The 54,711-nt window shown below is 64.4% G+C and carries 57 protein-coding genes, 1 pseudogene and 1 riboswitch (2 of these 59 running past the window's edge); of the genes and pseudogenes, 32 read left to right on the top strand and 26 right to left on the bottom strand.

All coding sequences use genetic code 11. The features are described from left to right. Window positions 1-100, bottom strand: the start of a protein-coding gene (locus FJ419_RS12750; RefSeq protein ID WP_140542601.1) for a sigma-70 family RNA polymerase sigma factor. The gene continues 443 nt to the left of window position 1, outside the view; only the first 100 of its 543 coding nucleotides appear in the window; it begins with the start codon at window positions 98-100; its stop codon lies off the left edge, out of view. A gap of 204 nt (window positions 101-304) precedes the next feature. On the opposite strand from FJ419_RS12750, the gene FJ419_RS12755 reads away from it, so the two are divergent. The 5 genes from FJ419_RS12755 to FJ419_RS12775 all read left to right on the top strand — a co-directional run bounded on the left by FJ419_RS12755 (window position 305) and on the right by FJ419_RS12775 (window position 4,863). After that, complete coding sequence (locus tag FJ419_RS12755; protein ID WP_140692595.1) at window positions 305-1,309, top strand: iron ABC transporter substrate-binding protein; 1,005 nt, start codon at window positions 305-307, stop codon at window positions 1,307-1,309. Window positions 1,310-1,484: 175 nt separating this feature from the next. Beyond that, window positions 1,485-3,059, top strand: a complete 1,575-nt coding sequence (locus tag FJ419_RS12760; protein ID WP_140692598.1) for an iron ABC transporter permease — start codon at window positions 1,485-1,487, stop codon at window positions 3,057-3,059. Then, window positions 3,056-4,138, top strand: coding sequence for an ABC transporter ATP-binding protein (locus tag FJ419_RS12765; RefSeq protein WP_140692601.1), 1,083 nt, complete (start codon window positions 3,056-3,058; stop codon window positions 4,136-4,138). Before FJ419_RS12760 ends, FJ419_RS12765 begins: the two co-directional genes overlap by 4 nt. 54 nt (window positions 4,139-4,192) lie before the next feature. Continuing rightward, entirely contained in the window at window positions 4,193-4,468 is a 276-nt protein-coding gene (locus tag FJ419_RS12770; protein WP_140542597.1) for an AbrB/MazE/SpoVT family DNA-binding domain-containing protein, read from the top strand. Then, window positions 4,465-4,863: a type II toxin-antitoxin system VapC family toxin gene (locus tag FJ419_RS12775; RefSeq protein ID WP_140692604.1), complete on the top strand. Its 399-nt coding sequence runs from the start codon at window positions 4,465-4,467 to the stop codon at window positions 4,861-4,863. Before FJ419_RS12770 ends, FJ419_RS12775 begins: the two co-directional genes overlap by 4 nt. Window positions 4,864-4,866: 3 nt before the next feature. Here FJ419_RS12775 and FJ419_RS12780 read toward each other — a convergent pair whose 3' ends face one another. The 5 genes from FJ419_RS12780 to FJ419_RS12800 all read right to left on the bottom strand — a co-directional run bounded on the left by FJ419_RS12780 (window position 4,867) and on the right by FJ419_RS12800 (window position 10,151). Beyond that, entirely contained in the window at window positions 4,867-5,664 is a 798-nt protein-coding gene (locus FJ419_RS12780) for a phosphodiesterase (protein WP_140692607.1), read from the bottom strand. 48 nt (window positions 5,665-5,712) lie between these two features. Beyond that, window positions 5,713-6,813, bottom strand: coding sequence for a sn-glycerol-3-phosphate ABC transporter ATP-binding protein UgpC (ugpC, locus tag FJ419_RS12785; RefSeq protein WP_140692611.1), 1,101 nt, complete (start codon window positions 6,811-6,813; stop codon window positions 5,713-5,715). An 11-nt stretch (window positions 6,814-6,824) separates the two neighbouring features. Further along, on the bottom strand, window positions 6,825-7,739 hold the full coding sequence (locus FJ419_RS12790) for an ABC transporter permease subunit (protein ID WP_140692616.1): 915 nt from the start codon (window positions 7,737-7,739) through the stop codon (window positions 6,825-6,827). An 8-nt stretch (window positions 7,740-7,747) separates the two neighbouring features. After that, on the bottom strand, window positions 7,748-8,632 hold the full coding sequence (locus FJ419_RS12795; protein WP_140692620.1) for an ABC transporter permease subunit: 885 nt from the start codon (window positions 8,630-8,632) through the stop codon (window positions 7,748-7,750). A 166-nt stretch (window positions 8,633-8,798) separates the two neighbouring features. After that, window positions 8,799-10,151 carry an extracellular solute-binding protein gene (locus FJ419_RS12800; protein ID WP_140632891.1) on the bottom strand — a complete coding sequence of 451 codons (1,353 nt, stop codon included), beginning with the start codon at window positions 10,149-10,151 and terminating at the stop codon, window positions 8,799-8,801. Window positions 10,152-10,391: 240 nt separating this feature from the next. Here FJ419_RS12800 and FJ419_RS12805 point away from each other — a divergent pair, with 240 nt between their 5' ends. Next, window positions 10,392-11,432: an endonuclease/exonuclease/phosphatase family protein gene (locus tag FJ419_RS12805; RefSeq protein ID WP_140692624.1), complete on the top strand. Its 1,041-nt coding sequence runs from the start codon at window positions 10,392-10,394 to the stop codon at window positions 11,430-11,432. A 9-nt stretch (window positions 11,433-11,441) separates the two neighbouring features. On the opposite strand, the gene FJ419_RS12810 is transcribed toward FJ419_RS12805, so the two are convergent. Continuing rightward, window positions 11,442-12,125, bottom strand: a complete 684-nt coding sequence (locus FJ419_RS12810; RefSeq protein ID WP_140692629.1) for a TlpA disulfide reductase family protein — start codon at window positions 12,123-12,125, stop codon at window positions 11,442-11,444. A 32-nt stretch (window positions 12,126-12,157) separates the two neighbouring features. Here FJ419_RS12810 and argH point away from each other — a divergent pair, with 32 nt between their 5' ends. The 5 genes from argH to FJ419_RS12835 all read left to right on the top strand — a co-directional run bounded on the left by argH (window position 12,158) and on the right by FJ419_RS12835 (window position 18,943). Further along, window positions 12,158-13,558, top strand: a complete 1,401-nt coding sequence (gene argH / locus FJ419_RS12815; protein WP_140692632.1) for an argininosuccinate lyase — start codon at window positions 12,158-12,160, stop codon at window positions 13,556-13,558. Window positions 13,559-13,711: 153 nt separating this feature from the next. Continuing rightward, the gene (locus tag FJ419_RS12820) at window positions 13,712-13,918 is read left to right on the top strand and encodes a lipoprotein (protein WP_095767477.1); all 207 of its coding nucleotides are present in this window, start codon (window positions 13,712-13,714) and stop codon (window positions 13,916-13,918) included. Between the two features lie 55 nt (window positions 13,919-13,973). Continuing rightward, window positions 13,974-15,242, top strand: a complete 1,269-nt coding sequence (lysA, locus tag FJ419_RS12825; protein ID WP_140692635.1) for a diaminopimelate decarboxylase — start codon at window positions 13,974-13,976, stop codon at window positions 15,240-15,242. 28 nt (window positions 15,243-15,270) lie between these two features. Continuing rightward, on the top strand, window positions 15,271-16,212 hold the full coding sequence (locus FJ419_RS12830) for a threonine/serine dehydratase (RefSeq protein WP_140692639.1): 942 nt from the start codon (window positions 15,271-15,273) through the stop codon (window positions 16,210-16,212). A 115-nt stretch (window positions 16,213-16,327) separates the two neighbouring features. After that, window positions 16,328-18,943 (top strand): TIGR02302 family protein, encoded by a 2,616-nt coding sequence (locus FJ419_RS12835; protein ID WP_140692643.1) that lies wholly within the window; start codon window positions 16,328-16,330, stop codon window positions 18,941-18,943. 53 nt (window positions 18,944-18,996) lie between these two features. On the opposite strand, the gene FJ419_RS12840 is transcribed toward FJ419_RS12835, so the two are convergent. After that, window positions 18,997-19,881 (bottom strand): LysR substrate-binding domain-containing protein, encoded by an 885-nt coding sequence (locus tag FJ419_RS12840; protein ID WP_140692646.1) that lies wholly within the window; start codon window positions 19,879-19,881, stop codon window positions 18,997-18,999. A gap of 188 nt (window positions 19,882-20,069) precedes the next feature. Here FJ419_RS12840 and FJ419_RS12845 point away from each other — a divergent pair, with 188 nt between their 5' ends. Continuing rightward, complete coding sequence (locus FJ419_RS12845) at window positions 20,070-21,035, top strand: DMT family transporter (protein ID WP_140692649.1); 966 nt, start codon at window positions 20,070-20,072, stop codon at window positions 21,033-21,035. On the opposite strand, the gene FJ419_RS12850 is transcribed toward FJ419_RS12845, so the two are convergent. The 3 genes from FJ419_RS12850 to FJ419_RS12860 form a co-directional block, all read right to left on the bottom strand. Continuing rightward, on the bottom strand, window positions 21,018-21,389 hold the full coding sequence (locus tag FJ419_RS12850) for a response regulator (protein WP_140692652.1): 372 nt from the start codon (window positions 21,387-21,389) through the stop codon (window positions 21,018-21,020). The genes FJ419_RS12845 and FJ419_RS12850 overlap by 18 nt on opposite strands. Before the next feature lie 81 nt (window positions 21,390-21,470). Next, window positions 21,471-22,013 carry a hypoxanthine phosphoribosyltransferase gene (hpt, locus tag FJ419_RS12855; RefSeq protein ID WP_095767471.1) on the bottom strand — a complete coding sequence of 181 codons (543 nt, stop codon included), beginning with the start codon at window positions 22,011-22,013 and terminating at the stop codon, window positions 21,471-21,473. A gap of 176 nt (window positions 22,014-22,189) precedes the next feature. Next, window positions 22,190-22,822, bottom strand: coding sequence for a hypothetical protein (locus FJ419_RS12860; protein WP_140692655.1), 633 nt, complete (start codon window positions 22,820-22,822; stop codon window positions 22,190-22,192). Window positions 22,823-23,002: 180 nt separating this feature from the next. Between FJ419_RS12860 and ftsE the strand changes: the two genes are divergently transcribed. The 3 genes from ftsE to FJ419_RS12875 all read left to right on the top strand — a co-directional run bounded on the left by ftsE (window position 23,003) and on the right by FJ419_RS12875 (window position 25,527). After that, on the top strand, window positions 23,003-23,662 hold the full coding sequence (gene ftsE / locus FJ419_RS12865; protein ID WP_027167480.1) for a cell division ATP-binding protein FtsE: 660 nt from the start codon (window positions 23,003-23,005) through the stop codon (window positions 23,660-23,662). Beyond that, window positions 23,655-24,641 (top strand): ABC transporter permease, encoded by a 987-nt coding sequence (locus tag FJ419_RS12870; protein ID WP_140692658.1) that lies wholly within the window; start codon window positions 23,655-23,657, stop codon window positions 24,639-24,641. The genes ftsE and FJ419_RS12870 overlap by 8 nt, the downstream gene beginning before the upstream one ends. A gap of 157 nt (window positions 24,642-24,798) precedes the next feature. Beyond that, window positions 24,799-25,527, top strand: a complete 729-nt coding sequence (locus FJ419_RS12875) for a YdcF family protein (RefSeq protein ID WP_140692661.1) — start codon at window positions 24,799-24,801, stop codon at window positions 25,525-25,527. Here the strand turns inward: FJ419_RS12875 and FJ419_RS12880 are convergent. Next, window positions 25,524-26,144: a pyridoxamine 5'-phosphate oxidase family protein gene (locus FJ419_RS12880; protein ID WP_140692664.1), complete on the bottom strand. Its 621-nt coding sequence runs from the start codon at window positions 26,142-26,144 to the stop codon at window positions 25,524-25,526. The two genes, FJ419_RS12875 and FJ419_RS12880, sit on opposite strands and share 4 nt — an antisense overlap. Window positions 26,145-26,245: 101 nt before the next feature. Between FJ419_RS12880 and FJ419_RS12885 the strand changes: the two genes are divergently transcribed. Next, complete coding sequence (locus tag FJ419_RS12885) at window positions 26,246-27,148, top strand: LysR family transcriptional regulator (RefSeq protein WP_140692667.1); 903 nt, start codon at window positions 26,246-26,248, stop codon at window positions 27,146-27,148. An 81-nt stretch (window positions 27,149-27,229) separates the two neighbouring features. Continuing rightward, entirely contained in the window at window positions 27,230-28,024 is a 795-nt protein-coding gene (locus FJ419_RS12890) for a 1-acyl-sn-glycerol-3-phosphate acyltransferase (RefSeq protein ID WP_140692670.1), read from the top strand. A gap of 4 nt (window positions 28,025-28,028) precedes the next feature. Here the strand turns inward: FJ419_RS12890 and FJ419_RS12895 are convergent, their stop codons facing one another. The 3 genes from FJ419_RS12895 to FJ419_RS12905 all read right to left on the bottom strand — a co-directional run bounded on the left by FJ419_RS12895 (window position 28,029) and on the right by FJ419_RS12905 (window position 30,415). Continuing rightward, complete coding sequence (locus FJ419_RS12895) at window positions 28,029-28,649, bottom strand: LysE family transporter (RefSeq protein ID WP_140692674.1); 621 nt, start codon at window positions 28,647-28,649, stop codon at window positions 28,029-28,031. 84 nt (window positions 28,650-28,733) lie between these two features. After that, a complete protein-coding gene (locus tag FJ419_RS12900; RefSeq protein ID WP_140692677.1) occupies window positions 28,734-29,681 on the bottom strand; it encodes an aldo/keto reductase in 948 nt (315 codons plus the stop codon). A 212-nt stretch (window positions 29,682-29,893) separates the two neighbouring features. Next, entirely contained in the window at window positions 29,894-30,415 is a 522-nt protein-coding gene (locus FJ419_RS12905) for a gamma-glutamylcyclotransferase (RefSeq protein ID WP_140692680.1), read from the bottom strand. Window positions 30,416-30,532: 117 nt separating this feature from the next. Between FJ419_RS12905 and FJ419_RS12910 the strand changes: the two genes are divergently transcribed. After that, window positions 30,533-31,531 (top strand): DUF2125 domain-containing protein, encoded by a 999-nt coding sequence (locus FJ419_RS12910; RefSeq protein WP_140692683.1) that lies wholly within the window; start codon window positions 30,533-30,535, stop codon window positions 31,529-31,531. A gap of 89 nt (window positions 31,532-31,620) precedes the next feature. After that, a complete protein-coding gene (locus FJ419_RS12915) occupies window positions 31,621-32,553 on the top strand; it encodes a sugar kinase (RefSeq protein ID WP_140692687.1) in 933 nt (310 codons plus the stop codon). Window positions 32,554-32,893: 340 nt separating this feature from the next. Here FJ419_RS12915 and FJ419_RS12920 read toward each other — a convergent pair whose 3' ends face one another. Together FJ419_RS12920 and hisC are read right to left on the bottom strand one after the other, a co-directional pair. Next, window positions 32,894-33,829, bottom strand: a complete 936-nt coding sequence (locus FJ419_RS12920) for a prephenate/arogenate dehydrogenase family protein (RefSeq protein WP_181170687.1) — start codon at window positions 33,827-33,829, stop codon at window positions 32,894-32,896. A gap of 6 nt (window positions 33,830-33,835) precedes the next feature. Continuing rightward, the gene (gene hisC / locus FJ419_RS12925; RefSeq protein WP_140692693.1) at window positions 33,836-34,939 is read right to left on the bottom strand and encodes a histidinol-phosphate transaminase; all 1,104 of its coding nucleotides are present in this window, start codon (window positions 34,937-34,939) and stop codon (window positions 33,836-33,838) included. 146 nt (window positions 34,940-35,085) lie between these two features. Next, window positions 35,086-35,163, top strand: a riboswitch (SAM riboswitch). Window positions 35,164-35,259: 96 nt separating this feature from the next. Here hisC and FJ419_RS12930 point away from each other — a divergent pair. The 4 genes from FJ419_RS12930 to FJ419_RS12945 all read left to right on the top strand — a co-directional run bounded on the left by FJ419_RS12930 (window position 35,260) and on the right by FJ419_RS12945 (window position 38,944). Continuing rightward, window positions 35,260-36,429, top strand: coding sequence for a homoserine O-acetyltransferase (locus FJ419_RS12930; protein ID WP_140692697.1), 1,170 nt, complete (start codon window positions 35,260-35,262; stop codon window positions 36,427-36,429). A 58-nt stretch (window positions 36,430-36,487) separates the two neighbouring features. Continuing rightward, on the top strand, window positions 36,488-37,102 hold the full coding sequence (gene metW, locus FJ419_RS12935) for a methionine biosynthesis protein MetW (protein ID WP_140692700.1): 615 nt from the start codon (window positions 36,488-36,490) through the stop codon (window positions 37,100-37,102). Then, complete coding sequence (locus tag FJ419_RS12940) at window positions 37,051-37,854, top strand: Stf0 family sulfotransferase (protein WP_140692703.1); 804 nt, start codon at window positions 37,051-37,053, stop codon at window positions 37,852-37,854. The genes metW and FJ419_RS12940 overlap by 52 nt, the downstream gene beginning before the upstream one ends. Before the next feature lie 97 nt (window positions 37,855-37,951). Next, window positions 37,952-38,944 (top strand): glycosyltransferase family A protein, encoded by a 993-nt coding sequence (locus tag FJ419_RS12945; protein ID WP_140692707.1) that lies wholly within the window; start codon window positions 37,952-37,954, stop codon window positions 38,942-38,944. On the opposite strand, the pseudogene FJ419_RS12950 reads toward FJ419_RS12945, so the two are convergent. Continuing rightward, a pseudogene (locus FJ419_RS12950) lies at window positions 38,877-39,281 on the bottom strand (DUF1330 domain-containing protein). The gene FJ419_RS12945 and the pseudogene FJ419_RS12950 sit on opposite strands and share 68 nt — an antisense overlap. A gap of 329 nt (window positions 39,282-39,610) precedes the next feature. Between FJ419_RS12950 and FJ419_RS12955 the strand changes: the two are divergent. Next, window positions 39,611-40,540, top strand: a complete 930-nt coding sequence (locus FJ419_RS12955) for a glycosyltransferase family A protein (RefSeq protein WP_140692712.1) — start codon at window positions 39,611-39,613, stop codon at window positions 40,538-40,540. Between the two features lie 16 nt (window positions 40,541-40,556). Here the strand turns inward: FJ419_RS12955 and FJ419_RS12960 are convergent, their stop codons facing one another. The 3 genes from FJ419_RS12960 to FJ419_RS12970 form a co-directional block, all read right to left on the bottom strand. Then, window positions 40,557-41,357, bottom strand: a complete 801-nt coding sequence (locus FJ419_RS12960; RefSeq protein ID WP_140692717.1) for a DUF1194 domain-containing protein — start codon at window positions 41,355-41,357, stop codon at window positions 40,557-40,559. A gap of 53 nt (window positions 41,358-41,410) precedes the next feature. Then, the gene (locus FJ419_RS12965; RefSeq protein ID WP_140692722.1) at window positions 41,411-43,240 is read right to left on the bottom strand and encodes an ABC transporter ATP-binding protein/permease; all 1,830 of its coding nucleotides are present in this window, start codon (window positions 43,238-43,240) and stop codon (window positions 41,411-41,413) included. A gap of 114 nt (window positions 43,241-43,354) precedes the next feature. After that, complete coding sequence (locus tag FJ419_RS12970; RefSeq protein WP_095767455.1) at window positions 43,355-44,131, bottom strand: methyltransferase domain-containing protein; 777 nt, start codon at window positions 44,129-44,131, stop codon at window positions 43,355-43,357. A gap of 134 nt (window positions 44,132-44,265) precedes the next feature. Between FJ419_RS12970 and gloB the strand changes: the two genes are divergently transcribed. From gloB to FJ419_RS12985, 3 genes are all read left to right on the top strand, one after another. Then, window positions 44,266-45,033, top strand: coding sequence for a hydroxyacylglutathione hydrolase (gene gloB / locus FJ419_RS12975; RefSeq protein WP_140692725.1), 768 nt, complete (start codon window positions 44,266-44,268; stop codon window positions 45,031-45,033). Window positions 45,034-45,086: 53 nt separating this feature from the next. Further along, on the top strand, window positions 45,087-45,515 hold the full coding sequence (locus tag FJ419_RS12980; protein ID WP_140692729.1) for a cupin domain-containing protein: 429 nt from the start codon (window positions 45,087-45,089) through the stop codon (window positions 45,513-45,515). Window positions 45,516-45,617: 102 nt separating this feature from the next. Continuing rightward, window positions 45,618-45,911, top strand: coding sequence for a hypothetical protein (locus tag FJ419_RS12985; RefSeq protein WP_140692732.1), 294 nt, complete (start codon window positions 45,618-45,620; stop codon window positions 45,909-45,911). 40 nt (window positions 45,912-45,951) lie between these two features. Here the strand turns inward: FJ419_RS12985 and FJ419_RS12990 are convergent, their stop codons facing one another. Genes FJ419_RS12990 through FJ419_RS13000 form a run of 3 tightly spaced genes read right to left on the bottom strand, consistent with a single transcriptional unit; the run spans window position 45,952 to window position 48,338 of the window. Continuing rightward, window positions 45,952-46,629: a lysoplasmalogenase family protein gene (locus FJ419_RS12990; RefSeq protein WP_140692735.1), complete on the bottom strand. Its 678-nt coding sequence runs from the start codon at window positions 46,627-46,629 to the stop codon at window positions 45,952-45,954. Then, the gene (locus FJ419_RS12995; protein ID WP_095767451.1) at window positions 46,626-47,513 is read right to left on the bottom strand and encodes an EamA family transporter; all 888 of its coding nucleotides are present in this window, start codon (window positions 47,511-47,513) and stop codon (window positions 46,626-46,628) included. The genes FJ419_RS12990 and FJ419_RS12995 overlap by 4 nt, the downstream gene beginning before the upstream one ends. A gap of 33 nt (window positions 47,514-47,546) precedes the next feature. Then, window positions 47,547-48,338, bottom strand: coding sequence for a DUF3108 domain-containing protein (locus tag FJ419_RS13000; RefSeq protein WP_140692738.1), 792 nt, complete (start codon window positions 48,336-48,338; stop codon window positions 47,547-47,549). 256 nt (window positions 48,339-48,594) lie between these two features. Here FJ419_RS13000 and rpmB point away from each other — a divergent pair, with 256 nt between their 5' ends. The 5 genes from rpmB (at window position 48,595) to FJ419_RS13025 (ending at window position 53,305) form a co-directional block, all read left to right on the top strand. After that, window positions 48,595-48,891, top strand: coding sequence for a 50S ribosomal protein L28 (gene rpmB, locus FJ419_RS13005; protein ID WP_140692743.1), 297 nt, complete (start codon window positions 48,595-48,597; stop codon window positions 48,889-48,891). Window positions 48,892-49,005: 114 nt separating this feature from the next. Continuing rightward, entirely contained in the window at window positions 49,006-49,686 is a 681-nt protein-coding gene (locus FJ419_RS13010; protein WP_140692746.1) for a queuosine precursor transporter, read from the top strand. A 29-nt stretch (window positions 49,687-49,715) separates the two neighbouring features. Further along, window positions 49,716-50,390: a hypothetical protein gene (locus FJ419_RS13015; protein ID WP_140692749.1), complete on the top strand. Its 675-nt coding sequence runs from the start codon at window positions 49,716-49,718 to the stop codon at window positions 50,388-50,390. Window positions 50,391-50,504: 114 nt separating this feature from the next. Next, window positions 50,505-52,280 (top strand): GtrA family protein, encoded by a 1,776-nt coding sequence (locus FJ419_RS13020; RefSeq protein WP_140692752.1) that lies wholly within the window; start codon window positions 50,505-50,507, stop codon window positions 52,278-52,280. 221 nt (window positions 52,281-52,501) lie between these two features. After that, window positions 52,502-53,305, top strand: a complete 804-nt coding sequence (locus tag FJ419_RS13025; RefSeq protein WP_140692755.1) for a hypothetical protein — start codon at window positions 52,502-52,504, stop codon at window positions 53,303-53,305. A 51-nt stretch (window positions 53,306-53,356) separates the two neighbouring features. Here the strand turns inward: FJ419_RS13025 and FJ419_RS13030 are convergent, their stop codons facing one another. Further along, window positions 53,357-54,373: an esterase-like activity of phytase family protein gene (locus FJ419_RS13030; RefSeq protein ID WP_140692758.1), complete on the bottom strand. Its 1,017-nt coding sequence runs from the start codon at window positions 54,371-54,373 to the stop codon at window positions 53,357-53,359. After that, on the bottom strand, window positions 54,370-54,711 hold the 3' end of the coding sequence (gene cobT, locus FJ419_RS13035) for a cobaltochelatase subunit CobT (RefSeq protein WP_095767560.1). Its footprint extends 1,557 nt past the window's final position; 342 of the gene's 1,899 nt are visible here — the last part of the coding sequence; its start codon lies off the right edge, out of view — the gene reads right to left on this strand; the stop codon is at window positions 54,370-54,372. The genes FJ419_RS13030 and cobT overlap by 4 nt, the downstream gene beginning before the upstream one ends.

Consider the following 54,711-nt stretch of genomic DNA (forward strand, 5'->3'; position numbering starts at 1 on the left):
GGGCGGCGATCCCGTGCAGAAAGTCGGCATAAGCCCTTTCGTCTCCCGCGATCGCGGCCCTGAGCAGCCGGGAAAGCTCGGCCTCGTCCTTGCCGGTCACAAGAGTTCACCCCCAATGTTCGCGTCTCGGCCCTGGTTTGTTACGTGGCCGACGAAATAATGTCCAAGCCAAACTGCCGCAAAATCACGAAAGTTTGCGGAACGGCGACCGATTGAAGCAGGGTCACAATGTTGACTATTACAATCATGTATTGATAGGTGCAGCCGTGCCCAAAACCCCTGTCTCGAATTGAGGACGATGCCCATGAAAATTGCCCTATCCACGCTCGCCGGCGCCGCGCTGGCGCTCGGCCTGACCGCAGGCTCCGCCATGGCCAAGGATCAAGGCATCGTCGTCTACAATGCCCAGCATGAGAGCCTCGCCAAGGAATGGGCAGCGGGCTTCACCAAGGAAACCGGCATCAAGGTCACGCTGCGCAACGGCGGCGACAGCGACTTCTCCAACCAGATCGTCGCCGAGGGAGCGGCCTCGCCGGCCGACGTGTTCCTGACCGAGAATTCGCCGGCAATGGCGCTGGTCGAGGCCGCCGGCCTGTTCGCGCCGGTCGACGCCGATACGCTGGCGCAGGTGCCGCAGGAATACCAGCCGTCGACTGGCAAGTGGGTCGGCGTTGCCGCCCGCAGCACCGTCTTTGCCTATAACAAGGACAAGCTGAAGGAAGACCAATTGCCGAAGTCGCTGCTCGATCTTGCCGATCCGAGCTGGAAGGGCCGCTGGGCCGCCTCGCCGTCCGGCGCCGACTTCCAGGCCATTGTCAGCGCCCTGCTTGAGCTCAAGGGCGAGGCCGCTACCGCCGACTGGCTGAAGGCGATGAAGGAGAATTTCACCGCCTACAAGGGCAACTCAACGGTGATGAAGGCGGTCAATGCCGGCGAGATCGATGGCGGCGTGATCTACCACTATTATTATTTCGGCGATCAGGGCAAGACCGGCGAGAACAGCGGGAATGTCGGCCTGCACTATTTCAAGAACCAGGACCCCGGCGCCTTCGTTTCGGTGTCGGGCGGCGGCGTGCTGGCTTCCAGCAAGCATCCGAAGGAAGCCCAGGCATTCCTGAAGTGGGTGACCGGCAAGGGCGGCCAGGATGTGCTGAAGACCGGAACGTCCTATGAATATGCGATCGGCAAGGATGCCCAATCCAATCCCAAGCTGGTGCCGCTGATCGACCTGCAAGCGCCGAAAGTCGATCCGGCGAAGCTGAATTCCAAGAAGGTCATCGACCTGATGACGCAAGCCGGCTTGCTTTAGTTCGCGTTCGTCCTAAAAGGGCAAACGACCGTGCTCCTGCGGGAATTTGCCTTCCGCGGGAGCGTTTTTGTTTGGAGATGGCTTCGTCGATGACCATCGACTGCGCTTCGAGCCGCCTGAGTGGCGCATCGGACCGCTTCCGCCGGCAGGCGGAGGCGGCCCAGCGGCCTGCCTGATGCAATCGGCGCTCGACATGACGCCGGCAAGATTGGCGGCGGCGGGAATGAAGAAACGCCGGTCCATCTCGTGGATCACGCTCGCCGCCGCTCTGATCTCGCTCATCGCGCTGCTGCCGCTCGCCTTCATCGTCTGGGTCGCGATCCAGACCGGCTGGGACACCGTGGTGGCGCTGATATTCCGCCCGCGCGTCGGCGAACTGCTGGTCAACACCATGCTCCTCGTCGCTGTCACCGTGCCGATTGCCGTCGTGCTGTCGGTGGCGCTGGCCTGGCTGACCGAGCGCAGCGACCTGCCCGGCAATCGCTGGTGGTCGTGGCTTTCGGTCGCGCCGCTCGCCATCCCCGCTTTCGTGCACTCCTATGCCTGGATCAGCTTCGTTCCGGGCCTGCACGGGCTGTGGGCCGGCGTGCTCGTTTCCGTCATCGCTTATTTCCCATTCCTTTACCTGCCGATCGCCGCCGCGCTGCGCCGCCTCGATCCGGCGCTGGAGGATGCGGCCGCAGCGCTCGGTCTTGGCCCGTGGCGGGTCTTCGCGCGCGTCGTGCTGCCGCAGCTCAGGCTCGCCATCTGCGGCGGCTCGCTGCTGGTCGGCCTACATCTGCTTGCTGAATACGGCCTCTATGTCTTCATCCGTTTCGACACCTTCACCACCGCGATCGTCGACCAGTTCCAGTCGACCTTCAACGGTCCGGCCGCCAACATGCTGGCCGCCGTGCTGGTGGTCTGCTGCCTCTTCCTGCTCACCCTCGAGGTGATGATCCGCGGCGAGGAGCGCTATGCCCGCGTCGGTTCCGGCGCCGCGCGCAAGCAGCAGCGTGCTCGCCTCGGCCGCGCCGCCTTGCCATGCCTGCTTTTGCCGGCCGGCGTCGCGCTGCTGTCGCTCGGCGTGCCCTTTGTCACGGTCAGCCGCTGGCTGCTCGCCGGCGGCATGGAAGTCTGGCGCTGGGACGAGATCGGCCTGGCGCTCGGCCAGACGCTGTTCCTCGCCATCGCCGGCGCGGTACTTGCAACGGTTGCCGCCATGCCGATGGCCTGGATTTCGATCCGCGCGCCGGGGCCGCTGCAACGGCTGCTCGAGAGCTGCAACTATATCGTCGGCGCGTTGCCGGGCGTGGTCATCGCGCTGGCACTGGTGACCATCACGGTGCGCGTCGCGCTGCCGCTCTACCAGACGCTGTTCACCATCCTGTTCGGTTACGCGCTGATGTTCCTGCCACGCGCGCTGATAAGCCTGCGTGCCTCGATCGCGCAGGCGCCAGTGGAGCTGGAGCGCGCGGCCTCCAGCCTCGGCCGTCCGCCGGTCAAGGCGCTGTGGTCGACGACCATCCGCCTTTCGGCGCCGGGCGCCGCGGCCGGCATGGCGATGGTGGCGCTCGGCATCACCAACGAGCTCACCGCCACCCAGATGCTGGCGCCCAACGGCACCCGCACGCTGGCGATGGCATTCTGGTCCTATAGCGGCGAGATCGACTACGCCTCCGCCGCCCCTTACGCGCTGATCATGGTGGCGATGTCGCTGCCGATGACCTGGTGGCTCTACATCCAGTCGAAGCGGATGGCCGGACGATGAGCTTTCTCGAACTCAGCGGCGTCGCGAAAAGCTACGGCCCGGTGACGGCGCTCGCCGGCGTCGACCTGAAAGTCGAAAGCGGCAGCCGCACCGCGATTGTCGGGCCGTCCGGCTGCGGCAAGACCACCTTGCTCAGGCTGATCGCCGGCTTTGAGGCGCCGGACCGCGGCCGCATCGCGCTCGACGGCAAGGTGCTCGCCAATGGCGGCGCGGCCGTGCCGGCGCACCGCCGCGGCATCGGCGTGGTGGCCCAGGACGGCGCCCTGTTCCCGCATCTCACCATCGCCGACAATATCGGCTTCGGCATCCCGCGGAATGCCGACAAGCGAACCGAGCATATCGTCGAGCTCGCCTACATCGTCGGGCTGGACAAGGCGATCCTGAAGCGCCGGCCGCACGAGCTTTCCGGTGGCCAGCAGCAGCGCGTGGCGCTTGCCCGCGCCATGGCGATGAAGCCCAGGCTGATGCTGCTCGACGAACCATTTTCGGCGCTCGACACCGGGCTTCGCGCTTCGATGCGCAAGGCGGTGGCCGAGCTTCTGGAAGAGGCGGGCATCACCACCATACTGGTCACGCACGACCAGGCCGAGGCGCTGTCCTTCGCCAGCCAGGTGGCGGTGATGCGCGAAGGGCTGTTCTCGCAGGTCGGCACGCCGCGCGAGCTCTATTTCCAACCCAGGGACAGGATGGTCGCCGAGTTCCTCGGCGACGCCATCATCGTGCCGGCCAGGATTGCGGACGGCTTCGCCGTATCGCGGCTCGGCCGCATCGCCGTCGACACGAAGGGACGGCGCGATGTCGCCCGCATCATGCTGCGGCCCGAGCAGATCCTGCTCAAACGGACCTCGCGCGAAGGCATGTCGGGCACACCCGACATGCTGTTCGGCGAAGTGACGGACTGCGAGTTCGCGGGCTCGGTCTGCACCGTCGCGGTGCGGCTGCTCAACAGCCCGGACCCGCCCGATGCGGCCGCCATCGGCAACACGCCGCTGATCCTGCGCAGAACAGGCATGGACGCGCCGGAGATCGGCGAGATCGTGCGCTTGACCGTCACCGGCAAGGCGCATGTCTTTGCTTGATCTCCACCTTGAGAATAATGCAATTCTGCATTATTATTGAGCTAGGAGGCCATTATGACGACACTGACTGTTACTGCGCGGGGTCAGGTCACGTTCCGGAAGGACGTGCTCAAGCATCTCGGCATCCAGCCCGGCGACAAGATCAGGCTTGATCTTCTACCCGGCGGGCGGGCGGAGCTGAAAGCCGACCAGGGCAAGGGCTCCTGGCAAGAGCTGAGCGGGATGCTCAAGGCCAAGACGAACGGTGCACGGCTTTCGATCGATGAGATCAACGATGCGATCGCCGACGCCGGCGCTTCGAGCGGGATGCGCGGAATCGAGCGCAAATGAAGATCGGCCTCGACACCAACGTGCTGTTGCGCCTTGTCGTCGGGGACGACGAAGCGCAGCAACGGACCGCAGCCGAGACCCTGGAAGCAGCCGAGCTGGTCGCGATCAGCGTTCAAGCGCTCTGTGAATTTGTTTGGGTGCTGGACAGAAGTTACCGGGTCGCGCGGTCCGACATATCCGCCTCGATCCGCCGCATCCTCGATATGCGCAACGTCGTAGCCAACCGACCAACGATCGAAGCGGGCCTGGCCGTGCTCGACGCCGGTGGCGATTTCGCGGATGGCGTGATCGCGTTCGACGGCCAGTGGCTCGGCGGCGAAACCTTCGTGTCCTTCGACAGGAAAGCGGCAAAGCTCGTCGAAGGGTTGGGAACGCCCACGCTGTTGCTCGGGTGATTTCTACCGCACACGCTGCCCGGTCGCAGGCGACCAAAGCGGCCATTGCTCCAGGAAATCAACGCTGTGGATGACCACGCGCTGCCCATCGATCAGGATGATCGAATAGGCGGGCGGAGCCTGCTCGACCACTTCGTCGCCGACCAGGTCGAGCATGAAGCGGGCATGCAGGCCGCGCTGCACCGAAAACGGAATGCCGGCGACGGTGCCGGCGATGTCGCGATGGACATGGCCGAAGAAGATGTAGCGGACATTGCCGTGGCGGGTCAGCACGTCGATCAACCGGTGCGGCTGTTCGAGGCCGAGCGGATCGAGCAGCGTGAGGCCGAGCTCGACGGGCGGATGATGCAGGAAAATATAGGCCGCCTTGCCTGCCGCCTCGCCAAGCCGTGCGTCGAGCCATGCAAGCCGGCTGTCGCACAACTCGCCGGTGACGCGGCCTTCCGCCAGGCTGTCGAGAAAAACGAGGCGCCCTTCCGGCGTGTCGAGCACCGACTGCACGAAGCCGTTGCCGTCCGTCCCGTTATCCGGAAAGGCGGCGATCAGATTGGCGCGCCGGTCATGGTTTCCAGGCAGCAGCTGGCAAGGCACAGTGAGCCGGCTCAGCGCCGATTTCAAATCGGCATAGCTCTCGGCCTCGCCGTCGTCGGCCAGATCGCCGGTGAAGATGCAGAGCGCCGCATCGCCATGCCGCGCATTGATATGGTCTATGCAACGATCGAGCCGCTCATTCAGATCCGCGCCGTAGCGCATCTGGCGCCGACGATCGAGATGGATGTCGGTGACCTGGATGATCTTCATTCCGTGAACCCTCAAGCAATTTGCAAAGTCAGCCTTGCAAGGCCCGCCTTACAGCACCGGTTCCGGCACCGAGGCCTTGAACACGTCGAGCCTGGCGCCCGTCTCCGAGGAGAAGAAGTGCAGGTCCGCTTCGGCGAACTGCAGGCCGATCGTGCTGCCCGGTTCGGGATGGACGGTCTCGGACGTCACGATGGAGAACGGCGCGCCGTCGAGATCGACATAGACGACGCGGCCGGCGCCCAATTCCTCGACGAGGTCGACGGTCGCCGCGAGCGCTCCGGGCGTGCCCGGCGCCACCATGCGCACAGCCTCCGGCCGGACGCCGACAGCGACTTTCGCGCCGACCGGCAGGCCCGTGCGCGACACGTTGAGCTTGCGGCTGCCGCCGAGCAATGACAGCCCGTCGAGCGTGACGGTGCCTTCGAGCATGTTCATCGCCGGCGCGCCGACGAAGGTGGCCACGAAGCGGCTCGCCGGCCGGCTGTAGACTTCCGCCGGTGTGCCCACCTGCTCGACGCGGCCGCCATTCATCACCACCAGCCGGTCGGCCAGCGTCATCGCCTCGACCTGGTCGTGCGTGACGAAGACGGAAGTGGCGCTGAGGCGCCGGTGCAGCTTGCGGATCTCGGAGCGCATCTGCACCCGCAGCTTGGCGTCGAGGTTTGAGAGCGGCTCGTCGAAGAGGAACACCTTCGGCTCGCGGATCATGGCGCGGCCCATGGCGACGCGCTGGCGCTGGCCGCCGGACAGCGCCATCGGCTTGCGGTCGAGCAGGTGCTCCAGCTCCAGGACGCGCGCCACCGCCTGGACGCGCTGAGCGCGTTCGGCCGACGGAACGCCGGCCACCTTCAACGAATAGCCGATATTCTGGGCCACGCTCATATGCGGGTAGAGCGCGTAGTTCTGGAACACCATGGCGCAACCGCGCTCGCGCGGCTCGAGCTTGTTGACCACCGTGCCGTCGATCGCGATCGTGCCGTCGGAAATCTCTTCCAGCCCGGCGATCATTCTAAGCAGCGTGGACTTGCCGCAACCAGACGGCCCGAGGATGACGACGAATTCGCCCGACGCGAAGTCGAGGTCGACGCCGTGCACGACCTGCGTCTTGGCGTAGTTCTTCTTGACGCCGCGAATGGCGATGGAGGCCATTTCCCGTCTCCTTATTTTTCGGTGGCGATCAAGCCGCGCACGAACCAGCGCTGCATCAGCACAACGACGATCAGCGGCGGCAGCATGACGATAAGCGTGCCGGCCATGGCGATATGCCATTCCGGCGCGCCGCCGACATTGGGTATCAGCTGCTTCAGCTCTGTCACCGCCATCGCATGCGACTGGTCGGTGGTGATAAGCAACGGCCACAGGTACTGGTTCCAGGCCCACAGGAACATGATGGTACCGAGCGCCGCCATGTTGTTGCGCGACAGCGGCAGCAGGATATCGACGAAGAAGCGCAGCGCACCGGCGCCGTCCATGCGCGCCGCCTCGGTCAATTCGTCCGGCACGGTCAGGAAGAACTGGCGGTAGAGGAAGGTGCCAGTGGCGGTCGCGACCAGCGGCAGGATCAGGCCGCTATAGGAATTGAGCAATCCCAGGCTGAGCGAAACCTGCACGCCCGAGACCTTTTCGATGAGCCAGGAGAAGCCGGTCAGGTCCATGATCGCCTGATAGGGCTCGAGCACGTTGGCGACCACCGCGTAGGTCGGCACGATGCGCACCTCGAGCGGGAGCATCAGCGTGATGAAGATCAGCCAGAACATCAGCATGCGGCCGGGATAGCGGAAATAGACGATCGAGAAGGCGGTCAGCGCCGAGATGATGACTTTGCCGGCGGCGACGCCGAACGCCATGATGAAGGAGTTGAGCAGCTTCGGACCGAGATCGGCGGTGGTCCAGGCCGTCTTGATGTTGACCCAGAAATCGCTGCCCGGCAGCAGCGACATCGGCACGTCGTTGACGTCCTTCAGATTATGCGAGGCGGCGATCGCTACGATGACGAACGGCGCCACGCAGAATACGAAGCCGACGAACAGGATCAGATGCGTGAAGAAATTGAGGATCGGGGTGCGCTCGACCATGGCCCGCCTCAACGATAATGCACGCGCCGCTCGATGAAGCGGAACTGGACGATGGTGAGCGCGATGATGAGCAGCATCAGGATGATGCTCTGCGCGGCGGCGCCTGAATAATCCAAACCTTTGAAGCCGTCGGAATAGATCTTGTAGACCATCAGATTGGTGGCGTTAGCCGGTCCGCCTGCGGTCATGATGTCGACGATGCCGAAGGAATCCTGGAAGCTCTCGGTGATGTTGATGACCAGCAGGAAGAAGATGGTCGGCGTGATCAGCGGAAACTGGATATCCCAGAAGCGCCTGATGACGCCGGAGCCGTCCATCGCCGCCGCCTCGATCAGCGAGCGCGGAATTGACTGGAAGGCGGCGAGAAAGAAGATGAAATTGTAGCCGACATACTTCCACGAGAAGGCGATGATGATCGAGGCCATGGCGTCGGTGCCGTCGAGGCCGGGGTCCCAGAAGCCGGGCCAGACCTGGTTGACCACGGCCATGAAGCCGGCTTCCGGTGCCAGGATGAAGCGAAACGCCAGCGCCAGCGCCGGTGCCGCGATGCCGTAGGGCCAGATCAGCACCACGCGATAAAGCCATGAGCCGGCAAGTTGGCGGTCGGTCAAGGCGGCGAGAACCAGCGCGATTGTCATCGCAAGTCCCGTGCTGATGCCGGCGAAGATCATGCTGGCGGTGATCGAGTCCCAGTAGCTGGCGTTGGACAGGATCGAGCGGAAATTGTCGAGCCCGACCCAGATATTGCCGCCGCCCCAGGGCTGCTGCAGCGTCAGCGACCAGTACACGGCCTGCCCGGCCGGCCAGTAGAAGAAGGTGAAGATCAGAATAAGCTGCGGCACCGCGAACAGGATGCCGATCGTCCATTTGCTGAAAGTGACGCGTTTTTCCATCGATCCGCCGATGTCGTTCAACCGCCAACCCGCTCGCGCGGCACAAGACTAAGGCATGTCTCCCGAAAGTGGGAACCGGTTTCGCGACAAAGACGTGCCCAAATCAAAACCCCTATGAAATGGCCGCCCGTCGATGCTCGGCGGGCGGCCGTTCCAGTATCCGGGATCAGGGCAGGGTCTTACCCGGATAGGTCTGCTGGAAGCGCTCGAGGATCGCGTCGCCATTCTTGACCAGCGCGTCGAGGCCTTCCTGCACGCTGACCTTGTTGGCGAAGATCGCCTGCATCTGCGTGCCGAATTCGGCGCGGATCTGGGTGAAGTTGCCGAGGCGGATGCCGCGGGTGATCTCGGTCGGCTCCGACGCGGTCAGGCTGGCGATCGCCACTTCGCGGCCCTTATAGGGCGCCTTGTCGTAAAAGCCGTCGGACTTCATGAAATCGAAGCCCGACTTCGTCACCGGAATGTAGCCGGTGTTGGTCGACCAGAACAAAGCGGTCTTGGGGTCGTGGATGAAATTGAGGAACGCGGCCGCGCCCTTGTATTCGGCGTCCGACTTGCCCGACAGCACCCACAGCGAAGCGCCGCCGACCAGCGAGTTCTTGCGCTCGGTGCCGGCATAGACCGGCAGCTCGGCCACGTCCCATTTCATGCCTTCCTTCTGGGTGCGGCCGACCGTGCCGTGATCGCCGACCGAGGTCAGGATGAGCTGGCAGGTGCCGGTGGCGAAGGCCTGAACCATGTCCTGGCCGAGGTCCTTGGACTTGATCTTGACCAGGCCCGCGTCATACCACTTCTTGAGGTCGGTGACGTACTGGACGAATTTGGTCTTGTTGACTTCCAGACGCGCGTCGAGACCGTCATAACCGTTGTTCTTGGTGGCGATCGGCTGGTTGTGCAGCGCCGAGAACTGCTCCATCAGCTGCCAGCTTTCGTTGGCCGAGATGTTGATCGCCATCGGGCAATCATAGCCGGCGTCCTTCAGCGCCTTGAGGTCGGCGGCGACGTCTTCCCAGGTCTTCGGCGCCTCGGTCTTGCCGATCTTGGCGAAGGCGTCCTTGTTCCAGTACATCAGCGCCGTCGACGAGTTGAACGGGAAGGACAGCATCTCGCCCTTCGAGGTCGCGTAGTAGCGGGCGATGCCCGGGAAATAGTCGCTGTAGTCGATCTTGTAGCCGTTCTCTTCCATCAGCTTGTCGGCGGGCTTGTAGGCGCCCGACAGCATCATGGTGGCGGTGCCGACGTCATAGACCTGGACAACGGTGGGCTGCTTGCCGGCGCGGAAGGCGGCGATCGTGTTCTGCAGCGTGGCGTCGTAATTGCCCTGGCTGGTGCAGACGACCTGGTAGTCCTTCTGGGAATCGTTGAAGTTCTTGCACAGCGTGTCGACGACGCGGGCGAGGTCGCCCGAAAGACCGAACCAGAAATCGAATTTGACCGGCTCGGCAAAAGCAGGAATCGCAAGCGCGGTGCTGAGCGCGCCAGCGGCAAGGGCGGCAAAGCCCCGCTTGATGATCGTCATGGTTTTTCCCTCTTGAGTGGCAGTGTGACAAGGTTTTGCGCAAGTCCTTGCCCGCTCTCATAGAGAAGGTATGTGACAGTTCTGTTGTGGGCCCGAAGCCCCTGTGGACAGCCAGTCTCTCCTCCCCCGGCAGCGGTCGCGCCGGCATGAAAACGTCACATCGGCGCTCTAGGAAGCTAGGGCGCTGCGAAGCGGCGAAAAGACCTCCGTGATTAACCGGCTAACTGGATGAGAAGAGACATGCTGGTCCCGCAGCTCACGCACGTGCCCGTCGCCGCCCGCAACGCGATGCGGGACGGACCGCGCGACAGCGCCACCCATCTGCGCCACGCGGCCGCCGTTCCCGCCCTCGGCGAGATCGAGATCGGCGGCCGGGCGTCGCGCGAGAGCGCCGGCGAGAGCCTGACCGTCATGGCCTGGAACGTCGAGCGGCTGCGCCATGTCGATGCCATCGCCACAACGATCGCCGACCGGGCGCCGCACGTCGTGCTGCTTTCGGAAGTCGACAAGGGCATGGCGCGCTCCGGCAACGGCCATCTTTTGAGCCGGCTTGCCGATCGTCTAGGCCATTCCTACGCCTATGGCGTCGAGTTCCTCGAACTCGGCGCCGGCAATGAGGCCGAGCAGGCGGCAAATGGCGGCGCCGAGAACCTTGAGGGCTTCCATGGCAACGCCATAACCAGCGCCGTCCCGCTGCTGCGGCCTTTCCTCGTTCGGCTGGACGCGGCTGGCGCATGGTTCCTGCCGGAGCACGGCCAGCCGCGCGTCGGCGGCCGCATGGCGCTTGGCGGCCAGGTGACGGTCGGCGACCATCGGGTCACCGTCGTCTCGGTGCACCTCGAGAACCGTACGACCCCTGCTGGCCGCGCCGACCAGACGCGCCACCTCCTCGACGCCATCGACAGATATGACGCGGAAGCGCCGGTGCTGATCGGCGGCGACTTCAACACGTTGACCGCCACCTATGAAGAGCGTCACGCCGATCCGGCCGCATGGCAGGCGCGCATCGACGCCGAACCGGACCGGCTGATGTGCCCCGACCGCCACGAGCCCCTCTTCGCCATCATGGCCGAACGCGGATACGACTGGCGCGGCGCCAACGCGCTGGACAAACCGACGCAGCGGCGCCCGGCGGGCGACACCACGCCCACCGGCCATATCGACTGGTTCTTCACCCGTGGCCTCGCGGCAAGCGCACCGGAGACACTGCCAGCGGTCTTGCCGGACGGCAGCCCGAGCGCCGACCACGAGGCGCTGGTGGTTACAGTGCGGGTAAGATAGCGGCCGCAATCAGGGTTCGAGCGCCCCTTCCACCAGCCGCTTGGCATCAGGGCTCGACCATTCGGCCGGGCCGTTCATATGCGCGATCAGGCAGCCATCTGCGTCGATCAGCATGGTCACGGGAAGCCCGAGCGCCAGCCCGCGCGTCTTCGCCTCATTGAACAGGGCGATCGTCGGGTCCCGGTAAAAGCCGAGCGTCTCGACGCCGATCTCCTTGAGGAACTTCTTCGGCTTCGCGTCGTCGCCGGTATCGACATTGACCGCGATCACCTCGAATTCCTTGCTGCCCTTCTCCTTCTGCAGCGCGTCGAGCGCCGGCATCTCGGCGCGGCATGGCGCGCACCATGTGGCCCACAGATTGAGCAGCACGGTCTTGCCGGCATGGTCGGCGATTGTCATCGGCTTGCCGTCGGGGCCGTTGAAGGCCAAGCTCTTCAGCGATTGCGGCGGATCGGCCGGCTGCAGCGCCGCGATCTGGCCGACGGCCTTGGCGGCGACCTGCTTGGCCCGGTCGGCCTTGGCCGCGCAGGCGGCATCGTCCTTGCCGGCGACCGCGACGGCCTTCTCGGGAGCGTTGTTGCCAGAACCGCTCTCGCTGACATATACCGCGACCGCGCCGGCCAGCACGCCCGCCACCAAAGCGGCGAGGATGAGGCGCGTAGCCGGAAAAAAGAACCTCTTGCCGTCTGCCATTTCAAAACTGCTCCGGAGCACGGGTTATAGCGATGAGCGACAAGAAGGCCAGCAACCAGATGTGGGGCGGACGTTTTGCCTCGGGTCCGGCCGCGATCATGGAAGCGATCAACGCGTCGATCGGCTTCGACCGCAAGCTCTATGCGCAGGACATAAGCGGATCGATCGCCCATAGCGAGATGTTGGCTGAAACGGGCATTATTTCGGCCGCCGATCAAGAAAAAATCGCTCACGGGCTGAACACGATCCTGAAAGAGATCGAGGCCGGCACGTTCGAATTCTCGACCAAGCTGGAAGACATCCACATGAATGTCGAGGCCCGCCTTGCCGACCTGATCGGCCCGGCGGCGGGACGCCTGCACACCGCCCGCTCGCGCAACGACCAGGTGGCGGTCGATCTCCGGCTCTGGGTCAAGCAGGAATCCCAGCGCGTCGCCCGGGCGCTGAAGGACCTGATCGCCGCGTTCCTCGAACGCGCCGAGGAGCATGCGGCGACCGTCATGCCCGGCTTCACCCATATGCAGGCGGCGCAGCCGGTGACCTTCGGCCACCACTTGATGGCTTATGTCGAGATGTTCGGCCGCGACCTCTCGCGCGTCCGCGACGCCATCGAGCGCATGGACGAAAGCCCGCTGGGCGCGGCGGCCCTTGCCGGCACGAGCTTCGGCATCGACCGACACATGACGGCGAAGGCGCTGGGCTTCCGCGAGCCGACGCGCAATTCCCTCGACAGCGTTTCGGACCGCGATTTCGCGCTCGAATTCCTGAGCCTTGCCGCGATCTGCGCGACGCACCTCTCCAGGCTCGCCGAGGAGATCATCATCTGGTCGACGCCGCAATTCGGCTTCATCCGCCTATCGGATTCCTTCTCCACCGGCTCCTCGATCATGCCGCAGAAGAAGAACCCGGACGCTGCCGAGCTGGTGCGCGGCAAGACCGGCCGCGTCAACGGCCATCTGGTCGGCCTGCTGACCGTGATGAAGGGCATGCCGCTGACCTACGGCAAGGACATGCAGGAAGACAAGGAAGCGGTCTTCGACGCCGCCGAGACGCTCGACCTGATGCTGGCGGCGACCGCCGGCATGGTGCGCGACATGACCGTCAACGCCGCCGCCATGAAGAAGGCCGCAGGCGCCGGTCACGCCACCGCGACCGACCTGGCCGACTGGCTGGTGCGCAATCTGGGCCTCCCCTTCCGCGAAGCCCATCATGTCACCGGCCGCGCCGTGGCGCTGGCCGAGGAGAAGAGGGTCGGGCTGGAGAAGCTCTCGCTGGACGACCTGCGCTCGATCCATTCGGGCATCACCGACGACATCTTCTCGGTGCTTGCCGTGCAGAATTCGGTGAAGAGCCGCACGAGCTTCGGCGGCACCGCGCCGTCGGAAGTGCGAAAGCAGACCCGCTACTGGAAAAAGCGGCTCGCCAAGGCTTAATGCATGTCGCCCAGAAGTGTGCAGCGGTTCTGGGACAACGACATGCATCAAAACAAAGATTTAAAGCGCGTCGCGCTTTAAATTGCCGGGATGCAAAGCGCTGAAAACTCGTCTAAAAGCGCAGCACGCAATCAGTTTCGAACGGATGGATCGATGACCCGTAGCAGGATTTTGGTGACGCTGGCGCTGCTGGCTGCGGTAGTCACCGTCACGGCCTGCGGCAGGAAGACCGGCCTCGACACGCCTTATGAGGCGGCGGAGCAGGCGCGCAAGGATGCCGAACGCGCCAAGCAGCCGGTGCCGCCCGAGCCGGAAAAACCCGTCAAGGACAGGAAATTCATCCTCGATCCCCTGCTCTAGAGCCGGTGAGATCGACCCGGTCCCATCGAGCTTCAACCTTTCGGAACCGAACCCCGTGAACCATTTCGACTACCGCGACGGCGTGCTCCATGCCGAGGACGTCGCCATTCCCGACATCGCAGCCGAGGTCGGCACGCCCTTCTATTGCTATTCGACGGCGACGCTGACCCGGCATTTCCGCGTCTTCAAGGAGGCTTTTTCCGGCCTCGACGCGCTGGTTTGCTACGCCATGAAGGCGAATTCCAACCAGGCCGTGCTGAGGACGCTGGCCAGGCAGGGCGCAGGCGCCGACGTGGTCTCCGAAGGCGAATTGCGCCGCGCTTTGGCCGCCGGCATCCCGGCCGGCAAGATCCTGTTTTCCGGCGTCGGCAAGACCGCGCGGGAAATGGACTTTGCCCTCAATGCCGGCATTCTCTGCTTCAACGTCGAATCCGAGCCTGAGCTGGAGCTTTTGTCGGCGCGCGCCGTGGCCCTCGGCAAGGTGGCGCCCGTCTCGCTGCGCATCAATCCGGATGTCGATGCAAGGACGCACAAGAAGATCTCGACCGGCAAGGCCGAGAACAAGTTCGGCATTCCCTGGCAGCGCGCGCGGCAGGTCTATGCCCGCGCGGCTGAACTGCCCGGGATCAAGGTGACCGGCATCGACACCCATATCGGTAGCCAGATCACCGAATTGCAGCCTTTCGATGATGCCTTCGCATTGCTGGTCGAACTGGTGGGCGTGCTGCGCGCCGACGGCCATGCGATCGAGCATGTCGACCTCGGCGGCGGCCTCGGCATTCCTTACCGCGTCGACAACAGCCCGCCGCCGCTGCCCGACGCCTATGCCGAGATCGTCAGGAAGCACGTCACCAGGCTCGGCCTGAAGGTGATGTTCGAGCCCGGCCGCCTGATCGTCGGCAATGCCGGCATCCTGGTGTCTGAGGTCATCTACGTGAAGGAAGGCGACGCCAAGAACTTCCTCGTCGTCGACGCCGCCATGAACGACCTGATCCGGCCGACGCTCTATGACGCCTTCCACGACATCAGGCCGGTGGTGCAGCCGCCTGCTTCGGCGCCGCGTATGAAGGTCGACGTCGTCGGGCCGGTCTGCGAGACCGGCGATTTCATCGGCCTCGACCGCGACCTTCCGAGACTGGAGTCGGGCGACCTGATCGCGGTTTCCACCGCCGGCGCCTATGGCGCGGTGCAGGCCGGCACCTATAACACCAGGCTCCTGGTGCCCGAGGTGCTGGTCGACGGCGACCGTTTTCACGTCGTGCGGCCGCGCCAGACCTATGAGGACCTGATTGGATTGGATTCGGTCCCCGACTGGCTGAAGTAACCGAGCGGCGCGCCTTAAGGAGCTGGCCATGCTGGAAAAGAAGACGATCACGCGCGAACGCATCGCCGCCGTGGAGCCGCGCATCCGCCCCTATGTGCGCCACACGCCGGTCATGCGCGTCGACATGTCGGATTTCGACCGGCCCGCCTTTCCGGTCGACCTGAAGCTCGAATGCCTGCAGCATTCCGGCTCGTTCAAGGCGCGCGGCGCCTTCACCAATCTGCTCGAACGCCAGGTGCCGGAAGCCGGCGTGGTCGCCGCGTCCGGCGGCAATCATGGCGCCGCCGTCGCTTACGCCGCCATGAAGCTCGGGCACAAGGCGACCATCTTCGTGCCCGAAGTCAGCCCGCCGGCGAAGCTCATGCGCATTCGCGGCTACGGCGCCGAGCTGATCGTCGGCGGCGCCCGCTATGCCGAAGCGCTGGCCGCCAGCGAAGACTTCGCGGCCAGGACCGGCGCCCTGCAGATCCACGCCTTCAACCAGGAGGAAACGCTGCTCGGCCAGGGCACGCTCGGCCTGGAGATCGAGGCCGACCTGCCTGGGATCGACACGCTGCTGGTCGCGGTCGGCGGCGGCGGCCTTATCGGCGGCATCGCAGCCTGGTTCGCTGGCCGCATCCGCATCGTCGCCATCGAGCCGGAAGGGGCGCCGACGCTTTACCGCGCCCTGGAGGCCGGAAAGCCGGTCGATGCGCCCGCCGAAGGCATCGCCGCCGATTCGCTGGCGCCGAAGCGCGTCGGCGAAATGATGTTTCCGATCGCCGAGGCCTTCGTCGAGCGCTCGATCCTGGTCAGCGACGACGACATCGTCGCGGCGCAGAAGGCACTATGGGACCGCGTGCGAATCATCGCCGAGCCGGGTGGCGCCGCCGCCTTCGCCGCCATGCTTTCCGGACGCTATGTGCCCGGAGACGGCGAGCGCGTGGCCGTCCTCGTCTGCGGCTCGAACACGAATCTCGCCAATTTCTGATCATAACCCGGCCAAACCGCTTCACGTTTTTTGGAACCCGCCTCGCCTTTGCCGTGTTTGCTGGTATCCTTCTGGCGATGACGTCCGAGCTATCGTGCCCGGGCAGGAAGGGCCGATGACCGAACGACCCATTTCCAGCGGCGAACGCAGCCGGGCCAGCGATGGACGCGGCCTTGCTGGGCGCCTGGCGCTCAGCCGGTTGGCGACGCGGGCCTCGATGACCTTCGAGCGCGCCTGGCCGCTCGTGCTGCCGCTGCTGGTCGTCGCCAGCCTGTTCTTCAGCTTTTCGTGGTTCGGCCTGTTCCCGCGCCTGCCGGACACCGTACGCATCGGCCTTCTGATTCTGTTCGCGCTGGCGGCGGTCGCCGCGCTCTACCCGCTTCGCTTTTTCCGTATGCCCTCGGCAGCCGAGATCGACCGGCGCATCGAGGCGGCGAACGAATTGCTGCACAGTCCGGTGCAGGTGCAGACCGACCGGCCGAGCGGCGCCGAGAGCATCTTCTCGCAGGCGCTGTGGCGCGAGCACCAGAAGCGCATGGCCGAACGGCTTTCGAGCCTCGGCGCCGACCGGCCGCGCACCGGCGTGCCGGATTACGACCGCTGGGGCCTGCGCGCCGTGGCGGGGCTGCTGTTCGTCACGGCGCTTGCCTTCTCCTTCGGACCCTTTGGCGGCAGGATCAGCGACGGTTTTGTCGCCCGCGCCTCGCACGATGTCGTGCCCCCGCGCATCGACGCCTGGGTGACGCCGCCCGCCTATACCGGCAAGGCGCCGGTGTTCCTGACGGCCGATGCCAACCAGGCCGTCCAGACCTTTTCCGTTCCGCAAGGTAGCGACATCGCGCTGCGCGTCACCGGCGGTTCGGGCGAGGAGACGCTGAGCTATGCCGATCAAGGCGGCAATGACCGCGCCATCGAGCCCGCCGCGCCCAAAGGCCCCGCGCCTGCCGCCGGCCAGACCGCACCAAAAGTGCGCCAGTTCTCCGGCAAGCTGAACACCAATGGCACGTTGACGCTGAAATCCGGCGAAGGCGATCTCGGCCACTGGGCCTTTGCCGTCATTCCCGACAAGCCGCCGACGATCCGCTTCGTCGGCGAGCCGAAGCGCGCTGTCAACGGCGCCATCGAGCTCAATTACGAGATCGCCGACGACTATGGTGCAGCCTCCGCCAAGGCCGTTTTCGAGCTGTCGGATCCGCCCGCCGCCAACGCACATCCGCTCTACGGCGCGCCCGACATGCCATTGACGTTGCCGCGCCGCGGCGGCAAGCCGAGCGCGGCCAAGACGACCAAGGACCTGACCGAGAATGTCTGGGCCGGCAGCAACATCAAGCTGACGCTCACTGCCACGGACGACGCCGGCCACACCGCGACCAGCGAAACCAAAACGCTTGTCATGCCGGAGCGGCCCTTCGCCAATCCGCTGGCTCGAGCGGTGATCGAACAGCGCCGGCTGGTGGCGCTCGACACCAATGCCAAGCCGCGCGTTCTCGACCTGATGGATGCGGTCACGCTACGTCCCGAGGATACGTTCGACAACATGTCGAACTATCTTGCCATCATGAGCGCGAGGAGCCGACTGAAGCTCTCCGAGAGCGACGATCAGTTGCGCAACGTCGTGTCCTATCTGTGGGAGATCGCGCTCGGCATCGAGGAAGGCAATCTGTCGGCCGCCGAGCGGCGGCTGCGCCAGGCGCAGCAGGCGTTGCAGGACGCCATCAAGAACGGCGCCAGCGATCAGGAGATCGAAAAGGCGATGAAGGAACTGCGCGAGGCGATGAACCAGTTCCTGCAGGAATTCGCCCAGCGCGCGCAGCAGAACCCGAACGCGCCGCAGATGCAGCAGAACGGCCGCGAGCTGCGCCAGAGCGATATCGACCGCATGATGGACCAGATCGAGAATCTGGCCAAATCGGGCGATCGCGACAAGGCCCAGCAGCTTCTCTCCGAGCTGCAGGACATGATGAACAATCTGCAAGCCGGCCGCCAGCAGCCGGGCGGCGAGCAGGACAGCGAGATGCGCCAGCAGATGGACAAGCTCGGCGACATCATGCGCCGCCAGCAGGAAATGATGAACGACACCTTCCGCCTGGACCAGATGCAGCGCGGGCAGCGTGGCGAAGGCGGCGAGCAGCAGCAGCTTGGCGAGGATGGCGAACAGGGCCAGTCCGACGACCAGCAGCAGCGGCCCGGGCCCGGCCAGGACCGCGATCCGCTGGGCCGGCCGAAAATGTCGCCGAAGGATTTGGCCGATGCGCTGAAGCAGCTGCAGGAAGGCCAGGGCCAGTTGCAGAGCGAGCTCGATCAGTTGAAGAAAGGCCTCGAAGGCATGGGCATGGAGCCCAATGAGGGCTTCGGCGAGGCCGGCAAGTCGATGGGCAATGCCGAACAATCGCTTGGCCAGGGCGACGGCGACCAGGCCGTCGGCCACCAGGGCCGCGCGCTGGAGGCGCTGCGCCGCGGCGCCAAGGAAATGATGAAGCAGATGCAGGCCATGCAGGGCGACCAGGGCGGCAGCGAGCAGGGCGGCCGCGAGCAGAATGCCGATCGCGACCCGTTGGGGCGGCCACGCGCCACCAACGGTCCCGATGACGGCACCTCGGTTAAAGTTCCCGACGAGATCGACGTCCAGCGTGCCCGCCAGATCCTCGACGCGATCCGCAAGCGGCTCGGCAACGCGCTCAGCCCCGATATCGAGCGCAGCTATCTCGAGCGGCTGCTGGAGCTGAAATAGTCATATAGAGTCGGCTTTAGCGCCTCGCCATCGTCGGATGGCCGTTGCCGCCGTTAGGCTCCGACCGCCACGCCCGTCTGCCTGGTCAGCATGAACGCCTCGCGGATGGCGTTCTCCATGCCGTCGATCGCTTCGCCGGTCGCCAGCGGATTGCGGTGCAGGACGACGTTGGAGGAATCGATGTCGCCGAAGCCGTCGGCAGCCGTCAATTCGCGGCAATCGTCCGGGATGTTGCTGCGCGAGATCGGCGCGATCGCCAGGCCGGACGTGACGGCGAGCGTCAGGCCGCCATTGGTGTCGCTGGTGTAGGCCACGCGGTAGTCGAGGCCACGCTGCTGCAGCGACTTGATGGCGAAGTCGCGGCACCAGCCGTTGCGGCTGTAAAGCGCGATCGGCACCGGCCGTTCCTCGTGCATGTGGTGCAGCGTCGACGTAACCCAGACCGTCGGGTCGTGCATCAGCACCTCGCCGCCGGAAGAGCCCTCCCATTCGAACACCACGGCGAGGTCGAGCTCGCCGGCCGCGAGCGCCCGCACCTGCGAATCCGAATGCGCGTAGCGCACTGTGACCTCGACGCGCGGATGGCGCTTGGCGAATTCGCCCAGCGCCCGTGACAGGATCGAGCGGCCGTACTCGGCCGGAATGCCGATGCGCACCAGCCCGCCCAGCGGTGGCGCCACCAGCGAGGCAGCGGTCTCGTCCAGCAGCGAGACGATGCGGCGCGCGTTGGCGATGAGCTCGCCGCCGCGGCGCGTCAGCGCCACGCCGCGCGAGCCGCGCTCGAACAGATTGTCGCCGACCATGTCCTCCAGCTTCTTCATCTGCATGGACACGGCCGATTGCGTGCGCCCGGCTTTCTCCGCCGCGCGGGTGAAATTGCCGGTTTCGGCCACCGCCACGAAGGTGCGCAAGAGATCGCTGTCGAGGACTGGTCGCATCGAGGTCGCCATAAGAAAAGTTGATTGCTGGCATCATTCCAATTCGTTTGCCAGATGTCAAACGCCGCAGGATAGTCATGACACCCATTGGATATGCGGCCGCGAAATCGGTCGCGGACCAATCGAAGAGTCCTCACTCATACCCGCTGCCTGAAAATGGCGGCGGGTTCTTTTTCGCTGGATCGATCATGCAGAACCGGATGGTGCTGGGCATTCTGAGTCTCTGTCTCGGCGTGCTGGTCTTTTCGCTGCAGGATCCGCTGGTGAAGGCGGTTTCCGGCGGCTATCCGGTGACCGAGGTGATGGCGATCCGCGCCATCGTCGCGCTGCCGATCCTGATCGTGCTCGTCCAGGCCGATGTCGGCCTGAAGGCGGTGCTGTCGAAGCGCTTCGGCATGCTGACGCTGCGCGCCTTCATCCAGTTCTCGTCTTACACGGTCTATTATCTGGCGATCGCCGCCTTGCCGCTGGCCGATGCGGTGGCGCTCTATTTTATGGCGCCACTGTTCATCATGGCGATGGCCGGTCCCTATCTCGGCGAGCGCGTCTCATGGAAAACCCTGTCGACGGTGCTGATCGGCCTGGTCGGCGTGCTTGTGATGGTGCGTCCCGGCGGCGGCGTGTTCGACTGGGCGGCGCTGCTGTCGCTGGGTTCGGCCTTCCTCTACGGCTTCTCGCAACTGATGGCGCGCCGTATCGGCGACACCGAATCATCGACGGTGATGGCCTTCTACCAGAACGGCGCCTATCTCAGCGGCGCCGTTGCCGTTGCGGCCGTCTTTCATCTCGCCGGCATCACCCATGCGGCGCATCCGAGCGTCGAATTCCTGGTGCGGCCATGGGTATGGCCGACAATGCCGGACTTCCTGAAGATGGCCGCCTGCGGCCTCGTCGCTTCCGCCGGCATGATCCTGCTGTCGCAGGCCTACCGGATGGCGCCGGCCAACCGCGTCGCCACCTTCGAATACACAGGCATCCTGTGGTCGCCGCTGTGGGGGTTCCTGTTCTTCGCCGAAGTGCCGCGCGAAACCACCGTGCTGGGCGCCGCGCTGATCATCGGCGCCGGCCTGCTTGCGCTGAGCGGCGGGCGTCGGCGAAATGCAGCGCCGGCCGCGCCTGTCACGACCGATGCGGTCTCAAGCGAAGCAGCTTAATGCCTTGCCGACGCGGGCACGGATCTCGGCAAGCGTGAACGGCTTCTGCACGACGTCGAGGATGATGCCGTCGAGTTCCTCGGCGCGCTCGCGCTGGTCGGCATAGCCGGTCATCAGCATGATCCGCATCGTCGGGAACTCTTTTGCGGCCGCCGTCGCCATCTCGATGCCGTCCATCTCCGGCATACGGATGTCGGACAACACCAGATCGAAACCGCCGCGCGCCTGCCGGATCATGTCCAGCCCCTGCGCGCCGTCGGTGGCGATGGTGACATTATGGCCATCGCGCTCGAGCGCGCGGGCAGCGAGGGTGCGGACGGACTCATCGTCCTCGACGATCAGAAGCTTTGCCATGCCGAGATTGATGCCGCCGAAACGTTGATGTTTTCTGAAAATTCTAACGATCGGCGGCTTTTCGCAATGGCCACTGCCTCCTCAGGCGTCGCCTTTCACCACCCCGACAAACGGCAGCTCGCGGAAGGCGTGGGCGACATCCATGCCGTAGCCGACGACGAAATAGTCCGGGCAGTCGAAGCCCACATAGTCGGCGTTGAGCGAGGTCTGGCGGCGCATGCGCTTGTCGAGCAGCACCGCGATGGCGCAGCTCTTGGCGCCACGCGAAAGCATCAGGTCGCGGGTGTAGGAAAGCGTCTTGCCGGATTCGAGTATGTCGTCGATCAACAGCACGTCGCGGCCGGCGACCTCGTTGTCGATGTCGCGCAGCACCCTGACCTCGCCGCTGGTCGTGCCGGCGCCATAGCTGGAGATGAAGATGAACTCGACTTCCGGCGACAGGCCGACATCATGCATGGCGCGGATGAGATCGGCGGCGAAGACGAACGAGCCCTTGAGGATCGAGATCACCAGCAGGTCATGGTAATCGCGCCCGGCGATCTCCTTGGCGAGCTCGAGATTGCGGCGCGCGATCGCCGACGCCGAAAACAGGACCTCGATGTCCTTGCCGCGTACAACTGGCATAGTTTTTCCTTCAAAAAAACGGCAGCGGTGTCGATAGACGGGTTGAGATTCAGGTCAGGCCGAGCCGAAAATAGCGGCTGCCGAGAACCGGAGCGGAGCGTACATTTCAGTACGTGAGCACCGGAAGCGTAGGAAGCCGCTATTTGCAGGCCGGCCTCACCTGAATATCGACCCGTCTAGCCGGCGAAGATGACTGCGACGGTTCTGACGCCGTCTTTAGGCACATCGAGGCGGCTCGAAAAGCCGAATCTTTCGCCCGGGCCCAGCGAACGGTTGGATGTCCCCAGCCTGTAGCGGATGATGTTGGAATTGTTGTCGGTAACGCGGATTTCGAGCGGCGGCAGCGTTTCCGACCCCATGCCATCATTCGCGGCCTCGCCATCCACGAACAGCACCGGCTTCAATCCCGACGCATCGATGCGCGACCTCACACCTGAGATGGTGAGCGCGCTCGCCGGCGCGGCGGTCGCCCAGAATGGGCCCTGCCGGACCAGCGCGTGGCCGCCCGACACCCAGAAGGAGATCAGCGCTATGCCGACGCCGGCTATCCAAAACAATGGACCGCCACGCGAGGATCGCGACGGCGCCGCCTCCGGTCTGCGCAGCATGCCCATGCCGCCGATCGATGGCGTCGACGGCATCTGCGGCGGCGGTGCCGATTCTGGATAAGCGGCAAAACGCGGCAGCACCACATAGTCGGCATCGACGATGTCGGCCGCATCGAACATGATGCGTTCCGGCGCGGCATTTGTTGCCGTGGCGGTCATGATTTCGCCGGAAACAGGGCGCGCGGTTCTCTCGTCAGCCATTACGGCACCAGTCCAGTCTTCGTTTCTTTTGCGTAAACGCAATTGGTTAACGCTTCCCCACCGGAATGGCTTTGATGCATGCTGGGCGTTGCAAAATTAACCGCCGGTTAACCATGCCGGCCGATGGTCTGTTAAAGTAGATTGTGGCGCGTCGCCGCCGAGAGTTTCAGGTCGCCGAACGTGATCCGCTTCGAAAATGTCGGCCTCCGCTATGGCATGGGTCCGGAGATCCTCCGCGATATCTCCCTGCACATTCCGGAGCGCTCCTTCCAGTTCCTGAGCGGCCCTTCGGGCGCCGGCAAGACGACCTTGCTGCGCCTTTTGTTCATGTCGCTGAAGCCGACACGCGGCCTGATCACCATCTTCGGCAAGGACCGCTCGCGCATATCGCGCGGCGAACTGCCGCTGCTGCGCCGCCGCATCGGCGTGGTGTTCCAGGACTTCCGCCTGCTCGACCACATGACGACCTACGAGAATGTCGCGCTGCCCTTGCGCGTGCGCGGGCGCGAGGAGGCGAGCTACCGCACCGACGTCACCGAGCTGCTGAAATGGGTCGGGCTCGGCGACCGCATGCATGTGCTGCCGCCCGTGCTGTCGGGCGGCGAGAAGCAGCGCGCCGCGATCGCCCGGGCCTTGATCGAACAGCCGGAGATCCTGCTTGCCGACGAGCCGACCGGCAATGTCGACCCGCCGCTGGCGCGCCGGCTGCTCAGACTTTTCATCGAGCTTAACCGGCTGGGCACCGCCGTGGTGATCGCCACCCACGACCTCGGCCTGATGGAACAGGTCGATGCGCGCCGCATGATCCTGGCCGGTGGAAGGTTGGACGTTTATGACTGACCTTCCGGCCGATCACCTCCAGCACGAAGCGCTCGAGACGACGACGGTCCGGCGTGTCCAGCGCAAGACGGCGCCGATCGTGCCGGCGCAGAACATCGCTGGACGGGCGCTGGTGCTGGTCATCGCCATCATGACCTTTCTGTCCTGCCTCACCTTCGGCGCCGTGACGCTGGTGCGCGATACCGCCTCCGTCTGGGAAAACCAGATATCGCGCGAGGCGACGATCCAGATCAAGCCGGCCGACGGTTTGGACATGGAGGCGGCCCTTGCGCAGGCCTCGCAGATCGCCAGCGACTTCCCCGGCGTGAAGGGCACCAAGATCATCGACCGCGACGCGACCGCACGTCTTCTGGAACCGTGGCTGGGCAGCGGCCTCAACATCGACGAACTGCCGGTGCCGCGCCTCATCATCGTCACCATCGACGAGGCCAGCCCGCCCGACTTTGCCGCCATGCGCGCCGCCATCACGCCGAAAATACCGACCGCGGCACTCGACGATCACCGCACCTGGGTCGACCGGCTGGTCGCCATGGCGCGCACGACCGTGACGATCGGCATTGCCGTTCTGGTGCTGATGCTGTCGGCAACCGTGCTGACGGTGGTGTTCGCCACGCGCGGCGCCATGGCCGGCAACGGGCACATCATCGAGGTGCTGCATTTCGTCGGCGCCGAGGCGCGCTTCATCGCGCGCGAGTTCCGCTGGCATTTCCTGGTCACCGGCATGAAGGGCGCGGCCGCCGGCGGCGCCCTGGCGATCGCCGTCTTCATCGTCTTTTCCTGGTGGTCGTCGCGCAACATGGCGACGCCCCAGGCCGACCAGGCAACCGCTTTGTTCGGCAATTTCGCCATCGGCTCAGCCGGCTATTTCGGCGTCGGCCTGATGGTGCTGGTGATCGGCGCGCTGACCGCGGCCACCTCGCATGCGACCGTCGTCGCCTATCTCAGCGACATCGACGTTCGCCAGCCGGATGCGGGCTGACCCATGAGATCAATCCGGAAACTGACGCAAAGCGCTATAAACAAACAAGACAACGATCACACGCGGGACACTTGCCGTAACGCAATGTGCGCCGTCTTACCTATCAACGGCTGCATTTCGGAGTTAACCATTAGAGGCTTTCAGGATTAACCTGAGGATGATGGAAGCGCGGGATTCGATCGAGACGGCTGGACGAATGCCGGCGATGCGCGTGCGCAGCGCTGCCTTCGCCGGGTTCGGTCGTTTGAGGCTCGCCCTGCGCGTCTGCGGTTTCGTGGTTCTCGCCGCGCTGGTGCTTTTTGCCGGCGGCTTCGGCTGGTTTGCCGACAAGGTCAGCCATATGACGACTCCGGCCAATCCGGCCAGGGCCGACGCCATCATCGTGCTCACCGGCGGGCAGTCGCGGCTTGACGCGGCGATGGAGCTGCTGGCCTCCGGCAAAGGCGAACGGCTGCTGATCAGCGGCGTCCATCCGTCGGCTACCAAGCGCCAGCTGCAGGCAGCAATGGGCGGCGACAAGCAGCTCTTTTCCTGCTGCGTCGATATCGACCGCGCCGCGCTCGACACCATCGGCAATGCCGAGGAAAGCGCCAAATGGGTGGAAAACCACGCCTATGGCAGCATCATCATCGTCACCAACAATTACCACATGCCGCGCAGCCTGCTTGAGATGGGCCGGCTTCTGCATGGCGCGCGCCTCGAGCCTTATCCGGTGGTCAACACCAATCTCGGCAATGGCGGCTGGCTGACCAAGCCGGAGGCGCTGCGTGTGCTGCTGACCGAATACAGCAAATATGTGCTGTCTCTGGCGCGCGGCTTCCTGCCGCTGCGCGCGACGCCCGAAGGCGTCACGCTCGCCGAAGCATCGACCGTGGTGAAGAATTAAACCTCAGCCGCCTCATTCCCGCGCAAGCGGGCTATCTCCTGCTCCAGGCCGGCGATGCGCCGGTCGCGCTCGGCAAGTGCGGCCGCGACATCCGCCGCCTCGAAGCGCTGCGGGATGTGCTGCGGGCAATTGGCATCCCAAGCGGAGACCGTGAACAGGATCGCCTGCTCGGGCCGCGCCTTGTAGTCCGCGGGCATCAGCTTCGCCGTCAGCTCCGGGTCATTCTCGACGACACGCGCCCTGCCCCAGATCTTGATGCGCTGCCGGAGCATGTAATCGATCAGGAACAGGAAGGCCTGGTCATTGTCCTCGAGATTGCCCTGGGTGATGAACTGCCGATTGCCGGAAAAATCCGCAAAGCCGATCATGTGCTCGTCCAGCACCTTGAGGAAACCGGCCGGCCCACCGCGATGCTGGATGTAGGGCTGGCCTTCGGCGTTGGCCGTCGCCAAGAACACGCTGGTTTGCGCTTCGATGAAGGCGGCTAGGTCCGGTGTGATGGTTGCCCGCCAGCCGCCGCGATGCTCGACGCGCGCATAGGAATCGCGCGACCCCTTGCGGGACTGGATGGCCTTGACGGTCGGCGTGAAGGCGACGTCGCTGGTGAATTCATTCATGCTGGCGCTCCGCGGACAGAATCGCACATCAATTAGGCTCTTCCGAAAACCGGATGTAGAGAGCATGATTGCAATCTATCTTTCCACATTTCGGAAGAATGATGGACCGCCTCGACGCTATGTCCCTGTTCGTCGCCACGGTGGAGGCCGGCAGCCTTTCCGCTGCAGCCAAGCGCGCCGGCGTGCCGCTGCCGACGGTGAGCCGCAAGCTCTCCGAACTGGAGAGGCACTTGGGGACGCGCCTGCTCAACCGCTCGACACGGCGCCTGACGCTGACCGATGCCGGCCAGTCCTATCTTGCCGCCTGCCGTCGCATCCTGGACGAGGTGAGCGAGGCCGAGCGCGATGCTGCCGGCGAATATTCGAGCCCGACCGGCGAGCTGGTCATCACGGCGCCGGTCGTGTTCGGCCGCCTGCATGTGCTGCCGGTGATCACCGGCTTTCTCGCCGTCTACCCGCAAGTGGATGTCCGCCTGACCCTGTCGGACCGGATCGCCCAGCTGGTCGAGGAGCATATCGATCTCGCCCTGCGCATCGGCGAGCTGCCGGATTCCGCCATGGTTGCAATCCGCGTCGGCTCGATCCGCCGTATCGTCTGCGCAAGCCCCGCCTATCTCGCCTTGCATGGCACGCCGGCGACCCCGCAAGACCTTGCCGGCCACGACTGTGTCACCTTCGAAGGTCTCGCCGCTCCCGCGGCATGGAGCTTCGGAACCGGCAAGGCGGAAACGATAACCCCTGTTCGCTCGCGCCTGCAGGTCAACACCGCCGAAGCGGCCATCGATGCCGCGATTGCCGGGCTCGGGCTGACGAAAGTGCTCTCCTACCAGGCGGATGCCGCGGTGCGCGCCGGCGCGCTGCGGCTGGTGCTGCAGGCCTTCGAACCGCCGCCCTGGCCGGTGAGCCTCGTCCATGCCGGCCAGGGCCGGCTACCGGTCAAGCTGCGCGCCTTCCTCGATTTCGCCGCGCCGCGTCTCAAGGAACGGCTGGCCAGGTCACTCTAGCGGCACCATTCGACAATGGCGGCGTTTCCTTTTTGCCGCCGCTTGGTGTAACCAACGCACACTTCCTCACGGGCCCCTTGCATGCTCATCATCCGCTCGCTGGCGTTCAACTTCGTCTTCTATCTCAGCCTGATCGTCCAGATGATCTTCTGGACGCCTTTCTATTTCCTATCGCCGCGCCACCGCGCCTGGTTCGTGCCGAAATTCTGGTCGCGGACCTCGATGTGGCTCTATGACAAGATCGCCGCGACGAAGAGCGAGATCACCGGTGTCGAGAACCTGCCCGAAGGCTCCTTCATCCTGGCGCCGAAGCATCAGTCCTTCTGGGACGCGATCGCCTTCTTCCCCTATCTCGACGATGCGCTCTACATCCTGAAGCGCGAGCTGACCTGGATCCCCTTTTTCGGCTGGTACATCTTGAAGATGCGCATGATCCCGGTCGATCGCGGCAGCCGCTCGAAAGCGCTGAAAGCGGTCGTCACCGCCACCAGGCAGGAGATGGACCGCAATCCGCGCCAGCTCATCATCTATCCCGAAGGCACCCGCCGCCCGCCGGGCGCCGAGCCGTCCTACAAATACGGCATCGTCGAGCTCTACACGCAGCTCGGCGTTCCCGTCGTGCCGGTCGCCCATGTCGCCGGCCTCTACTGGCCGCGCCGTAAGTTCCTGCGCTATCCGGGCACCATCAAGGCCCGCTTCCTGCCGCCGATCCCGCCTGGCCTCGAGAAGGAGGAATTCATGCAGCGGCTGATCGGCGAGACCGAGGCGGCCTGCGACCAGATGCTTATCGAGGCCGCGCAGGCGCCGAACCCGCCGCCCATGCCGCCGACGTCGGTGAAGCGGCTGGCGGAACTCGGCGTGACCGCGAAGACCTGATCGGCTACCGCAGAGCCGCCAGCAGGGTCGTCAGCACCAGCGTGGCGGCAAACACCAGATTGATGATCTGCGAGGCCAGCGGATCGCGCAGGACGCGCGCGAACGCCGTTCCGGCGAGCAGCCACACGACGTGAATGGCGACGATCATTGCGGCAAGCACCAGCAGCCTGGTGGAGACGCCGAGCGCATCGGCCTGCGACGCGGCGCCGGCGAAAACCGCTGCGATCGCCACATAGGCTTTTGGATTGGCGACGGCGAGCATGAAGCCGCCGAGAAAATCGGGCTTCGTCCCCGTGCTCCCGCGCTCCGCCAATGGCGGCGCTGTCGCTATTTTGAAGGCGAGATAAAGGATGTAGCCTGCCGAGGCGACCGCCAGCACCGGCGCCACTCCCGGCACCGAGGTTAGCATGCCGAAAATCCCGCCCGCCACCGCCAGAAGCACGGCGATCGTGCCGAGCACCACGCCAGACGTGTAACCCAGGGAAGGACGCAGACCGAAAGCCGCGCCGACGGCGGTCACGCTGATCGTCGCCGGTCCCGGGCTGCCCATGACGACCGTCGCCGCCAGGACCAGCGCCAGCATTTGCTGCCAGGTTTGCGCCTCGTTCAAGATGCCATCGGCCATGCCGAACCCTCCTGCCGCCGCGACGCGACAGGACTTAAGCGGGTTTTGTCATGACCGTCTTGGACGATCGTGCGCAGTGCGCTGTCAGGCGCTGGCCCGGTCCAATGCCGCGATGTCGTCGGCCGAAAGCTTGAGCGACGCGGCGCGGATCAGGCTGTCCATCTGGGCCGGCGTGGTGGCGCTGGCGATCGGCGCGGTGACGCCCGGCCGCGCGATGATCCAGGCCAGCGCCACTTCGGCATGCTTGGCCGAATGGCGCTCGGCCACGGCATCGAGCGCGGAAAGGATGCGCATGCCACGCTCGTTGAGATATTCGGCGACGTCTTCGCCGCGCGCGCTCTGGCCGAGATCGGCCTTGCTGCGGTACTTGCCGCTCAGGAATCCCTTTGCGAGGCTGAAATAGGTGATGACGCCGACATCCTCTGCCTTGCAGAGGTCGAGCAGCGGTCCGTCGAGCGACGAGCGGTCGTACAAATTGTATTCGGGCTGCAGCACCTCGTAGCGTGGCAGGCTGCGCAAGCTGGCGACGTCGAGCGCGGCGCGCAGCTGGCCGGCATCGAGGTTGGAGCAGCCGGGATAGCGGATCTTGCCCTTTTCGAGCAGCCGCTGATAGGCGCCGAGCGTTTCCTCGTAAGGCGTGGCCGGGTCCGGCCAGTGCGACAGATAGAGGTCGATGACATCGGTTTGCAGCCGCTTCAGCGACGCCTCGACCGCCTTTTCGATATAGGCAGCGGAGAGGTCGCGCTTGCCCTGGCCCATGTCCGACCCGACCTTGGTGATGACGATGACCTGATCGCGGTTGCCGCGGCTCTTCATCCAACTGCCGATGATGGTTTCCGATTCGCCGCCCTTGTTGCCGGGAACCCAGCGCGAATAGGCATCGGCCGTATCGATGGCGTTGAAGCCGGCAGCCACGAACCGGTCGAGCAGGTCGAAGGAGGTTTTCTCGTCGGCGGTCCAGCCGAAGACGTTGCCGCCCAGGACCAGCGGCGCGATGGAAAGGTCGGTGCGACCGAGACGACGTTTCTGCAAGACTGATCTCCGTGATGCTGGAACGGGCCTGACGCCCAAGGATGCGATGCCGCTAAGCTAGGTCGCGGCCGGGCGCGGTCAAAGGCATGGTTTTGCTTTTTGACCGGACCAGAGCAATTCCAGCAAAAGTGCGTCGCGGTTTTGCGTCTGGAATTGCCTAAAAACAAAGAGATAGAGCATTGGAGGCGAAATTATTTCGCCGAAAATGCGCTTCACGAAGACGCGACCCGACGGCCCACCTCCTCCAGCCAGTGATCGCGGATGCCGAGCGCCTCAAGGTGCTCGAGCGTGCTCAAGACATAGTCCTCGTTTCGGCCGGATTGGCCGACCGCGCCGCGAACGATCCTTGCCGCGTGATCAGCATCGAGCGCGCCGGCATATTGCTCGTGCTGGCGGTCGACGGTGTAGGCGACCGCCTCGACCGAGCCGCCGCCATCCAGCCGGACATCGAGAATGCGTTCGAGATAGATGCTGGTGACCAGCTCGCGCTCGCGCAGATAGGAAAGCACCTCGTCGCGCAGATTGCCCGGAACACGGTAAGCGAGGCCGATGCAGGAGCCGCCTCGGTCGAGGCCGAGAACCAGGCCCGGCCGCGCGCGTGTGCCGCGATGCACGAAGGAATAGACGCAAAGCGAGCGGCGATAGCCGTAAAGCCGGGCGCGGCGCGTCTCGACATGGGCAAATCCGGGCCGCCAGATCAGCGACCCATAGCCAAAAACCCAAAAATCGCCCATATCGCCAAGCCTGATCGCATTCGAGTGAACGACACCGCATCGCCAAGGTGCTTCTTCTGGCCCCCGCTTGTTTCGTATTGGTAAATGCCCGCTCGCCGGGTTAACGAGAGCCGCAGCATGACGTCAAGTGACGAGCGATCGCCCAAACTTCGCCGCCGGCTGTTCTGGCTTGCGGCGTTCATCCTCGTGCTGTTCGCCATTTACAGCGGCGGCTGGTTCTATCTCGCCGACAGGCTCAAGACCGAGGCCGATCAGGCGGTGGCAAGACTGGGCAGCAAAGGGATCGCAGCCGGCTGCGCCAACCTCGCCGTCAGTGGCTACCCAATGAGCTTCACGGTCTCCTGCGACAACATCGCCTATGAAGACGACGCCCGGAAGGTCGCCGCCTCCACCGGCAGCTTCAATGCCGTCGCCGGGATCGCCGGACCCTTGTCGCCGGTCGCCGACCTGCGCGGGCCGCTGAGAACGATGGCGCCCGGCATGCCGCCGCTCTGGATCGACTGGGACCGGTTGCAGGCCAATGTCAAAGTGTGGTGGCCGTTGCCAAGGAGCCTTTCCGTGCAGGCTGAAGGCCTGAACGGTCAGACCGACCCGCAGGACGACACGGATCCGATGCAATTGTTCAGCGCCGGCAAGGCGGCCGGCCAATTGCAGCCGGCCGGCCAGGACATCAATTATGTCGGCGGCTTCGGCGACCTGGAGATCAACGCGGATGCCATCGACGGACGCGTGCTGCCGGCGCTTGACGGCAGCGGCGACGTGACGCTGAAGAACGGCGTAGCGCTGATCGCAGTGCCCCCGAAGAGCCTGCGCGGCCAGTCGATCGAGATCGCTAAGCTCGACCTGTCGTCCGGGACGGCGCGCATCACCGTGTCCGGACCGGTCTCCATCGACGCGGAAGGGCTGGTCGACGGGGACCTGACGATCAAGCTCAAGGACCCGAAAGCGGTGGCATCTATCCTTGCCGGCGCGATTCCCGAGCATAAAAGCGAAATCGAGCAGGGTTTTTCTGCAATTGCCATGCTTGGCAAGGAACCGTCCTTGCCACTCAAGATCGTCAAGGGCAAGGCCTCGCTGGGCTTCATCCCGCTCGGCAAGATCAAGCCGCTTGATTAAAGCATGGTCCCGAACCGAAGGTCAGCGTAGCAAAAGGTGGGAACCGGTTTTCGGGTGAGACCATGCCGACTGAGAAGAGTAACGCAACGATGCCGCAGCCAGTCAGAGTGCTCAGCGTCGGCGCCTTCACCCTCGACACGATCCTTCGCGTCGAAACGCTGCCCGCGCATCAAGGCAAGTTCATCGCCAGCGACGGCGTCCAGATCGCTTCCGGCATGGCGACAAGCGCCGCCTGCGCCGCTCGGCGCCTCGGCGCCGAAGTCTCGCTGTGGGCGAGCGCGGGCCACGATCCGGTCGGCGACCAGCTTATCGCCGACATTCAGGCCGAAGGTATCGACTGCAGCCTCATCCGTCGCGTCGCCGGCGCGCGATCGGCGCTGGCCGCGATCCTGGTGGATGCGCATGGCGAGCGCGTCATCGTCCCCTTCTACGACAAAAAGGCGCAAGCCGATCCCGAGGCGCTGCCGCTTGCCGACCTCTCCGGCTTTGACGCCGTGCTGGTAGATGTCCGCTGGCCGGGCGCCGCGGCGCTGGCTTTGGGCGCGGCCAGATCGATCGGCCGCCCGGCGATCCTGGATGCCGACACCGCGCCGGTCGAGGTGCTGGAGCGGCTCTTGCCCTTGGGCTCGCACATCGTCGCGTCGGAACCGGCTGCGCGCATCGTCTGCGGCCACGCGCTCGACCCCGAAAGCGCTTGCGCCGACCTCGCCTCGCGCACCGACGCCTTTGTCGCGGTGACCGGGGGCGCCGCCGGCACCTGGTGGCATGACCGGGCGACCGGCCACGTGCGCCATGTCGAGGCGCCGAAGGTCAAGGCGATCGATACGCTCGCCGCCGGCGACGTCTTCCACGGCGCCTTCGCCGTCGGCCTCGCCGAGGCCATGCCCATGGAGGAAGCCCTGCGCTTTGCCAGCGCCGCCGCGGCGCTCAAATGCCTGCGCTTCGGCGGCCGCCTGGGCGCGCCGGATCGGGCCGAGACGCTGGCGATGATGGCGGCGCACTGGCCGCCAGCCCAGGGCTAGAACGCAAGATTATCTCGGCCATTTCCGCGAAATCGGCACAAACGCGGCGGAAGCCGCTCAACCTCGTCATTCCAGGGCGGAGCAGCCGCGAAGCGGCGTCGCGGAGACCCTGGAATCCATTCCGTGACCTGAGCCATGGAATGCGGCGGAGCAGAATTCTGCACCGCGACAGCGCTCGGAAGTCACGGAATGGATACTCGGGTCTGCGCGCGTCGCTTCGCTCCTTGCTCCGCCCGTGGATGACGATCGCGACGGGTGTTTCGGCCAATCTTCAGCGCCTGCACCTGCCAAGGCTGGCCGAGCGGCAGGTCAAATCCACGCCGGCGAACCAGGGAAAGGCCTAGGGCTTAGCTGGGTGTTCGACGGCCTGTCGACCAAAATCCGGCACATCAATATCCTGGCCGGCCTCGATGATCGAGCGGCGGATGGCGCGGGTGCGGGTGAAGAGGTCGAACAGCTTCTCGCCGTCGCCCCAGCGGATCGCCCGCTGCAGCGAGGCCAGATCCTCCGAGAACCGCGCCAGCATCTCCAGTATCGCGTCCTTGTTGTGCAGGCACACGTCGCGCCACATGGTCGGATCGGAGGCGGCAAGGCGGGTGAAGTCGCGGAAGCCGGAAGCGGAATATTTGATGACTTCGCTCTTGGTCACCGCTTCCAGATCGTCCGCCGTGCCGACGATGTTGTAGGCGATGATATGCGGCAGATGCGACACGATCGCGAGCGTCATGTCGTGGTGCTGCGGGTCCATCGTGTCGATGTTGGAGCCGCAGCGCCGCCAGAATTCCGAAAGCGTCTCGAGCGCGGCGGGATCGGTGCCCGGCAGCGGCGTGAAGATGCACCAGCGATTCTCGAAGAGATCGGCAAAGCCGGCATCGGGTCCGGACTTTTCCGTGCCGGCCAGCGGATGTCCGGGGATGAAGTGCACACCTTCCGGCACATGCGGCTGCATTTGCGCGATGACGGAGGCTTTGGTCGAGCCGACATCGGTGAGGATGGCGCCCTTTTTCAGCGCTGGCGCGATCTCGGCCGCGACCTCGCCGGACGAGCCGACCGGAACCGAGACGATGACGAGATCGGCGTCAAGCACCGCTTGGCTGGCGTCGGTGCTGTAGGAATCGCCAAGGCCAAGCTCCTCGGCGCGCCTCAGCGTCGATGCGCTGCGCGTCGCGATGGCGATATGGCGGGCCAGCCCTTCGCGACGGATGACGCGGGCGAGCGACGAGCCGATGAGGCCGATGCCGACCAGCGCTACTTTCTCGAACATCGGTGATGCCATGGCGTTCTAGCTTTTCAGGAAGGTCTTCAGCGCATCGATGACGCCGCGATTGGCCTCTTCGATGCCGATGCTCATGCGCAGCGCGTTGGGAAAGCCATAGCCGGTGACGCGACGCAGGATGTAGCCGCGTGCGCTCAGATATTCGTCCGCGGCCGCCGCCGAATGTTTGTTGCCGTCGGGAAAATGGATCAGCACGAAATTGCCGACGCTCGGCGTGACGCGCAGGCCGAGCCCGGTCAGCTCGGCGCTGAGCCAGGCCAGCCATTTCTCGTTATGCGCCACGCTGCGCTCGATATGGGCGCGGTCGCGGATCGCGGCGATGCCTGCCTCAATCGCTGTGGCGTTGACGTTGAAGGGGCCGCGCACGCGGTTGATCGCATCGGCGATATGCGCCGGCCCATACATCCAGCCGACGCGCGCGCCGCCGAGCCCGAGCTTGGAGAAGGTGCGGGTCATCACCACGTTTTCGGAACTGCCGGCGAGCTCGATGCCGGCCTCGTAGTCGTTGCGCCGCACATATTCGGCATAGGCCGCGTCGAGCACCAGAAGCACGTTCTTCGGCAATGCAGCGTGCAGCCGGCGCACTTCCTGGAACGGCACATAGGTGCCCGTCGGATTGTTGGGATTGGCGAGGAACACGATCCGCGTCGCCGGCGTCACCGCGGCCAAAATCGCGTCTATGTCGGCGCGCTCGTCGGTCTCCTTCACCGCTACCGGCTTGGCGCCCGCCGCCTGGATATAGATCTTGTAGACCATGAAGGCGTGCTCGGTGAACACGGCCTCGTCGCCCGGCGCGAGATAGCTCTGCGCCAGCAGCCCCAGGATCTCGTCGGAGCCGTTGGAGCAGATGATGTTGGCCGGGTTCAGCCCATGCACCTCGGCGATCGCCTCGCGCAGCCGGCGGGCAGAGCCATCCGGATAGACATCGAGCTTCGCCGCCACTTCGCGCGCCGCCTCGATCGCCTTCGGCGAGGGCCCGAGCGGGTTTTCGTTCGCCGACAGCTTGTAGACTTTCGTCACGCCGGCCGGCGCGGTGCTTTTTCCCGGCACATAGGCCTCGATGTCCATGATGCCCGCGCGGGGCATCGGACGGGGCTGATCCTGCTTCATGTCACAAATCCGTCGAAAAGGCCTTCAAGGCCGCAGCGGAAATACAGGCCGCGGGCTGGAATGTCGAGTGGCGGCGCTCGGCACCCGCATCCGGTCGCGAGGAGGCCACCCGTTGACGAAGCGCGGCGCTGGTCCTAGAAGGATTGCCAGACTCCCGTGGTGATTTGGCCGGTCGGCTTGCAGCCACGTTAAACAACTCGCTAAAGGGCCGTTTGCAACCTGTAACCGGCTTTGCGACGGCAATGCCGGTTTTTTGTTGTCCGCTGCCGGCCGGACACCGCGTCGGGACGAGACCGATGCGGGACAGGATGAGGACGGACATGGCCGCTCAGCGCGCTGCAAGAACCAACGACGAGGCCGACCATCCGTCGAGCCCGGTGCTGCAGTTCGGCCCCGACAAGCCGCTGAAGCTCGACGCCGGCACCTTTCTTGCGCCTTTCCAGATCGCCTACCAGACCTACGGCACGCTCAACGACGCGCGTTCAAACGCCATCCTCGTCTGCCACGCGCTGACCGGCGACCAGCATGTCGCCAACACCAATCCGGTGACCGGCAAGCCGGGCTGGTGGGAGGTGCTGATCGGTCCCGGCAAGATCATCGACACCAACCGTTTCTTCGTCATCTGCTCCAACGTCGTCGGCGGCTGCCTCGGCTCGACTGGTCCGGCCTCCACCAATCCGACGACCGGCAAGCCCTACGGGCTCGACCTGCCGATCATCACCATCCGCGACATGGTGCGCGCGCAGACGATGCTGGTCGATCATTTCGGCATCGAGAAGCTGTTTTGCGTGCTTGGCGGCTCGATGGGCGGCATGCAGGTTCTTGAATGGGCGGCGAGCCATTCGGAGCGCGTGTTCTGCGTCCTGCCCATCGCCACCGGCGCTCGCCATTCCTCACAGAACATCGCCTTTCATGAAGTCGGCCGACAGGCCGTCATGGCCGATCCGGAGTGGCATGGCGGCAAATATCTCGATTTCGGCAAGCGGCCGGAAAAAGGGCTCGCCGTCGCGCGCATGGCCGCTCACATCACCTACCTTTCGGAAGCCGCGCTCCACCGCAAGTTCGGCCGCAATTTGCAAGACCGCGAGGCACTGACCTTCGGCTTCGACGCCGATTTTCAAATTGAAAGCTATCTGCGCCATCAAGGCATGACTTTCGTCGACCGCTTCGACGCCAATTCCTACCTCTATCTGACCCGCGCGATGGACTATTTCGACCTTGCCGCCGATCACGGTGGGCGCCTCGCCGACGCCTTCGCCGGCACCAGGACGCGTTTTTGCCTGGTCTCCTTCACCAGCGACTGGCTGTTCCCGACCGAGGAAAGCCGATCGATCGTGCATGCCTTGAACGCGGCGGGCGCTTCCGTCTCCTTCGTCGAGATCGAGACCGATCGCGGCCACGATGCCTTCCTGCTCGACGAGCCGGAACTGTTCGCGGCCATCAACGGCTTCATCGCCTCCGCCGCCCGCGCCAGGGGGCTCAGCCTATGACCCCGACAAGTCGCGGAGCTTTCGGACCGGGATCATGCGCCATGCAGGAGGCGAAGCCATGAGCGTCAATCGCGCCCAGCGTGTCGACCTCGAGGTCGTCACCGATCTCATCCCGGCCAATTCGCGTGTCCTCGATGTCGGCTCGGGCGACGGACTGCTTCTGGAGCTCCTGCAGGCGACCAAGCAGGTCGATGGCCGCGGGCTGGAACTGTCTCAGCGCGGCGTCAACGAATGCGTGGCGCGCGGCCTTTCCGTCGTCCAGGGCGATGCCGACAAGGACCTCGAATTCTATCCCGACAAGGGCTTCGATTTCGTCGTGCTCTCACAGACCCTGCAGGCGACCCGCAACCCGAAGCTGGTGCTCGACGAGCTGCTTCGTATCGGCAACCGCGCCATCGTCTCCTTCCCCAATTTCGGCCACTGGCGCGTGCGCTTCTCGCTGCTGGTCAAGGGCAGGATGCCGGTCACCAAGGACCTGCCCTACTCCTGGTACGACACGCCCAACATCCATTTCTGCACCATCCGCGACTTCGTCAACCTGTGCGAGGAGCTTGGCGCGACCGTCGAGAAGGCAACCGCGCTCGACGCCAACGGCCAGAAGATCGGTCTGTCGATGCCCTGGTGGTTCTGGAATTTCTTCGGCCAGCAGGCGGTGTTTTTGCTGAGGCGATGACGGAAATGCGTTTCTTTCGTCGGTCGCCGGCAGTGGTGGAAATCCCCCCGAACATTCTTTCCGAAATACGGGCGGGAATTCTCGTCTGCACATCGCCGCGCAGCGGTAGCAATCATCTTGCAGGTTTGATGGTTTCCGCCGGGCTGGGACATCCGCTGGAATGGTTCGGCGGGCGACGTCTGCTGGAGCTGCCGGATTATCCGCGAGATCCCCGCGCCCAGCTTTTGCGTGCGCTGACACAGGGGCGGTCCTCTACCGGCGTCTACGCAATCAAGCTCTTTGCGAGCCAGTTCGCACAACTTGCCAAGAAGGTGAAGCTGCCAGCCAGCCTTCCGAATTTGAGCTATGTGCGGTTAACACGTGACGATCTGCTCGGCCAGGCGATCTCATGGGCACGTGCGCGTCAAACCCGCGAATTCCGATCCACCGAGATCAGTCATCTGCCGCCACGCTATAACGGCCGGGCAATCGTGGAGTCTCTGGATAAAATTCTGATGGAGAACCTCGCATGGGATGCTTGGTTCGCGAAGAACGGCCTGCCCTGCCTTTCCCTGACTTACGAGCAGATTCAACGCGATCCGGCAGACAGCCTGACGAAACTCGCGCAGCTGGTGGATGTGGAACCCAACTGGGAGACCGACCTGCGATCGGGTCTCGAAATCCAGCGCGATGCAATCAATAAAGAATGGCGAAAGCGTTTCCTGTCCGAATATGCCGACCCGTCCAGCTTCCGATACCGAATGATAAGATAGCTCATCTGACAAATTCGCAGCGCACAATTGGATCCCGATCGTTTGACAGCATGCCGTCAGGGCTATAGCCACTGGTTTGATTAACCGGTGTGCCGCGATGGCTGGACATCCCACCTATTCTATCGTCTTGGAGATGGAGAATGCCAAATCCATCGATTGGGATGAGATTGGCCTTGGCCTGAAGGCCTTGGCGCGCGAGATCGCCCAGGCTTCCGCTACCGGATTTTCGAAGCCGAAGGTCATAATCTCGCATGGCGGCGTCGAAACTGATGCAGTCTCACTGCGAAGCAGCATTGGAGCTGAAGCGCCACAACTGGAGCAAGTTGCCGATCTGGCCTTCGCGTCGTGCCCTGGCGGCAGATATTACGACCTCAAGAACAACGGCATTCCCTCGTGCGAAGGGAGCGTCCTTGTTTTTCTCGATTCCGATACAGTTCCGGAACGGAACTGGCTCTCAACTCTACTGAAACCCTTCGTCGACCAGCCTGAAACCATCTGTGTGAATGGACACACCTATCTTTCATACGACGACTTCTTCTCGCGAACCTTCGCGTTGATCTGGTTTTTCCCGATGGCTGAGGGAGACGAGAGATTCGCCTCGAAGCGCGCTCTCAACGCCAACAACATCGCCTTTCGGCACGACTGGATATCCAGTCACCCATTTCCAGCCCACAACGGCTTTAAGGTCTCGTGCACGTTGCTGATGCACCAGCTTTGGAGCGAAGGCCACAAGATAGTCAACGTGGACGCACGCGTTCACCACTACTCGCCGCGGGGCTGGGGGTTCTTCTTTTGGCGCGCGCTGGTAACCGGCAGGGACGCCGATCGAAAATTCGTCGAGCTTCATGCACCTGGCAGAGCTCAGCGTATCGTCAAATCCGTCACGCGGTGGGGGACTATGTCTTGGCGCACGATCCGGCGAGTGACAGGCCATGCGCGGCAGACCGGCATGCAGTTCTGGCAAATCCCGTTTGCTGTCATTGTCGGACTGGCGTTCTATACGCTGGCGTTTTTCGGCCATTTCAGCCTGGCGGCCGGCCTTGTTCGCGACGAGGTCGAAATGGTGCCGGACTATATCGGGCACAGCTAACGTCAATCTTTTCCCGCTGGACAAGCACATCCGTAGCCTTGTGCGGATGCTCGACGCCGTCGACGAAGATCACGTCGGACTGCGAGCTCTCGGTGCGCAGCGAAAGGATCGCCTGATAGGCCGGTGAATTGTACCAGTCCCGCACATGCTACCTGCCGGGGAATTCGATGACGATCAGGTGCCCGGGCCAGCTGTTCTCGACGACCTCGACGTCGCCGCCATGGACGACGAAGCGCCCGCCGAACGGCGCCAGGGTGGCGTCTATCTTCTCAAGATATTCGACTATCCAGGGACCCGGGGTGACTTGGCGCATATGGGCAACGGCGTAAGCGGTCATGATCCTGCTCCTTGGTGAAACAAAGCCGATCGGTCGGCTTCTTGGAGATCACCATGCGGGAACCAGGTAGTTCGGTCGATTACCTCAGACGTCATCGGGACAAAGCCGCCCGTTGGTTCCTGTTGGCGGGCCGCCGAGCTAACAGGAAGGCCAGTTGTGTTGCCATCAGACCGCAATGTTGCGGAAAAACCGCCAATTTCGGCATTTCTGGGCCGGCCTGGCGTGACACAAAGGTGGCTTTTCTGTAGCGTCGGCCGCAAATCAGAGGTGGACACGAAGATAGCCGTCAGACCTATCCGACGCCAGATCCGACCGGTGGTGGCAGCTCGATGCCGAACCAAGAGGTTCCGCTGATCTCAGTGATCACGCCGACCCACAACCGCCGCAGCCAGGTCGTGCGTGCGGTGGAAAGCGTTCTGGCGCAGACACTTACCCGCTTCGAGCACATTGTGGTCGACGACGGTTCGACCGACGGGACGGCCGCAGCGCTCACCGAAATCCGCGACCCGAGGCTGATCTATGTCGGCGCCAAATGGCGCGGCGCCAATGCCGCGCGCAATGCAGGCATCGAACGCGCGCGGGCGCCGGTCGTGACGTTCCTCGATTCCGACGACGTCTATCTGCCGGACCGCCTGGAACGGACGCTGGCGCGCTTCGACGGGAACCCTTCGCTCGAAGTCCTCATCAGCTCGTTCGTATCGCTGAAGGGCGGCCGCAGCACCAAATGCATCAATCGCGACGCCTTCCTCGACAAGAGCACGCTGCAGCGCGCCCTGGTCTCGCAGACCATCTTCATTGCCGGCTCGGCGATCACCGCAAGACACGAGTCGCTGCTCGCGATCGGCGGCTATGACAGCGACATCACGCGCATGCAGGATCGCGAATTGCTGCTGCGCTTTGCCCAACGCGGCGGCGCCTTGCTGTCCGAGGACATCGACTGGAAGAAGTACAATTCGGAGAATTCGATCTCCGGCCGCCGCGATGGCTATGTCGAGGCCTATGCCAGTCTGATCGACAAGCATCCCTATATCGCCGACCGCTATCCCGACGTTCCGCCTTACATGATAGCGCGCCAGATCATCGCCGATATCCTCAAGGGCAGGTTGCCGCAGGCCTTTTCGGGCTATCATGCCAACCGGTCGTCCAAGTCGCTCGGCTACTCGCCCGCCGAACTCTTGCGCGGCTATGTCGTCGGCCGCCGCTGGCGGCGCGACTGCTACGATGAGTTCCGTGCCAAATACGGCGCCCGGGCGGTCTGAGAAAACCGCAAGACGGCTATCTGTCGAGTTCCGGAAAATAAGGATCGGAAAACCGCTGCCGCAGGCGCTCGCCCAGCAGGCAATCGACCGGCGTCGCATCCTCGACATGGAGGGATCTGGCGTCTGTCAGGCCGCTGACTTCCTGGACCAGCTTGCGGCGGACGGCGGTCGAGAATTCGGACGCCGCGTAGATCGGCAGCACGAACGAACCGGCTCCTCCGGTCACGCAGTCGGCGTAGTAGCGGTCGAGACGGCCGACACTCGGCGACGGACTGATCAGTATAGGCAGGCCGTTGATGACGACACCGCTGGCAACGGCGGCATCGCGGATTACCGTGACGGGCAGCCCGGTATTGTTGGGCCCGTCTCCCGATATGTCGATGACGCGGCGTAGCGCCGAAAAGCCGGTTCTCTCCAGGAGCCCGGCGCCGAAACCGAGGGCACCTGAAATCGAGGTGCCGCGGAAGCTGCGGAACGGCCGCGCGGCGATCTTGTCGGCGAAGGCGTTGGCGCTGTCCTCGCCGTCGATGATCTGCCAGGCAATGGTCCCGTCCTCGCGCACGACGCCCGCCCATTCGAAATAGGCGAGCGCGATGCGGCCATGTGGACCCGAGCGTACGGCGTTGATGAAGTCGGGGTGGCGCAGCGCTTCGACATAGCCGGCGCGCTGCAGGGCGAGTTCACGCTGGTCCATCGACTGCGAGATGTCGACGGCAAGCACAAGTTCCACGTCCACCGGCGTGCCTTTGCCCGGCATGGGCAATGGCGCCGCCTCGGCGCAGGCAAGGCACACAAGCAGGCCGAGCATCGCAAGCATGGCAGCCTCGAACGACCCAGCGGATTTTCCCGGCGATCGCGGCGAAAATAAAGCTATTTCTTCCCGTGGCGGGCAGCGATGGGTGGCGGCTCGATCGCGCCGGCGCGGACACGGGCCGGCTTCAAAGCCGGTGCGCCGGTATCCTTCACGATATTCAGCGCGCGCGGGAAGAACTGAGTGTTGTGCTGGCCCCGCCCGATATTGATGATCGCGGTTTCGGGCAGGCGCTTCTGCAGCATGGCCAGCACCCGCCGCAACGTCGGCCCGTCGAACGCATCCAGGGCTTCGTCGATGATCACCCATTTCGGCTTGCGCAAGGCGAGCCTGGCGAAAGCCAGCGCCCGTTGTTCGTCATCGCCGAGCTCGCGTTCCCACCGCCTGGGACGGTCAAGGGTGGTTGCCAGTGGATCGAGGCCGACCTCGCCAAGCACTGCCGCGATCTCGGCGTCGCTGGCCGGGGCCTTCCCGTTCGGATGATCGAGCACCTCGCGCAGCGTGCCGGCCGGGAAATAGGGCACGCGCGGCACGAAGATGGGGGTCTCGCCGGCCGGCAGGCCGATCCGCCCGCTCCCCCACGGCCACAGGCCGGCAATGGCGCGGAAGAACAATGTCTTGCCGGCGCCCGGCTCACCGGTGATCATGACGCGCTCGCCGGCGTGGATTTCGACATCCGTCTGGGCAAGCTTGGTGCAGCCTTCCGGCGAAGCCACCTGAAGCGTGTCGAAGGTCAGGCTGCCATTGGCGTTTTCGCCGAACTGGATGTGTTTTTCGGTATCATGCAGCGCGTCGGTTTCGGTGAGCGCGATGCGGAAATCGGCCACCCGCATCAGCGTCGCGCGCCAGTCGGCTATGCTGCCGATGTTGTTGATGAACCAGCGCAGGGACGAATGAACCTGGTTGAAGGCGCCGACCGCCATCATCAACCCGCCGAACGAGATGTCGCCCGAGAAATAGACCGGCGAAGCCACCAGGATGGGCGCCACCACCGTTATCCAGCCATAGGTGTCGGTCACCCAGGACAGGTTGATCTGCGCGATGAAGATGCGCCGCATGGCGCCCAGCACCGTGCCGAGATCGAGCTCCAGCCGGCGCCTTGCGTCGGGCTCGCCATGATAGAGCGCGATCGCATCGACATTCTCGTTGATCCGCATCATGGAGGAGCGCAGCTCCGCCTCGCGGGTGTAGCGCTCGCTGTTGAGGCCGATCAGCGGACGCCCGACCAGCCAGCTCAGCCACGAGGCGATGCCGGCATAGAGGAACGCGGCCCAGACCATGTAGCCCGGTATCTCCAGCGAATGGCCGCCGACATGGAACACGAAGCCGGAAGACAGCTCCCACAGCACGCCGATGAAGGGGACCAGCAGGATGAACGACTGCAGCAGGCCGACGCCCAGATCCGTCGACAGATCCGACAAATGAGCGGCATCCTGCTGCATGCGCTGGTCGGGATTGACGCCGATGGCGCCGGCATTGGCCAGCCGGAAGGCTCGCGCCGGGCGCATCCATTGATCGATCAGGTCGAGCGTCAGCGCCTCGCGCAGCCTCAGACGGATCATCTGGTTGAGCCAGGTCTGGCCGATATTGAGCACCAGAAGCCCTCCGGCGATCATCGCAAAGACCAGAAGCTGGTGCAGGAAACCCGTCATGTCGCGCCGGGCCAGCGCATCGTAGAAAGGCTGGTTCCAGCGATTGAGCAGGATCTGTCCGACCGAGGTTGCGACGATGACCGCGACAATACCGATGGAGACCCAGGCAAGTTGCCTGCGCACCGGCGAGGATTTCAGCCCCAGCTTGATCGTCGCCACCTGGTCGGCGAGGCTGCTCGCCTCCACCGAGACAACGGGTTTCTGCGGCCCCGGCTTTTTATCGGTCTGGTCGTCCATGAAGGATATTCCTGGTTTCCGCTGCGGTCATGAATACCGCGCCGAGCGAGCATGCCTTAGCTCGGGCATGCCTCAGATAGGGTGACGATTGCCGCGCGATGCAAGGCGCGGCGATCACGAACGCGTCACTTGGCCAGGCGCGGCGTCAGCCGCACGCCGGCCAAGCCGCGTTGCGCCCTGCGGCGAGAAGACCGGCACGAAGACGCGGCGAGAGGCACGCTGCGCGACCGGCACACCCTGATAGAGCCGCTTCTGCGCCTCGACGACGATGACGCCGGAAAAGATCGGCCAGAACCGCCGGCCGGCCTTCTCCAGCACATTGTGGAAGCGCATCATGAAACGCCGCGGCGACGGCGGGAAGAACAGCGCATCGCTCCATGTCGCCGGGGTGAAATTCGCCTCGCGCAGCAGCTCGGTCAACTGGCCGCGCGAGAACGGCCGGCCATTGCCGAAGGGCGTGTGCTCGAACCGCGCCCAGACGCCGCGCCGGTTGGGCACGACGATGACCACTCTGCCCGCCGGCGACAGCACCCGCCAGATCTCGTTCAGCGTCTCGCGCGGGTTTTCGGCATGTTCGAGCGAATGCACCAAAAGCACGCGGTCGATGCAGGAATCGACCAGCGGCAGCTCCTCGTCGAAGACCAGCGCTGTCGCCGTCGGCCCCGACACCGGCCACACCACCGCGCCTTGCGTTGCCGGCATGAAGGCGAAGACGCGCTCGGCATCGGTGCCGAAGCGTTCCAGCCATGGCAGCGCATAGCCGAGGCCGACCAGCCGCTCATTGGGAACGGTCGCCCATACGGACGACAGCGCCATGGTGATCGAATGCTCGGCCAGGCGCCCGAGCGTGGTCGAATAGAAGGAACGCAGGTCGACGATATCCGAATGCATGCGCGCGACGGTAGCTGTGAAGGGGCCCAAGTTCAACAAAGGCTGAAAGTTCAACAAAGGCGCCGAGTTCAACAAACCCGGATGACATCGGCGGCCGGCCGCCCTATGTCTGCGACGACAAAGGGAGACATGCGATGCCGGTCGAAATCGAGCAGTTCATGTGCCGCACCGACAATTTCGGCGTGCTGGTCCATGATCCGAAAAGCGGCGAGACGGCGATCGTCGACGCGCCGGAAGAAGCGCCGATCCTGGCGGCGATCAAGCGCACCGGGTGGACGCCGACATTGATCCTCACCACGCACCACCATGCCGACCATGTCGAAGCCAATCTGGCGCTGAAGGAACGCTTCAAATTGCGCATTGTCGGCCCGGAAGCCGAGAAGGCGAAGATCCCGGGCATCGACGAGACGGTCAGCCAAGGCTCGGTCGTGCTCCTTGGCGAGGAACGCATCGAGGTCATCGAGACGCCCGGCCATACCGCCGGCCACGTCTCCTACTATCTGCCGGCTTCGAAAGTGGCCTTCACCGCCGACACGCTGTTTGCGCTGGGTTGCGGCCGCCTGTTCGAATGCAAGCCGCCGGTCATGTATGAATCGCTGAAGAAGCTGGCGGCGCTGCCGGCGCAAACCGCCATCTATTGCGGCCATGAATACACCTTGGCCAATGCCCGTTTCGCCGTGACGGTCGACCCCAGCAACCCGGCGCTGAAGCAGCGCGCGGCGAGGATCGAGGCGCTGCGCGCCGACAACAAGCCGACATTGCCGACGACCATCGGCGAGGAATTGTCGACCAACCCGTTCTTGCGCTGGCACGACCCGGCGATCCGTAAGCATCTCGGCATGGAGAAAGCCTCGGACGCCGAGGTGTTTGCCGAGATCCGCAAGCGCAAGGATAATTTTTAGTTCCACCGCATGTCGACCAAAAGGCTCGACGTTCGTCGCAGCAAAGGCCGCCAATGACCAGCGCTGCCGAGATCATCGCAACGCTAGGCCTCAAGCCGCATCCCGAGGGCGGCTGGTACGCCGAGACCTTTCGAGACGCCGCGGGCGGCCCGCGCGGTCATTCGACCGCGATCTACTTCCTGCTCGAGCACGGCCAGCTTTCGGCCTGGCACCGGGTAAAGGACGCGGCCGAGGTCTGGCATTTTTATGCCGGAGCGCCGCTGGCGCTGTCGATGCATGAGGAAGGCGCAGGCGCCGTCATCGAGCAGGTGCTTGGCACGGCGCTTACCGCCGGCGAGCGGCCGCAGACCATCGTGCCAGCCGGCTGGTGGCAGTCGGCGCGCAGCCTCGGCGAATGGACGCTGGTCGGCTGCACCGTGGCGCCCGGTTTCGATTTCGCCGCTTTCGAGCTGGCCCAGTCTGGCTGGCAGCCGCAGACATGATACCGAAAGACATGCCCCATTAACTGTGGTGCAACCAGTGCTTGCCAGCATGTTGGATGATCCGGATACCCATCGTTAAAAGAATGCCAGGGACGTGTCGAGATGAATGACCATCGGCTGCCCGGGCGAAACAAAGCACTCATTGCTGCCTTCGTCGCGATCGGCGTAGCAGGTCTTCTGTTGCGACCTATTTTTCCGAAGAGCATATTTGTCGCGCTGCTTGCAATGAGCACGTTCCTTGAAGCCTACCTGATCTTCTGGTTCTGGAGACTGTTTCAAGAATGGAAACAATCTCCAACGCTTCAAAAGCGCTTGTCCGCTGCGCTTTTTTTCATCGCCCTCGGTGCATCCTTATACATGACATACCTGACACTCCGTTCCATATTGCTGCGATGAGCATCAGTTTGCTGCCATCCATCGAACTCAGGACCAAAGATCAAGACGAACCCAACAAGAACCCCAGCGTGATCGCCAACTGGGCGGCATAGTAAAGCACCCAGACCGCATAGCGCATCCAGACGCGATGCGGCGAGATCGCCGCGAGCAGAAAGCGCTCGGCCGCCAGCAGCCCGTCCGAGGCGATGAACAGCACCGCGCCGGCAATCACCCACGGATGGTCCGTGGTGAGGGCCGAAATGCCCATGACGAGGATCGCCGCGACATAGACGGCGACCGGCGCGCGCAGTTGCGGGCCGACGCGGCGCCAGAGCGCGGCAAGCATGACGATGCTGAATGCGGCCATGGCCAAGGCAATCGCGCCGCGCCAGGGTTCGGCGCTCAACAGGCCGAGCCCGCCGCCTGCCTGCGAAAACAGCGCGATATAGGCGATATGACCGGCGAGAAAGCTCGCCAACCCGCCGAGAAAGGCCTTTTCGCCGTCGCGTGACAGAAAGGCGTCGCCGACGGCGCTGAGTGCCAGCGCCGCGACCAGCAGCAGCGGACCGCCCTGCATGGCGGCAAGCACGGCCAGCAAGGCCACGGCAAGCGTCTTTGCCGCCGTGCGCGTCCACTTCGGCGGCATGTCGAGCGCAAAGGCGTAGATCGCGGCCGCGACGAACGAGAACAAAAGCGTCGCGTTGGCATTGCCGTCGATGCCGCCGGAAAACGGCATCATGCGTTGACCTCCTTGGCCGCCGGCTTGCGCATGAGCAGCGACTTCGCCGCAAGAGCCGCGCCGCCGGTGATGAGCACGCAAGCCGCGAGGATGCGCAGCGACGGCTCGGCGACGCCAGCGGCGATCAGCACCAGCGTCGACAGAAGCGGCGCGGCGTAGCTCGCGGCGCCCAGCACCTGGATGTTGCCGCGCTTGACGCCGATATCCCAGGCATAGAAGGCCGCGCCCACCGGCATCAGGCCGAGCCCGATGACGGCCAGCCATTGTCCGAGGCTGTCCGGCAGCACCGTCTTCTCAAGCAGCAGATGGCAGGCCAGCGACAGCGCCGACGTCGCCGCGCAGAACCAGGTGACGATCGAGGTCGGTACCGACGGAAAACGCCGCGACAAGAGCGAATAGGACGACCACAACAGCGCGCAGACGGCCGCCATCGCATAGCCGAAGGCGTAGCGCGCGTCGAAGGCCAGCCCGCCGCCCTTGGTGACGATCAGGAAGGTGCCGGCAAGGCCGAGCAGCGCGCCGACGACATGGTTCCAGGCAAGCCGCTCGCCCGGCATCAGCGCCGAGCCGAGCACGATCAGCAGCGGCCACAGATAGGCGATCAGGCTCGCCTCGACCGCCGGCGCATTGCGCAGTGCCGTGAAGTAGAAGAAATGATAACCGAACAGCCCGGCAATGCCGATCACCCAGACTTGGCGAGGGATCTTCCGGCCCCGGTCGGAAGCCGGCATCACCAGCCGCGCCACGAGCCCGACGCAGGTGCCGATGGCGAAGGTGATGGCCGACAACAGGAAGGGTGGCACCTGTCCGGAAGCGTTGGTGAGTAGCGCCAGCAGCGCCCACATGGCGACCGCCGAAAACCCGATCAGCGTTGCGCGCCCCATGTTTCCCCCCGCCGGCGCGCGATGGCGCCTGTCCTAATTTACCGCCTCGAACCGTCTCGCGCTGATGGTCAGCGGACCGATCTGAGTCCCGACCGTGGCGCGGATCGGCGCATATACGCCGGATTGGCCGAGCGGTGCAAACGTCACCAGCATGCGGCTCTTGTTCTTCAGGAAATTCAATGCTTTGCGGCCCTTGCGATAGCCCGCCACCGGCTCGAAGCCCATTTTGCAGGTCACCGTGTCGCCCTTGTAGCCCGGCACCGAGATCGAACCCTTGGAGGCATAGGTCAAGGTCAGGTCGGCGCGCATCTCGCCGTCATAGAACTTGACCGTGCGTCCGCAGACCTTGTCCAGGCTGTCGGCGTGGATCACGGTCGCGGCCATCGGATCGAGCACCGATTTCAGGTCGCTATCGCCGAGCGGCACCCAGCTATTCGGATCGCGCTTCTTTGGCGCGGGGACGACTTGCGTGGAGGTGACGGCGCCGTTGTTGAAGCGGATGTCGACCATCGAGGCCTTCTTGCCGGACGTATAGTCGGCCCGGAATGCATGCGGCTGCATCTGCTTGCCGGAAATGGTGCCTTTCGAGGAAATCGTGCCTTTCGTATCGTCGAACAACTTGCCGAGGCCGGCGGCCGAGACGGTGCCATCGATGGCATAGTTGTCGCCTTGGTAGCGGCTGGAGAAAGTCGCCCTGGCGATCGAAAGGCCGAGAAAGGACACCGTATACTCGCCCTTGAACGACTGCGGCGGCGCGGCGGCGAAGCTCGGTGCCGGCACGGCAACGGAAAGCAGGGCGGCGAATGCATGGGAAGGACGGAGCATGGCGGCTGACTGATCCCTGGCGGTTCGGCCGGAACGCAGAGGCTCCAGCCTGGCATTTCCCTTCGCGATGGGCTTATACTGTGAAATCCGGCCTTTATATGGAGCGTGCCTGACAACGGGGCGCGTGCCGGAGCTTGACGCAGTGGTGAAATGCCACTATGGAACGCCAACTTTTCCAAAGGCCGCCTGACCGAGACCGCGCGCCGCCCGGCGCGGGCAGAATGGTTTGGCAGGCTTAGAACTGAGGTTAGACAAGATGTCCCGCACCTGCGAACTCACTGCCAAGGCAGTCCAGACCGGCAATAATGTGAGCCACGCCAACAACAAGACCAAGCGTCGCTTCCTGCCGAACCTGGTCAATGTGACGCTGATTTCCGAAGTGCTGAACCAGAATGTTCGCCTGCGCATTTCGGCCAACGCGCTGCGTTCGGTCGAGCACCGCGGCGGCCTCGACGCTTTCCTGGCCAAGGCCGACGTCAAGGAATTGTCGCAGCGCGCCCGTCTGCTCAAGAAGCAGATCGCCAAGAAGCTGGCCGAGCAGTCGGCCGCTTAAAGCAGCAGCTTTCAGGCGGGGGACGACCGCCTCGAGCCCCGGCCAGACCGGTGCTCGAAACAAGAGCGAGCGTCGGCATGACGCTCGGCTGGTTCCATTACCCAGGATAAAAAAATGTATTTCCTGACGCGATATTTGCCCTTCGTGGCCGCCATGGCGCTTGTCGTCGTGGCATCGAACATCCTCGTGCAGTTCCCGATGCAGGGCCAAGTCGGCGGCCTGTCGCTGGCGGACCTACTGACCTGGGGCGCCTTCACCTATCCTTTCTCCTTCCTGGTCACCGATCTCGCCAACCGCCGCTACGGGCCGGCCGTGGCGCGCAAGGTGGTGTTCGTCGGCTTCATGACCGCGGTGACCTGCTCGATCCTGATCCCTCCTTTCCTGTTCCGTCATGGGCTGATCGAGTTCGAAACCGCCGCCGACCGGCTGGTGCGCATCGCAGCCGCCTCGGGAGCTGCCTTCCTCGCCGCGCAATTGCTCGACGTTACCGTCTTCAACCGGCTGCGCCGGCAGAGCTGGTGGCGCGCGCCGATCGTCGGCACGCTGGTCGGCTCCATCTTCGACACCGTCGTCTTCTTCGGCGTCGCCTTCTCCGCCGCCTTCGCCTTTGCCGGTCCCAACGACAGCTTCGCGCTGGAGACCGCGCCGCTGGCAGGTGTGCTGCCGGTCGAGACGATGCGCTGGGTCTCCTGGGCGCTCGGCGACCTTTCGGTGAAGCTGATCATCGCCGTGGTGGCGCTGATCCCCTACCGGCTGCTCGCTGCGCGCTGGAGCCAGCCGGCAGTCGCGCTCTAGGCCATGAGCCCAGCAAGTGGAATCAGGCCGTGATCCCCTGGGTTCAGCTTGACTCCGCCCGCACGCCCGATGGCGTGCAGGAACTGCGCCTGAAGCGGCGCGGCGCTGAATTCTCGATCATGCTCGGCACCAACGAGCTGATGAACAGCCGCCTCAGCGGCTCCGAGGAAGCGCTGGCCAGGCTTTCCTGCCAGCGTATCGCCGGACGCGAGCGGCCAAGCATCCTTATCGGCGGGCTCGGCATGGGCTTCACCTTGCGCGCCGCTCTCGCCGCGCTCAATGGCGATGCTGCCGTCACCGTGGCCGAACTCGTCCCCGCGGTCGTCGCCTGGGCACGCGGCCCCATGGCGGAAATCTTCGGTGGCTGCCTCGACGATCCCCGCGTCACCATTCGCGAGGCCGATGTCGGCCAGGTGATAGGGGCGGAGAAAGCCGCCTGGGACGCGATCCTGCTCGATGTTGATAATGGTCCCGAAGGCATCGTCCACAAGGGCAATGACACGCTCTATGGCGCCGCCGGCCTTGCGGCCGCGCGCGCCACGTTGAAGCCCGGCGGCGTGCTGGCGGTCTGGTCGCAGGGACCGGACGGTGGTTTCACCCGGCGGCTGAAACAGGCCGGCTTCGCGGTCGAGGAGATCAACATCCGGGCCAACGGCAAGCGCGGCGCCCGCCACGTCATCTGGATCGCAGCCAAGGGGCTGTGATCTGGATCGCAGCCAACCAGGCCTGACCCCTTCAGCTACAGCCGCGGCGGCTTTACGCTTTGTTACGCCCGATCGTGCAGGATCGCGAAAATTCTCCAGGGCATCGCGACCAGCATGACCATGCCAGGCAACGGTTGGAAAAACGACCTTCTGCTTGCGCTGTGCGCTACGCTGGTGGTGCTGACGATCAACGCCGTTTCCGGTTTTCCAACCCTCGGCGACTACGGCGCCGACAATGACAGCATGCTGCGGCTGGTCGAGGTTCGCGACCTGCTCGGCGGGCAGGGCTGGTTCGATCTCCACCAATACAGGATGGGAACCTCGGGCGGCTTCGTCATGCACTGGTCGCGGCTTGTCGATACGCCGCTCGCGCTGATCATCATGGCCTTCGATGCGCTGGGTACCGGCACGGCCGCTGCCGAACGCGCCGCGCAGATCATCTGGCCGACACTCCTCTACGGGCTGACCATATTCGTGCTCATGCGCGCCTCGCAGCGCTTTGCCGCTGCGAATGTTGCGATGCCGGCAATCATCCTGTCGACGGCGGCGCTTTTCTTCCTGGTGATCTACAGCCCGGGGGTAATCGATCACCACAACGTCCAGCTGCTGCTGACTGCGGCCAGCCTCTGGCTCCTGATGGAAGCGCCCTCCTGGCGCCCCGCTGCCCTTCTGGCGGGCATTTGCGCTGGGCTGACGCTCGCCATCGGCATGGAGACCGCTCCCTATGTGGCGGTGCTCGGCATCTGCGCCGCTGTCCTGTTCATCCTCGACGACAAGGAGCGCGTCACGGCGCGAGGCTTCGGTCTCGGATTTGCCGGCATCGCCTCCCTGGTCTTCGTGGCGACCATCCGGCCGGCCGACTGGGGCGTGGCCCAATGCGACGCCTTCTCCTCTTTCCAGTTCGCCGTTGCCGCATTATCCGGCTTCGGCCTCGTGATCGCCAGTACCTTTGCCGCATCCAGCCGCCGGGCGCGGCTGGTTTCGATGCTGGCGCTAATGGCGGTGGTCGCGGTCGTTGTGATCGTGTTCTTCCCGCAATGCCTGGCATCGCCCTATGCGGGCATGGACGAACGTATCCGCACTTATTGGCTGGCCGACGTGGTCGAAGCGCAGCCCTTCTGGAGCGTCGCCATCCACCAGCCGAAGCTGATGGCGGCGCGCTATGTGACGCCCTTCATCGCGATCCTGCTGGTCGGCTTTCAGCTCCGAACCCGTCGCCTGCGCCGCGCCGAGATGCTCGCCGCCATCCTGCTCGTCGCCGCCTTCGGCGTCAGCCTCTGGCAGGTGCGCGGCTCGACCTTCTCCGTCGCCTTCGCCGTGCTGCCGCTCTCGGCCTGGATCGCGAGAATCCGCCTGCGGGCGGACGCCGCGCCCTCGTGGCGCATTTCCACCGGCATCATCATGGCGTGGCTGGTCTCGCTCAACGCGACCTGGGCCGGGGTCGCGGTGGCGGCGCAGTCCGTCGTCCAGCAGGCGCCGCAGCGGGTTAATTCCGACCCCGACCATGCCGTGACCTGCGGCAAGCCGGGCGACTTCCACGATCTTGCCGCGATGCCGGCGACGACGGTGCTTGCCTCGTCCAATCTCGGCTCGGGAATATTGACGTTCACCGGCCATCGGGCGCTGGCCGGCCCTTACCATCGCAACGTCGGCGGCAATCTCGCCATGCTCGACGCTTTCATGGGAACGCCGGACGCCGCCCGCGCCGTCATCGAACGCGAGCATGTCGGGCTGGTCGCGATCTGCCGCGGCAACACGGAAGAGATATCGCTGGCTCTGGACGCGCCGAAGAGCCTTGTCGCGGCGTTGCTGCGGGACGACCTGCCTGAATGGCTCGAACTGGAACCGTCTACAGCTGGAAAGCCGATCGAGATCTACAAGGTCCGTTGAATGTCGACCCGCGGCCATGTCAGCATCGTCGACAACGCCCTTCGCAACACGCCTGCTTTGCGCTGATGCAATTTCACTGCGTGATTTAGAAAACCGCTATCGAAATCAGTCCCGTGGATCGTTGCAATCCAGCCTGTGCTTTGGTTAGCATTTCGCTCGGGCGGCGATATATGTATTCAAGAAATTTGAATTCGGGGTTTTAGCTTGGGGAGAAGACATCCATGTCGGCCATAGACGGCGCGGCGGCGCCAGCATCAGCCGCACTGCAGCATGTTGTCTCCCACATGGTGGACGCCGTGAACCGCGCCGCCTTTGTGGAAAAGCCTTTCTGGCATCTGGAAATGACCGATGTTTTCCCGGCGGATCTTTATTCACGCATGCGCGCCGCCATGCCGGAGGCGCGCGAATATCGTGCGCTCAAGGGACGCAACAATGTGAATATCAAGGCTGACGGCACCCCGACGCGCATCAAGATCGACCTCTACCCCGAATACATCCGCCATCTGCCGCAGGAGAAGCGGGCGATTTGGTCCCTGGTTGGCAAGGCATTGCATGCGCCGCAGCTGAAGGACGCATTCATGCGCCGCCTTGCCCCGGGCTTGGAGCGCCGGTTCGGCTCGGACTTCATGAAGGTCGGCATGTATCCGGTGCCGATGCTGACGCGCGACGTGGCGGGCTACAAGATCGGCTTCCACACCGACACGAAATGGAAAGGGATCACGGTCCAGTTCTACTTGCCGGAGGACGACTCGATCAACCATATCGGCACCCGCTTCGCCGAGCGCATGCCGGACGGGCGTTTCGAGAATTCGCACCGGATGTCGTTTTCGCCGAACACCGGCTACGCCTTTGCGGTCGGCACCGACACCTGGCACGCCGTCGACACCGTCGGACCGGAAGTCCGCACCCGCGACAGCATTCTTCACACCTATTTCGTGGACAACACCGCGACGCTCAAGATCCGCAACCGGAGCAAGCGCGCGGCCAATTTCGTGATGAACGAAGTCCGTCACGTCGGCCGGTAATCTCTTGGCGCCCGCCGTCGGCACGGCTGAATCCATGCCGGCCAGCCGTCGTCAATCCTGGTGCAGGATGAATTCCAGGTAGAGGTTGCGCTGCAGGATCGAATGGTTGTCGTCGGATATCAGCGACACCATCAGCGCGCCGTCGTCGCGGGTCCAGACGTCGAGCCCTTCCATATTGTCGATCTGGTAGCCCATATCGGCCTCCATCAGCACCGGCCCGTCGGCGACCGCGCCCTTCGCGACGCTTTCGCCATAGATGCGCCGCAGCCGCATCCTCACCCCGCGCGCGATCGAAAAACTGCGCTCCAGCAGCAACAGGTCGCCATCCGGCAGGAAGGCGCCGTCGGTTATGTCGAAATCGCCGTCGCGCTTCACGGTGAAGATGCCCTTATGCGGCCCCTCAATGATGGCGGCATAGACGTTGCCGGCTTCGTCGAGGCTCCTCTCCGAGACCACGACCAGGCCGCCCGCGTGCTGCCCATAAGGATTGGCATGGGTGACGGTCTCGAAGCCGCGGTTCTGGCGCAGCTCCTCGGCGGGTACCTGATAGTCGAGCTGCCTGACCGGGCCTCTCATATTGTCGGGATCGATCTTGAACTGGGCGACGCGCTGGTCGCGCTCAAAGCCGACGGTGGCGATGCCGTCCCTGACCGCGAGCCCTTCAGCGTCGACCTCCCATTTGCGGTCGATCGGCCGGCCCGAAGCGTCGACCATCTGCTGCAGGCGGAAGTTCGAAACACCCGACGGACGTCGGTCGGCGTCATGCGTGATCGTCCCGAAGAACCAGAAGCCGGTGTCGGCGACGCCGATGAAGTCGCTGCCCGGCTTCAGAAAGCGAAAGGCCGATAGCGCGCCGAAATCGCGCGCCGGCGAAGTCATCTCCAGCCCGCCGACGAATTCAAGCGGGCCGAACCGCGTCTCGTCGCGGCCGATATGGAACTGGCCGATCGGCCGCGCCGAAATCCCGACTGCTTCGACGGGAGTTCCCGGAGCGGCAATTGCCGGCGATGCGCAGGCCAGCACGCAGGCGAAAAGCGTCCGCCGCGCACACCGCCCCGAAAGGATCATCCGGCGCGCCGCAATCCGCCGCGCCGCGTGTCGCGCGCGCTTTCCTCGCCGAACAGCGAGGCGAGTTGCTCGGTCATGGCGCCGGCGAGTTCCTCGGCATCGACGATGGTGACGGCGCGGCGATAATAGCGCGTGACGTCGTGGCCGATGCCGATCGCCAGCAGCTCGACCGGCGAGCGCGTTTCGATCAGCTCGATGACCGCCCGCAGATGCCGTTCCAGGTAATTGCCCGGATTGACCGACAGCGTGGAATCGTCGACCGGCGCGCCATCAGAGATCATCATCAGGATCTTGCGCTGCTCCGGCCGGCCGATCAGCCGGTTATGCGCCCATAGCAA

This window comes from Mesorhizobium sp. B2-6-2 (assembly GCF_006440615.1).
GTDB lineage: Bacteria > Pseudomonadota > Alphaproteobacteria > Rhizobiales > Rhizobiaceae > Mesorhizobium.

Coding starts and splice junctions, on each gene's coding strand:
- FJ419_RS12755 (WP_140692595.1), top strand. CDS start 305: ATGAAAATTGCCCTATCCACGCTCGCCGGCGCCGCGCTGGCGCTCGGC.
- FJ419_RS12760 (WP_140692598.1), top strand. CDS start 1,485: ATGCAATCGGCGCTCGACATGACGCCGGCAAGATTGGCGGCGGCGGGA.
- FJ419_RS12765 (WP_140692601.1), top strand. CDS start 3,056: ATGAGCTTTCTCGAACTCAGCGGCGTCGCGAAAAGCTACGGCCCGGTG.
- FJ419_RS12770 (WP_140542597.1), top strand. CDS start 4,193: ATGACGACACTGACTGTTACTGCGCGGGGTCAGGTCACGTTCCGGAAG.
- FJ419_RS12775 (WP_140692604.1), top strand. CDS start 4,465: ATGAAGATCGGCCTCGACACCAACGTGCTGTTGCGCCTTGTCGTCGGG.
- FJ419_RS12780 (WP_140692607.1), bottom strand. CDS start 5,664: ATGAAGATCATCCAGGTCACCGACATCCATCTCGATCGTCGGCGCCAG.
- ugpC (WP_140692611.1), bottom strand. CDS start 6,813: ATGGCCTCCATCGCCATTCGCGGCGTCAAGAAGAACTACGCCAAGACG.
- FJ419_RS12790 (WP_140692616.1), bottom strand. CDS start 7,739: ATGGTCGAGCGCACCCCGATCCTCAATTTCTTCACGCATCTGATCCTG.
- FJ419_RS12795 (WP_140692620.1), bottom strand. CDS start 8,632: ATGGAAAAACGCGTCACTTTCAGCAAATGGACGATCGGCATCCTGTTC.
- FJ419_RS12800 (WP_140632891.1), bottom strand. CDS start 10,151: ATGACGATCATCAAGCGGGGCTTTGCCGCCCTTGCCGCTGGCGCGCTC.
- FJ419_RS12805 (WP_140692624.1), top strand. CDS start 10,392: ATGCTGGTCCCGCAGCTCACGCACGTGCCCGTCGCCGCCCGCAACGCG.
- FJ419_RS12810 (WP_140692629.1), bottom strand. CDS start 12,125: ATGGCAGACGGCAAGAGGTTCTTTTTTCCGGCTACGCGCCTCATCCTC.
- argH (WP_140692632.1), top strand. CDS start 12,158: ATGAGCGACAAGAAGGCCAGCAACCAGATGTGGGGCGGACGTTTTGCC.
- FJ419_RS12820 (WP_095767477.1), top strand. CDS start 13,712: ATGACCCGTAGCAGGATTTTGGTGACGCTGGCGCTGCTGGCTGCGGTA.
- FJ419_RS12830 (WP_140692639.1), top strand. CDS start 15,271: ATGCTGGAAAAGAAGACGATCACGCGCGAACGCATCGCCGCCGTGGAG.
- FJ419_RS12835 (WP_140692643.1), top strand. CDS start 16,328: ATGACCGAACGACCCATTTCCAGCGGCGAACGCAGCCGGGCCAGCGAT.
- FJ419_RS12840 (WP_140692646.1), bottom strand. CDS start 19,881: ATGCGACCAGTCCTCGACAGCGATCTCTTGCGCACCTTCGTGGCGGTG.
- FJ419_RS12845 (WP_140692649.1), top strand. CDS start 20,070: ATGCAGAACCGGATGGTGCTGGGCATTCTGAGTCTCTGTCTCGGCGTG.
- FJ419_RS12850 (WP_140692652.1), bottom strand. CDS start 21,389: ATGGCAAAGCTTCTGATCGTCGAGGACGATGAGTCCGTCCGCACCCTC.
- hpt (WP_095767471.1), bottom strand. CDS start 22,013: ATGCCAGTTGTACGCGGCAAGGACATCGAGGTCCTGTTTTCGGCGTCG.
- FJ419_RS12860 (WP_140692655.1), bottom strand. CDS start 22,822: ATGGCTGACGAGAGAACCGCGCGCCCTGTTTCCGGCGAAATCATGACC.
- FJ419_RS12870 (WP_140692658.1), top strand. CDS start 23,655: ATGACTGACCTTCCGGCCGATCACCTCCAGCACGAAGCGCTCGAGACG.
- FJ419_RS12875 (WP_140692661.1), top strand. CDS start 24,799: ATGATGGAAGCGCGGGATTCGATCGAGACGGCTGGACGAATGCCGGCG.
- FJ419_RS12880 (WP_140692664.1), bottom strand. CDS start 26,144: ATGAATGAATTCACCAGCGACGTCGCCTTCACGCCGACCGTCAAGGCC.
- FJ419_RS12885 (WP_140692667.1), top strand. CDS start 26,246: ATGGACCGCCTCGACGCTATGTCCCTGTTCGTCGCCACGGTGGAGGCC.
- FJ419_RS12890 (WP_140692670.1), top strand. CDS start 27,230: ATGCTCATCATCCGCTCGCTGGCGTTCAACTTCGTCTTCTATCTCAGC.
- FJ419_RS12895 (WP_140692674.1), bottom strand. CDS start 28,649: ATGGCCGATGGCATCTTGAACGAGGCGCAAACCTGGCAGCAAATGCTG.
- FJ419_RS12905 (WP_140692680.1), bottom strand. CDS start 30,415: ATGGGCGATTTTTGGGTTTTTGGCTATGGGTCGCTGATCTGGCGGCCC.
- FJ419_RS12910 (WP_140692683.1), top strand. CDS start 30,533: ATGACGTCAAGTGACGAGCGATCGCCCAAACTTCGCCGCCGGCTGTTC.
- FJ419_RS12915 (WP_140692687.1), top strand. CDS start 31,621: ATGCCGCAGCCAGTCAGAGTGCTCAGCGTCGGCGCCTTCACCCTCGAC.
- FJ419_RS12920 (WP_181170687.1), bottom strand. CDS start 33,829: ATGGCATCACCGATGTTCGAGAAAGTAGCGCTGGTCGGCATCGGCCTC.
- hisC (WP_140692693.1), bottom strand. CDS start 34,939: ATGAAGCAGGATCAGCCCCGTCCGATGCCCCGCGCGGGCATCATGGAC.
- FJ419_RS12930 (WP_140692697.1), top strand. CDS start 35,260: ATGGCCGCTCAGCGCGCTGCAAGAACCAACGACGAGGCCGACCATCCG.
- metW (WP_140692700.1), top strand. CDS start 36,488: ATGAGCGTCAATCGCGCCCAGCGTGTCGACCTCGAGGTCGTCACCGAT.
- FJ419_RS12945 (WP_140692707.1), top strand. CDS start 37,952: ATGGCTGGACATCCCACCTATTCTATCGTCTTGGAGATGGAGAATGCC.
- FJ419_RS12955 (WP_140692712.1), top strand. CDS start 39,611: ATGCCGAACCAAGAGGTTCCGCTGATCTCAGTGATCACGCCGACCCAC.
- FJ419_RS12960 (WP_140692717.1), bottom strand. CDS start 41,357: ATGCTTGCGATGCTCGGCCTGCTTGTGTGCCTTGCCTGCGCCGAGGCG.
- FJ419_RS12965 (WP_140692722.1), bottom strand. CDS start 43,240: ATGGACGACCAGACCGATAAAAAGCCGGGGCCGCAGAAACCCGTTGTC.
- FJ419_RS12970 (WP_095767455.1), bottom strand. CDS start 44,131: ATGCATTCGGATATCGTCGACCTGCGTTCCTTCTATTCGACCACGCTC.
- gloB (WP_140692725.1), top strand. CDS start 44,266: ATGCCGGTCGAAATCGAGCAGTTCATGTGCCGCACCGACAATTTCGGC.
- FJ419_RS12980 (WP_140692729.1), top strand. CDS start 45,087: ATGACCAGCGCTGCCGAGATCATCGCAACGCTAGGCCTCAAGCCGCAT.
- FJ419_RS12985 (WP_140692732.1), top strand. CDS start 45,618: ATGAATGACCATCGGCTGCCCGGGCGAAACAAAGCACTCATTGCTGCC.
- FJ419_RS12990 (WP_140692735.1), bottom strand. CDS start 46,629: ATGATGCCGTTTTCCGGCGGCATCGACGGCAATGCCAACGCGACGCTT.
- FJ419_RS12995 (WP_095767451.1), bottom strand. CDS start 47,513: ATGGGGCGCGCAACGCTGATCGGGTTTTCGGCGGTCGCCATGTGGGCG.
- FJ419_RS13000 (WP_140692738.1), bottom strand. CDS start 48,338: ATGCTCCGTCCTTCCCATGCATTCGCCGCCCTGCTTTCCGTTGCCGTG.
- rpmB (WP_140692743.1), top strand. CDS start 48,595: ATGTCCCGCACCTGCGAACTCACTGCCAAGGCAGTCCAGACCGGCAAT.
- FJ419_RS13010 (WP_140692746.1), top strand. CDS start 49,006: ATGTATTTCCTGACGCGATATTTGCCCTTCGTGGCCGCCATGGCGCTT.
- FJ419_RS13020 (WP_140692752.1), top strand. CDS start 50,505: ATGACCATGCCAGGCAACGGTTGGAAAAACGACCTTCTGCTTGCGCTG.
- FJ419_RS13025 (WP_140692755.1), top strand. CDS start 52,502: ATGTCGGCCATAGACGGCGCGGCGGCGCCAGCATCAGCCGCACTGCAG.
- FJ419_RS13030 (WP_140692758.1), bottom strand. CDS start 54,373: ATGATCCTTTCGGGGCGGTGTGCGCGGCGGACGCTTTTCGCCTGCGTG.